General features: G+C 55.7%; 45 protein-coding genes and 1 pseudogene (2 of these 46 running past the window's edge). 37 read left to right on the top strand and 9 right to left on the bottom strand.

Annotated features, from left to right (window positions below):
• The 5 genes from purL to glnB all read left to right on the top strand — a co-directional run.
• Nucleotides 1-3,398, top strand: partial view of a phosphoribosylformylglycinamidine synthase gene (gene purL, locus C7M51_RS11895; RefSeq protein WP_160621985.1) — the 3' portion only. The gene continues 493 nt to the left of window position 1, outside the view; only the last 3,398 of its 3,891 coding nucleotides appear in the window; its start codon lies beyond the left edge, outside the window; the stop codon is at nucleotides 3,396-3,398.
• A gap of 623 nt (nucleotides 3,399-4,021) precedes the next feature.
• Entirely contained in the window at nucleotides 4,022-5,446 is a 1,425-nt protein-coding gene (locus tag C7M51_RS11890; RefSeq protein ID WP_160621984.1) for a sensor histidine kinase, read from the top strand.
• A 5-nt stretch (nucleotides 5,447-5,451) separates the two neighbouring features.
• On the top strand, nucleotides 5,452-6,162 hold the full coding sequence (qseG, locus tag C7M51_RS11885) for a two-component system QseEF-associated lipoprotein QseG (protein WP_160621983.1): 711 nt from the start codon (nucleotides 5,452-5,454) through the stop codon (nucleotides 6,160-6,162).
• Nucleotides 6,162-7,496 carry a two-component system response regulator GlrR gene (gene glrR, locus C7M51_RS11880; RefSeq protein ID WP_160621982.1) on the top strand — a complete coding sequence of 445 codons (1,335 nt, stop codon included), beginning with the start codon at nucleotides 6,162-6,164 and terminating at the stop codon, nucleotides 7,494-7,496. Before qseG ends, glrR begins: the two co-directional genes overlap by 1 nt.
• A gap of 134 nt (nucleotides 7,497-7,630) precedes the next feature.
• A complete protein-coding gene (gene glnB / locus C7M51_RS11875; protein WP_038624670.1) occupies nucleotides 7,631-7,969 on the top strand; it encodes a nitrogen regulatory protein P-II in 339 nt (112 codons plus the stop codon).
• Between the two features lie 112 nt (nucleotides 7,970-8,081).
• Here glnB and C7M51_RS11870 read toward each other — a convergent pair whose 3' ends face one another.
• Nucleotides 8,082-8,774 (bottom strand): aspartate/glutamate racemase family protein, encoded by a 693-nt coding sequence (locus C7M51_RS11870; protein ID WP_160621981.1) that lies wholly within the window; start codon nucleotides 8,772-8,774, stop codon nucleotides 8,082-8,084.
• A 36-nt stretch (nucleotides 8,775-8,810) separates the two neighbouring features.
• Nucleotides 8,811-9,995, bottom strand: coding sequence for an NO-inducible flavohemoprotein (gene hmpA / locus C7M51_RS11865; protein ID WP_244323726.1), 1,185 nt, complete (start codon nucleotides 9,993-9,995; stop codon nucleotides 8,811-8,813).
• Nucleotides 9,996-10,317: 322 nt separating this feature from the next.
• On the opposite strand from hmpA, the gene glyA reads away from it, so the two are divergent.
• Nucleotides 10,318-11,571: a serine hydroxymethyltransferase gene (gene glyA / locus C7M51_RS11860; RefSeq protein WP_160621979.1), complete on the top strand. Its 1,254-nt coding sequence runs from the start codon at nucleotides 10,318-10,320 to the stop codon at nucleotides 11,569-11,571.
• A 126-nt stretch (nucleotides 11,572-11,697) separates the two neighbouring features.
• Nucleotides 11,698-12,858 (top strand): 3-phenylpropionate MFS transporter, encoded by a 1,161-nt coding sequence (locus C7M51_RS11855; RefSeq protein WP_160621978.1) that lies wholly within the window; start codon nucleotides 11,698-11,700, stop codon nucleotides 12,856-12,858.
• Here C7M51_RS11855 and csiE read toward each other — a convergent pair.
• Complete coding sequence (gene csiE, locus C7M51_RS11850; protein ID WP_160623641.1) at nucleotides 12,841-14,109, bottom strand: stationary phase inducible protein CsiE; 1,269 nt, start codon at nucleotides 14,107-14,109, stop codon at nucleotides 12,841-12,843. The two genes, C7M51_RS11855 and csiE, sit on opposite strands and share 18 nt — an antisense overlap.
• A gap of 125 nt (nucleotides 14,110-14,234) precedes the next feature.
• On the opposite strand from csiE, the gene C7M51_RS11845 reads away from it, so the two are divergent.
• The gene (locus tag C7M51_RS11845) at nucleotides 14,235-14,894 is read left to right on the top strand and encodes a DUF1007 family protein (protein WP_160621977.1); all 660 of its coding nucleotides are present in this window, start codon (nucleotides 14,235-14,237) and stop codon (nucleotides 14,892-14,894) included.
• Nucleotides 14,885-15,883: a nickel/cobalt transporter gene (locus tag C7M51_RS11840; RefSeq protein ID WP_160621976.1), complete on the top strand. Its 999-nt coding sequence runs from the start codon at nucleotides 14,885-14,887 to the stop codon at nucleotides 15,881-15,883. The genes C7M51_RS11845 and C7M51_RS11840 overlap by 10 nt, the downstream gene beginning before the upstream one ends.
• A gap of 55 nt (nucleotides 15,884-15,938) precedes the next feature.
• On the opposite strand, the gene suhB is transcribed toward C7M51_RS11840, so the two are convergent.
• Nucleotides 15,939-16,742, bottom strand: a complete 804-nt coding sequence (gene suhB, locus C7M51_RS11835) for an inositol-1-monophosphatase (protein WP_160621975.1) — start codon at nucleotides 16,740-16,742, stop codon at nucleotides 15,939-15,941.
• Nucleotides 16,743-16,862: 120 nt separating this feature from the next.
• Between suhB and trmJ the strand changes: the two genes are divergently transcribed.
• The 11 genes from trmJ to sseB all read left to right on the top strand — a co-directional run bounded on the left by trmJ (nucleotide 16,863) and on the right by sseB (nucleotide 25,457).
• The gene (gene trmJ / locus C7M51_RS11830; protein ID WP_160621974.1) at nucleotides 16,863-17,591 is read left to right on the top strand and encodes a tRNA (cytosine(32)/uridine(32)-2'-O)-methyltransferase TrmJ; all 729 of its coding nucleotides are present in this window, start codon (nucleotides 16,863-16,865) and stop codon (nucleotides 17,589-17,591) included.
• Nucleotides 17,592-17,728: 137 nt separating this feature from the next.
• Nucleotides 17,729-18,226, top strand: coding sequence for a Fe-S cluster assembly transcriptional regulator IscR (iscR, locus tag C7M51_RS11825; RefSeq protein ID WP_160621973.1), 498 nt, complete (start codon nucleotides 17,729-17,731; stop codon nucleotides 18,224-18,226).
• A gap of 37 nt (nucleotides 18,227-18,263) precedes the next feature.
• A complete protein-coding gene (locus C7M51_RS11820) occupies nucleotides 18,264-19,478 on the top strand; it encodes an IscS subfamily cysteine desulfurase (RefSeq protein WP_160621972.1) in 1,215 nt (404 codons plus the stop codon).
• Between the two features lie 24 nt (nucleotides 19,479-19,502).
• Nucleotides 19,503-19,889, top strand: a complete 387-nt coding sequence (iscU, locus tag C7M51_RS11815) for a Fe-S cluster assembly scaffold IscU (RefSeq protein ID WP_141176040.1) — start codon at nucleotides 19,503-19,505, stop codon at nucleotides 19,887-19,889.
• Between the two features lie 10 nt (nucleotides 19,890-19,899).
• Nucleotides 19,900-20,223, top strand: coding sequence for an iron-sulfur cluster assembly protein IscA (iscA, locus tag C7M51_RS11810; RefSeq protein ID WP_141176039.1), 324 nt, complete (start codon nucleotides 19,900-19,902; stop codon nucleotides 20,221-20,223).
• Between the two features lie 81 nt (nucleotides 20,224-20,304).
• The gene (gene hscB, locus C7M51_RS11805) at nucleotides 20,305-20,823 is read left to right on the top strand and encodes a co-chaperone HscB (protein ID WP_160621971.1); all 519 of its coding nucleotides are present in this window, start codon (nucleotides 20,305-20,307) and stop codon (nucleotides 20,821-20,823) included.
• A gap of 14 nt (nucleotides 20,824-20,837) precedes the next feature.
• On the top strand, nucleotides 20,838-22,688 hold the full coding sequence (hscA, locus tag C7M51_RS11800; RefSeq protein ID WP_160621970.1) for a Fe-S protein assembly chaperone HscA: 1,851 nt from the start codon (nucleotides 20,838-20,840) through the stop codon (nucleotides 22,686-22,688).
• 3 nt (nucleotides 22,689-22,691) lie between these two features.
• Complete coding sequence (fdx, locus tag C7M51_RS11795) at nucleotides 22,692-23,027, top strand: ISC system 2Fe-2S type ferredoxin (RefSeq protein ID WP_160621969.1); 336 nt, start codon at nucleotides 22,692-22,694, stop codon at nucleotides 23,025-23,027.
• 58 nt (nucleotides 23,028-23,085) lie between these two features.
• Nucleotides 23,086-23,286: a Fe-S cluster assembly protein IscX gene (gene iscX, locus C7M51_RS11790; RefSeq protein WP_160621968.1), complete on the top strand. Its 201-nt coding sequence runs from the start codon at nucleotides 23,086-23,088 to the stop codon at nucleotides 23,284-23,286.
• Between the two features lie 46 nt (nucleotides 23,287-23,332).
• Nucleotides 23,333-24,619, top strand: a complete 1,287-nt coding sequence (gene pepB, locus C7M51_RS11785) for an aminopeptidase PepB (RefSeq protein ID WP_160621967.1) — start codon at nucleotides 23,333-23,335, stop codon at nucleotides 24,617-24,619.
• A gap of 49 nt (nucleotides 24,620-24,668) precedes the next feature.
• Nucleotides 24,669-25,457 carry an enhanced serine sensitivity protein SseB gene (gene sseB, locus C7M51_RS11780; RefSeq protein ID WP_160621966.1) on the top strand — a complete coding sequence of 263 codons (789 nt, stop codon included), beginning with the start codon at nucleotides 24,669-24,671 and terminating at the stop codon, nucleotides 25,455-25,457.
• 186 nt (nucleotides 25,458-25,643) lie between these two features.
• Here sseB and sseA read toward each other — a convergent pair whose 3' ends face one another.
• A complete protein-coding gene (gene sseA, locus C7M51_RS11775; protein WP_160621965.1) occupies nucleotides 25,644-26,492 on the bottom strand; it encodes a 3-mercaptopyruvate sulfurtransferase in 849 nt (282 codons plus the stop codon).
• Between the two features lie 316 nt (nucleotides 26,493-26,808).
• Between sseA and C7M51_RS11770 the strand changes: the two genes are divergently transcribed.
• The 13 genes and pseudogenes from C7M51_RS11770 (at nucleotide 26,809) to C7M51_RS11710 (ending at nucleotide 47,395) form a co-directional block, all read left to right on the top strand.
• Nucleotides 26,809-31,779 (top strand): alpha-2-macroglobulin family protein, encoded by a 4,971-nt coding sequence (locus C7M51_RS11770; RefSeq protein ID WP_160621964.1) that lies wholly within the window; start codon nucleotides 26,809-26,811, stop codon nucleotides 31,777-31,779.
• 33 nt (nucleotides 31,780-31,812) lie between these two features.
• Nucleotides 31,813-34,137, top strand: coding sequence for a peptidoglycan glycosyltransferase PbpC (gene pbpC, locus C7M51_RS11765; RefSeq protein WP_160621963.1), 2,325 nt, complete (start codon nucleotides 31,813-31,815; stop codon nucleotides 34,135-34,137).
• Nucleotides 34,138-34,314: 177 nt separating this feature from the next.
• A complete protein-coding gene (gene ndk, locus C7M51_RS11760; RefSeq protein ID WP_160621962.1) occupies nucleotides 34,315-34,746 on the top strand; it encodes a nucleoside-diphosphate kinase in 432 nt (143 codons plus the stop codon).
• A gap of 184 nt (nucleotides 34,747-34,930) precedes the next feature.
• Nucleotides 34,931-36,100, top strand: a complete 1,170-nt coding sequence (gene rlmN, locus C7M51_RS11755) for a dual-specificity RNA methyltransferase RlmN (protein WP_160621961.1) — start codon at nucleotides 34,931-34,933, stop codon at nucleotides 36,098-36,100.
• A gap of 94 nt (nucleotides 36,101-36,194) precedes the next feature.
• Nucleotides 36,195-36,932, top strand: coding sequence for a type IV pilus biogenesis/stability protein PilW (gene pilW, locus C7M51_RS11750; RefSeq protein ID WP_160621960.1), 738 nt, complete (start codon nucleotides 36,195-36,197; stop codon nucleotides 36,930-36,932).
• Complete coding sequence (gene rodZ / locus C7M51_RS11745) at nucleotides 36,922-37,959, top strand: cytoskeleton protein RodZ (protein ID WP_160621959.1); 1,038 nt, start codon at nucleotides 36,922-36,924, stop codon at nucleotides 37,957-37,959. The genes pilW and rodZ overlap by 11 nt, the downstream gene beginning before the upstream one ends.
• A gap of 41 nt (nucleotides 37,960-38,000) precedes the next feature.
• Nucleotides 38,001-39,122: a flavodoxin-dependent (E)-4-hydroxy-3-methylbut-2-enyl-diphosphate synthase gene (ispG, locus tag C7M51_RS11740; protein ID WP_160621958.1), complete on the top strand. Its 1,122-nt coding sequence runs from the start codon at nucleotides 38,001-38,003 to the stop codon at nucleotides 39,120-39,122.
• Nucleotides 39,123-39,263: 141 nt separating this feature from the next.
• The gene (gene hisS, locus C7M51_RS11735; protein WP_160621957.1) at nucleotides 39,264-40,538 is read left to right on the top strand and encodes a histidine--tRNA ligase; all 1,275 of its coding nucleotides are present in this window, start codon (nucleotides 39,264-39,266) and stop codon (nucleotides 40,536-40,538) included.
• Nucleotides 40,539-40,574: 36 nt separating this feature from the next.
• A complete protein-coding gene (locus C7M51_RS11730) occupies nucleotides 40,575-41,192 on the top strand; it encodes a YfgM family protein (RefSeq protein WP_160621956.1) in 618 nt (205 codons plus the stop codon).
• Between the two features lie 19 nt (nucleotides 41,193-41,211).
• Nucleotides 41,212-42,394: pseudogene (gene bamB, locus C7M51_RS11725) on the top strand (outer membrane protein assembly factor BamB).
• Nucleotides 42,395-42,563: 169 nt separating this feature from the next.
• Nucleotides 42,564-44,060 carry a ribosome biogenesis GTPase Der gene (gene der, locus C7M51_RS11720; RefSeq protein ID WP_160621955.1) on the top strand — a complete coding sequence of 499 codons (1,497 nt, stop codon included), beginning with the start codon at nucleotides 42,564-42,566 and terminating at the stop codon, nucleotides 44,058-44,060.
• 139 nt (nucleotides 44,061-44,199) lie between these two features.
• Entirely contained in the window at nucleotides 44,200-44,424 is a 225-nt protein-coding gene (locus tag C7M51_RS11715; RefSeq protein WP_160621954.1) for a zinc ribbon domain-containing protein, read from the top strand.
• Nucleotides 44,425-44,947: 523 nt separating this feature from the next.
• Nucleotides 44,948-47,395 (top strand): glucose/quinate/shikimate family membrane-bound PQQ-dependent dehydrogenase, encoded by a 2,448-nt coding sequence (locus tag C7M51_RS11710; RefSeq protein WP_160621953.1) that lies wholly within the window; start codon nucleotides 44,948-44,950, stop codon nucleotides 47,393-47,395.
• Nucleotides 47,396-47,492: 97 nt separating this feature from the next.
• Here the strand turns inward: C7M51_RS11710 and C7M51_RS11705 are convergent, their stop codons facing one another.
• The 3 genes from C7M51_RS11705 to C7M51_RS11695 all read right to left on the bottom strand — a co-directional run bounded on the left by C7M51_RS11705 (nucleotide 47,493) and on the right by C7M51_RS11695 (nucleotide 50,059).
• Nucleotides 47,493-47,825, bottom strand: a complete 333-nt coding sequence (locus C7M51_RS11705) for a protealysin inhibitor emfourin (protein WP_160621952.1) — start codon at nucleotides 47,823-47,825, stop codon at nucleotides 47,493-47,495.
• Nucleotides 47,822-48,850, bottom strand: a complete 1,029-nt coding sequence (locus C7M51_RS11700; protein WP_160621951.1) for a M4 family metallopeptidase — start codon at nucleotides 48,848-48,850, stop codon at nucleotides 47,822-47,824. Before C7M51_RS11700 ends, C7M51_RS11705 begins: the two co-directional genes overlap by 4 nt.
• A 99-nt stretch (nucleotides 48,851-48,949) precedes the next feature.
• Entirely contained in the window at nucleotides 48,950-50,059 is a 1,110-nt protein-coding gene (locus C7M51_RS11695; RefSeq protein ID WP_160621950.1) for a LacI family DNA-binding transcriptional regulator, read from the bottom strand.
• Nucleotides 50,060-50,420: 361 nt separating this feature from the next.
• Here C7M51_RS11695 and C7M51_RS11690 point away from each other — a divergent pair, with 361 nt between their 5' ends.
• Together C7M51_RS11690 and C7M51_RS11685 are read left to right on the top strand one after the other, a co-directional pair.
• Nucleotides 50,421-51,719: an MFS transporter gene (locus C7M51_RS11690; protein WP_160621949.1), complete on the top strand. Its 1,299-nt coding sequence runs from the start codon at nucleotides 50,421-50,423 to the stop codon at nucleotides 51,717-51,719.
• Between the two features lie 14 nt (nucleotides 51,720-51,733).
• Nucleotides 51,734-54,106: a glycoside hydrolase family 31 protein gene (locus tag C7M51_RS11685; protein ID WP_160621948.1), complete on the top strand. Its 2,373-nt coding sequence runs from the start codon at nucleotides 51,734-51,736 to the stop codon at nucleotides 54,104-54,106.
• Nucleotides 54,107-54,203: 97 nt separating this feature from the next.
• On the opposite strand, the gene xseA is transcribed toward C7M51_RS11685, so the two are convergent.
• A complete protein-coding gene (gene xseA, locus C7M51_RS11680) occupies nucleotides 54,204-55,574 on the bottom strand; it encodes an exodeoxyribonuclease VII large subunit (RefSeq protein WP_160621947.1) in 1,371 nt (456 codons plus the stop codon).
• 169 nt (nucleotides 55,575-55,743) lie between these two features.
• Here xseA and guaB point away from each other — a divergent pair, with 169 nt between their 5' ends.
• Both guaB and guaA read left to right on the top strand, forming a co-directional pair.
• Nucleotides 55,744-57,210 carry an IMP dehydrogenase gene (gene guaB, locus C7M51_RS11675; RefSeq protein WP_160621946.1) on the top strand — a complete coding sequence of 489 codons (1,467 nt, stop codon included), beginning with the start codon at nucleotides 55,744-55,746 and terminating at the stop codon, nucleotides 57,208-57,210.
• 72 nt (nucleotides 57,211-57,282) lie between these two features.
• A protein-coding gene (guaA, locus tag C7M51_RS11670; protein WP_160621945.1) for a glutamine-hydrolyzing GMP synthase crosses the window boundary here: on the top strand, nucleotides 57,283-57,671 show its start. The gene runs 1,192 nt beyond the window's last position; only the first 389 of its 1,581 coding nucleotides appear in the window; its start codon is at nucleotides 57,283-57,285; the stop codon falls past the right edge of the window.

The raw sequence follows: 57,671 nt of genomic DNA, 5'->3' as shown, positions 1-57,671 counted from the left end.
CGCAGGGGCGTAGCGCGCTGGAAGAGGCAAATCAGAAGCTGGGCCTGGCGCTGGCAGACGATGAGATTGATTACCTGCTGGCGGCGTTTAGCAAACTGGGGCGCAACCCGAACGATATTGAGCTTTATATGTTCGCCCAGGCGAACTCGGAGCACTGCCGTCATAAAATCTTCAACGCTGACTGGGTGATCGATGGCGTATCGCAGCCCAAATCGCTGTTTAAGATGATCAAAAATACTTTTGCACAGACGCCGGATTACGTGCTCTCCGCCTATAAAGATAACGCGGCGGTAATGGAAGGTTCTGAGGTTGGGCGCTTCTATGCGGATGCGCAGCAGGGCGTTTATGACTTCCATCAGGAACCTACCCATATTCTGATGAAGGTGGAAACCCACAATCATCCGACGGCGATCTCGCCGTGGCCGGGCGCGGCGACCGGTTCCGGTGGCGAAATCCGTGACGAAGGGGCAACCGGACGCGGTGCGAAGCCGAAAGCGGGGCTGGTAGGTTTCTCCGTTTCTAACCTGCGCATCCCCGGCTTCGAACAGCCGTGGGAAGAAGATTTTGGCAAGCCGGATCGCATCGTCAGCGCGCTGGATATCATGACCGACGGCCCGCTGGGCGGCGCGGCGTTCAACAACGAATTTGGGCGTCCGGCGCTGAACGGCTATTTCCGCACCTATGAAGAGCGCGTCAGCAGCCATAACGGCAGCGAACTGCGCGGCTATCATAAACCTATTATGCTGGCTGGCGGCATCGGCAATATCCGCGCCGATCACGTACAGAAAGGCGAAATCAGCGTCGGCGCACAGCTAATTGTACTGGGCGGCCCGGCGATGAATATCGGCCTCGGCGGTGGTGCGGCTTCCTCCATGACCTCCGGCCAATCCGATGCCGATCTCGATTTCGCCTCCGTGCAGCGTGATAACCCGGAAATGGAGCGGCGCTGTCAGGAAGTGATCGATCGCTGCTGGCAGCTGGGCGAAGATAATCCGATTCTGTTTATTCATGATGTAGGCGCAGGTGGCCTGTCGAACGCCATGCCGGAGCTGGTGAGCGATGGTGGACGCGGTGGACGCTTCAATCTGCGCGACATTCTTAGCGATGAGCCAGGTATGAGCCCGCTGGAAGTCTGGTGTAACGAATCGCAGGAACGCTATGTACTGGCTGTCGCGCCAGACAAGCTGGAATTGTTCGCCAGCCTTTGCCAGCGCGAGCGCGCACCCTATGCGGTTATTGGCGAGGCGACCGAAGAGCAGCACCTGACGCTTTCCGACAGCCACTTCGATAACCAGCCGATTGATATGCCGCTCGACGTCCTGCTGGGCAAAACGCCAAAAATGACCCGCGATGTACGTCGTCAGCAGGCGCAGGGCGAAGCGTTACAGCGTGATGAAATGACGCTGGCGGAGGCGGTGAAGCGCGTGCTGCATCTGCCAACCGTAGCGGAAAAAACCTTCCTGATCACCATTGGTGATCGCAGCGTAACCGGTATGGTGGCGCGCGATCAGATGGTAGGGCCGTGGCAGGTACCGGTCGCTAACTGCGCCGTAACTACCGCCAGCCTTGACAGCTATCACGGTGAGGCTTTCTCCATTGGCGAACGTGCGCCAGTGGCGCTGCTGGATTTCGCCGCCTCGGCGCGCCTGGCGGTGGGTGAGGCGCTGACTAACCTGGCGGCAACCGACATCGGTACGCTACAGCGCGTCAAACTTTCTGCTAACTGGATGGCCGCTGCGGGTCATCCGGGTGAAGATGCGGGCCTGTATGAAGCGGTTAAGGCGGTGGGCGAAGAGCTCTGTCCGGCGCTGGGTCTGACTATCCCGGTGGGTAAAGATTCGATGTCGATGAAAACCCGCTGGCAGCAAGGCAACGAACAGCGTGAAATCACCGCGCCGCTGTCGCTGGTGATTACCGCCTTTGCGCGCGTGGAAGATGTGCGCCGCACCGTTACTCCGCAGCTACAGGCGGATCGGGAAAATGCGCTGCTGCTAATCGATCTCGGCAAAGGACGCAACGCGCTCGGTGCTACCGCGCTGGCGCAGGTGTTCCGTCAGCTGGGCGATCAACCGGCCGATGTGCGGGACGTTCAGCAGCTGGCAGGCTTCTTTAACGCCATGCAGGCGCTGGTGAAGGCGGGCAAACTGTTGGCCTACCATGATCGCTCCGACGGCGGCCTGCTGGTGACGCTGGCAGAGATGGCATTTGCCGGTCATTGCGGTATTGATGCCGATATCGCCGCGCTGGGCGCGGATACGCTGGCGGCGCTGTTTAACGAAGAGCTGGGCGCGGTAATTCAGGTAGCGGCAGAAGATCGCGGCGCCGTAGAAGCGCTGCTTGGCGAGCATGGGCTGAGCGACTGCGTACACTATCTTGGCCAGGCGCTGCCGGGCGATCGCTTTACGCTGCGCGCAGGGGAAAAAACGGTCTACAGCGAAAGCCGCACTACGTTACGCGTCTGGTGGGCGGAAACCACTTGGCAAATGCAGCGCCTGCGTGATAACCCGGCGTGCGCCGACAGCGAACATGAAGCGAAAAAAGCGGATAACGATCCGGGACTCAATGTACACCTGACCTTTAAGCCTGAAGAGGATGTGGCTGCACCCTTTATCGCCCGTGGCGCACGTCCTAAAGTGGCGGTGCTGCGTGAGCAGGGCGTTAACTCCCACGTAGAAATGGCAGCGGCGTTCCATCGTGCCGGTTTTGATGCGGTAGACGTGCATATGAGCGATCTACTGGCCGGGCGTATCGGACTGGAGGAGATGCAGGCGCTGGTGGCCTGTGGTGGTTTCTCCTACGGTGATGTGCTGGGTGCGGGTGAAGGTTGGGCGAAATCGATCCTTTTCAACAGCCGCGTACGCGATCAGTTTGAAACCTTCTTCCATCGCCCTCAGACGCTGGCGCTGGGCGTCTGTAATGGCTGCCAGATGATGTCCAATCTGCGCGAGTTGATTCCGGGAAGTGAGCTGTGGCCGCGTTTTGTACGCAACCAGTCCGAGCGTTTTGAGGCGCGCTTCAGTCTGGTTGAGGTAGCCGCCAGCCCATCGCTGCTGCTGGAAGGCATGGTGGGATCGCGCATGCCTATTGCCGTATCGCACGGTGAAGGCTTTGTTGAAGTGCGTGACAGCGCACACCTGGCGGCGATGGAGGCGAAAGGTGTGGTGGCGCTGCGCTATGTGGATAACCACGGCAAGGTGACGGAAAGCTATCCGGCCAACCCGAACGGTTCGCCGAACGGCATTACCGCCGTTACCAGCGAAAATGGGCGGGTAACCATTATGATGCCGCATCCAGAGCGCGTATTCCGTACCGTTAGCAACTCGTGGCATCCTGCGGAGTGGGGTGAAGATGGCCCGTGGATGCGCCTGTTCCGCAACGCACGTAAGCAGCTGGGCTAACGCTGGCAACTACGCGAAGCGCGGATAAATAAGAGTATCCAAAAGCGCACCGGCCTCCGGTGCGTTTTTTGTAGTGAAATTACGACAGATGACGAACTGGACTGTCTCTAAATGGCGACACTTAATTAACTGATAATTAAGTTAAATTATTTAGACTGCTAATGGCGTTGCCGTTTGGCGACATTTTCCGGTATCCGAAGCAGATTTTTGGCCTTTATTTCTCAGTTAGCTTTAAAAAATCTTGCCAAATTAAGGGATTAATAAAATTATTTAAAGTTGGCATGGGGTTTGCTAATATATCCGCAGTGGCTCATTCATCTGTTTATGACAGCCCTGCTTATGCGGTCAAGCGCTTCATAAAATTCCCGAATGACGCACAAAACGGTGCCTGCCGTCCACGTACCGATAACAGCTCAGCGAGCTTTATCAAATACCGGGCGCAACGTTGAGTTAGGCACCACCTATTCTGGCGCGATGGATAACCGTCGCGTTTAAAACGGCAGGGCTTCGGCTCTGCCGTTTTGCTTTCTCTCCTGTTCTTTCACCGGTTCTTCTTTTATCGGACTTTCCTCCCGCCTCGTTGTTCGCTAGCATCATCCTCACTCAGGAAAAGGATAATATGCGTGAAAAACTGGCGATTTTTTCCCCGTTCCCTGCGTCAGCTGGTGCTGATGGCGTTTTTGCTGGTGCTGTTACCGCTGTTGGTGCTGGCGTGGCAGGCCTGGGAAAGCCTTTCGGCGCTGAGCCAGCAGGCGGCAGACACTAACCGCACCACGTTGACCGACGTACGCCGCAGCGAGGCGATGGCGCGTACCGCGCTGGAGCTGGAGCGTAGCTATCGTCAGTATTGCGTGCTTGGCGATCCGGTGCTGGCGCGGCTTTACCAGACGCAGCGTACACGCTATTCGCAGATGCTGGACGCGCATGCACAGGTGCTGCCCGATCTGCGCCAGTGGCAAAGCCTGCGTCAGACGCTAACCCAGCTGGAGCAGCTGCACTGCATGAACAGTAACCCTATCAGCGCGGCGGCGGCGAGTCTGGAGCAATTTTCCAGCGCCAACACCGCCATGCTACAGGCGACGCGCGAATCAGCATTTTCTCGCGGGCTGCAGCTGCAAAGAGAAATTGCTGAGCGCGGCCAGTTTTTTGGCTGGCAGGCGCTGCTGCTGTTTATGGTGACGCTGGCGCTGGTACTGCTGTTTACCCGCATGATTATCGGTCCGGTTAAAGGCGTGGAACGTATGATTAACCGTCTTGGAGAAGGGAGGCCGCTGGGGAAAATGGTAAGCTTTAAAGGGCCGCGGGAGATCCGCGCCTTAGGGCAGCGTATATTATGGCTCAGCGAACGCCTGGCGTGGCTGGAGTCGCAGCGCCATGAATTCTTGCGTCATATTTCCCACGAACTGAAGACGCCGCTGGCCAGCATGCGTGAAGGTACTGAACTGCTGGCCGATGAAGTCGTGGGGCCGCTGACTGCCGATCAGAAAGAGGTGGTTAGCATACTTGACGGTAGCAGCCGTCATCTGCAGCGCCTGATTGAACAGCTGCTGGACTACAACCGCAAGCTGGCCGACAGCCCGCAGTCGCTGGAAACGGTTAATCTGGAAACGATTATCCGCAGCGTGGTGGATGCGCATGCGCTGCCCGCCCGTGCCAAGCATATGCACACGGAGCTTGATTTACGCGTCACCCGCTGCCGTGCCGAACCGGTGCTGCTGACGCGGGTAATTGATAATCTCTATTCCAACGCTGTCTATTACGGCGGGGAATCCGGTACCATTTGGCTGCGCAGCCAGTTACATGGCGATCGGGTCTGGATTGACGTGGCGAATACCGGCCTGCCGATCCCTGAAGCGGAGCAGGCGATGATTTTTGAGCCGTTTTTCCAGGGCAGCCAGCAGCGCAAAGGCGCGGTGAAAGGCAGCGGGCTGGGACTCAGCATTGCTAAAGATTGCCTGCGACGTATGCAGGGCGATCTGCATCTTATTACAACGGAAGGAGCGGATGTCTGCTTCCGTATTGAACTTAATCTGAGCGTCGGGAAATAATCGCGATGATAATCTCTACTTTTTCTGTCGCACAACACGTTGGTCGTGGTCTGGTGCTGCTTTCCGTACTGTTGCTGGGTGCCTGCCAGTCGCCAACGCGCAGCGTTTTGCCGCGTCAGGCCGCTTCGCTCCCGGAACCTGAGATCAAGCTGGTTGACTATCTGGCCGTGGATTGCGAACGCGTCTGGCAAATTGATGACGATAAAAGTATAAAAAACCCGCTCTACTGGCTGCGTGCGATGGATTGCGCTGCGCGGCTGTCGCCGGTTACGGCCCGTGCTGAGGCGCATAACTGGCCGCCAACCCGCTGGCAGAACAGCTTTAAACAGGGCATTCTGCTGGATAACGGTAAGGTCACGCCGGTGGAGCGGCGTAAATATGTGGCTCAGCTCGACAGCTTCAGCGTCGATTTCCCTGCCTCGGTACGACCTTTACTGCAACTCTGGCGCGCTAATCAGGCGGCCCAGCTCAATTTATCGGAAACGCGCACGCGCTATCATCATCTGCAACAGACCAGCGACAGCCAGCTGGACGCGTTGCGCCAGAAGCAGGGTAGGTTAACGTATGAGCTGGCGGAGACGCGCCGCAAGCTGGCAACGTTGACCGATATCGAGCGCCAGCTCTCCTCGCGTAAATCGTCAGACGTTTCTGACGGTAGCCACGGCGATACGCTGGCACCGTCCGCTGAGAGCAATAATCAAAAAGAGGCGCAATAATGCCACGAAATTCTGCCCGTCTGCTGCTGGTTGATGACGATCCTGCGCTACTAAAGCTTTTGGGAATGCGCTTAACCAGCGAAGGGTTTCAAATTACCACCGCCGACAGCGGCCCCATGGCGCTGCGTCAGCTCAGCAAAGAAAAAGTTGACCTGGTCATTAGCGATCTGCGTATGGATGAGATGGATGGACTGACGCTGTTTAGTGAAATTCAGCGGCGGCATCCTGGCCTGCCGGTGATAATCCTGACGGCACACGGCTCTATCCCTGAAGCGGTTTCCGCGACCCGTCAGGGCGTATTCAGTTTTCTGACCAAGCCGGTGGATCGCGATGCATTGTATAAAGCGATCGACGAGGCGCTGGCGCACAGTGCACCGGCGAGCGACGATGCCTGGCGTGGGGCGATCGTTACCCGCAGTCCGGTTATGCAGCGGCTGCTGGAACAGGCGCACATGGTGGCCCAGTCAGACGTCAGCGTATTGATTAACGGACAGAGCGGTACTGGTAAAGAGGTGCTGGCAAAGGCTATCCATGCCGCCAGCCCGCGCGCCAACAAGCCCTTTATCGCCATTAACTGTGGCGCGCTGCCAGAGCAGCTATTAGAGTCAGAGCTGTTTGGACATGCCAGAGGCGCGTTTACCGGCGCGGTTAGCGCGCGTGAAGGGCTGTTTCAGGCGGCTGAAGGCGGCACGCTGTTCCTTGATGAAATTGGTGATATGCCGACCACGCTACAGGTAAAACTGCTGCGTGTGTTGCAGGAGCGTAAGGTGCGTCCGCTGGGCAGCAATCGCGATCTTGACATTAACGTGCGTATCCTTTCCGCCACCCACCGCGATCTGCCGAAGGCGATGGAAAAACAGGAGTTTCGTGAGGATCTGTTTTACCGTCTGAACGTGGTCAGCCTGAAAATACCGGCGCTGCATGAACGCGCGGAGGATATCCCGCTGCTGGCGAATCATCTGCTGCGCCAGTCGGCGGAGCGGCATAAGCCTTTTGTCCGTAGCTTCTCAACTGATGCGATGAAGCGCCTGATGGCGGCCAGCTGGCCCGGCAACGTGCGGCAGCTGGTAAACGTTATTGAGCAGTGTGTTGCGCTGACCTCAACGCCGGTTATTGGCGAAGCGCTGGTGGAACAGGCGCTGGCAGGAGAAAATACCGCACTGCCGACCTTTGTCGAAGCACGTAATCAGTTTGAGCTGAACTATCTGCGCAAACTGTTGCAAATGACCAAAGGCAACGTAACCAACGCCGCACGGCTGGCGGGGCGCAATCGCACCGAGTTTTATAAACTGCTGGCGCGTCACGAGCTGGATGCTAATGATTTTAAAGAGTAGTTTTTAGTGCCGCTTGCGCCGTCAGATATGGTAGCTTAACCAGCGAAAAGTCAGGCCATACTTCGCTGGCTGTCCATCGCACGTATACTGAGTATTACCCGTCCGGCCACGGAGGGAGAGAAAAAGGGTCCGTTATGAAAAAGATTGACGCAATTATCAAACCGTTCAAGCTCGATGATGTCCGTGAGGCGCTGGCTGAAGTCGGCATTACCGGTATGACCGTGACCGAGGTAAAAGGCTTTGGGCGCCAGAAAGGGCATACGGAACTCTACCGCGGTGCTGAATATATGGTCGATTTTTTACCGAAAGTAAAAATTGAGATCGTGGTGGCTGATGATATCGTCGATACCTGCGTTGATACCATCATGCAGACAGCCCAGACCGGTAAAATCGGTGACGGTAAGATCTTTGTCTATGATGTGGCACGCGTGGTGCGTATCCGTACCGGCGAAGAAGACGAAGAAGCGATCTGACTATCGGCGCAACGTGGGTGTCGTCGCCCTCTGGCAAAGCGGCAGGAGCAACTGTCCTGCCGTTTTGTTCCGCGCCATCCACCTAAGGTACTCTGCCTTCCGGCAGCGCGTTTCACGCCAGTGCCAGCGCAACGGCGGCTTCGGCATGTAACTGCGTGGTGTCAAACAGCGGCACCGCTGCATCTTGCCGATCAATTAGCAGCGTAATTTCAGTACAGCCCATAATAATTGCCTCAGCGCCGCTCGCAACCAGCCCGGCGATGACCGCGCGGTATTTTTCGCGCGAGGCGGGATGAATATGACCGAGGCAAAGCTCCTGATAGATGATTTGATGCACGGTGTCGCGTGCGGCTTCGTCAGGTATCAGTACCTCAATGCCATATTGCTGCTCCAGGCGCGCCCTGTAAAACGTTTGCTCCATTGTAAAACGGGTACCCAGCAGACCGACTTTGCTTATCCCCGCTGTTTTCACCGCTTCAGCCGTAGCGTCGGCTATATGCAGCAGCGGAAGCGAGGTCGCCGCGCTGAGTTCAGGAGCAACCTTATGCATGGTGTTGGTACAGAGTACGATAAAATCAGCGCCAGCGGCCTGCAATGCACGCGCCGCATCGGCAAGCAGCGCGCCTGCCTGTTGCCACTCACCAGCCGCCTGCAGGCGCTCTATTTCATAAAAATCCACGCTATACATCACCAGCCGGGCGGAATGTAAACCGCCCAACTGCGCCTGCACGCCTTCATTAATTATCTTGTAATAGAGCGCGGTTGATTCCCAGCTCATCCCGCCCAGCAGCCCGATGGTTTTCATGCTTCACCCGTACAAAAGTTGTTCAGGCCAAACAGTTTAAACCACTTTATGTGGGCCAAACACCTCATAGTGGATATGCTGATTTGGCACGCCTGCATCCAGCAGCTGACGGGCAATAAACTGCATAAAGCCTATTGGGCCGCAGAGGTAGAACTGGCGATCTTTATCGCCCAGCTCGTCGGCAAAGACTGAGATATCCATCACGCCCTCAGCGTTAAAGCGTCCGGCATCTTCCGCGCGCGGATGGCTGTACCAGACATAGCTTTTGAAATGGGGCAGCTGCGCGCCAGTTTGCGCGACCTCATCGGCAAAAGCCTGGCGTGAACCGTTATCCGCTGCGTGCAGCCAGGTAACCGGGGCCGGATGTTTCTCCGCCGCCAGCCCATGCAACATTGCCAGCATCGGCGTCAGGCCAACGCCTGCGGAGATCAGCGTAACCGGCATTTCAGGCTTAGCCTCCAGGAAGAAATCACCGGCAGGCGCAGCCAGATTGATAATATCGCCCACTTTGGCTTTTTCATGGAGCCAGCCGGAGACGGTCCCCAGCGCTTCGTGTTTGACAGCGATGCGATAATCGTGACCATTCGGCGTATGGGTTAACGAATATTGGCGAATCTCATGGTTGGCGAATTCAGGATCCTGTACGTGTACGCCCAGATATTGACCGGGACGAAAATCGGCTACCGCTTTGCCGTCAACCGGCGTCAGGGTAAAGCTTTTAATAACTTCACTTTGTGGCTCGATCGCGCTAATACGAAAAGGACGCACGCCGCGCCAGCCGCCTGGCTGTTCTTCATGTTCGTGATAAATCGCTTCTTCGCGCTGGATAAAAACGTTCGCCAGTACGCCATATGCTTTTGCCCATGCTTCCAGCACTTCATCGCCTGGATGAAGCATCTCATCAATCGTCGCCAACAAATGTTTGCCAACAATTTGATACTGCTCAGGTTTTACCGAGAAGCTGGTATGTTTCTGCGCAATACGCTCTACCGCAGGCAGCAGCGCCGCCAGGTTTTCAAGATTGGCACCATAGGCGCAGATAGCGTCAAACAGCGCCTGCCGCTGGGCTCCGTTGCGTTGGTTGCTCATATTGAACACATCTTTCATTTCCGGATTATAAGTAAACATCCGGTCATAGAATTTAGCGGTCAGGGCAGGGCCGGTTTCAGCGATGGCGGGCAGGGTAGATTTGACGATAGCGATAGTCTGGGCATCAAGCATAGTGAATCTCCGGTAATAAAAATATAACATGCATATTATTTGCATGTTAAACGTTGCATCTAACAGTTGTAAATAACCTTGTAAGAATAAAGGGTGCTCCTGTTAATAATAATGAATAAGCTGCAAGTTTGCGTTGAACAAATCTCGTGTCCGGTCAGCGAGATTTATTGCCAGCAAAGCCTTGCCAGCACTCAAGCCAAACGTTTGCGTAAAAAGCCGCTTCTGACGCTATGCTTCACCCTGCAAAAGGGTTTACACTGTGGGCCTTCGCCCGTCAGGGCAAAATAGTGCCGTTAAAAGTTAGCTGAGTCAGGAGATGCGGATGTTAAAGCGAGAGATGAACATTGCCGATTACGATGCCGAATTGTGGCAGGCGATGGAGCAAGAAAAAGTGCGTCAGGAAGAGCACATCGAGCTGATTGCTTCAGAAAACTACACCAGTCCGCGCGTCATGCAGGCGCAAGGTTCACAGCTGACCAATAAATATGCCGAAGGCTATCCGGGCAAACGCTATTACGGCGGTTGCGAATATGTGGATATCGTTGAGCAACTGGCGATCGATCGCGCGAAAGCGCTGTTCGGCGCTGATTACGCTAACGTTCAGCCGCACTCCGGCTCCCAGGCTAACTTCGCGGTCTACACTGCGCTGTTACAGCCGGGCGACACCATTCTGGGTATGAACCTCGCTCACGGCGGCCACCTGACGCACGGATCGCCGGTTAACCTCTCCGGCAAGCTTTATAACGTGGTGCCTTACGGCATCGACGAAACCGGCCAGATTAACTATGACGAACTGGCTTCGCTGGCACAGCAGCATCAGCCGAAAATGATTGTTGGTGGCTTCTCTGCCTATTCCGGCGTCTGCGACTGGGCGAAGATGCGCGAAATCGCCGACAGCGTAGGTGCTTACCTGTTTGTTGATATGGCGCATGTGGCGGGCCTGATCGCCGCTGATGTCTATCCGAACCCGGTTCCTCACGCGCACATCGTCACCACCACTACGCATAAAACTCTGGCAGGCCCGCGTGGCGGCCTGATCCTGGCGCAGGGCGGCGATGAAGAACTCTACAAAAAACTGAACTCTGCCGTTTTCCCTGGCGGTCAGGGTGGCCCGCTGATGCACGTTATCGCAGGTAAAGCGGTTGCGCTGAAAGAAGCGATGGAGCCAGCGTTCAAAGTTTATCAGCAGCAGGTAGCGAAAAACGCCAAAGCGATGGTAGAAGTCTTCCTGGAACGCGGCTACAAGGTGGTTTCCGGCGGTACTCATAACCATCTGTTCCTGCTGGATCTGGTGGATAAAAACCTGACCGGTAAAGAGGCGGATGCGGCGTTGGGCCGTGCCAACATTACCGTCAACAAAAACAGCGTGCCGAACGATCCGAAAAGTCCGTTTGTTACCTCCGGTATCCGTATCGGTACGCCTGCGGTCACCCGTCGTGGCTTTAAAGAAGCGGAAGTACGTGAACTGGCAGGCTGGATTGTTGACGTGCTCGACAATATTCATGACGAAGCCAACATTGAACGCGTGAAGCAGAAAGTGCTGGAAATTTGCGCACGCTTCCCGGTTTACGCCTGATTTATACTGTTGTTTCAAGCCCGCGCCCCGTTCACTGAACGGGGCGTTTTTTTATCTGCCCGGCGTAGAAAAATTGCTTATCTTTTACGGATTTGCTAAACCAGTCGCCTTATTGTCGGGGGAACTATGACGATCCGTTCAACTTACTGGCTGGCACTCGGCTACTTCACTTACTTTTTTTGTTATGGCATTTATTTGCCGTTCTGGGCGGTGTGGCTGAAAGACACCGGCCTGGACGCGGAAAAAATCGGCCTGCTGTTAGGGGTAGGGATGATTGCCCGCTTCGTTGGCAGCCTGCTGATCGCCTCGCGCGTGCGCGATCCTTCGCAACTGGTTATGGCGTTACGCCTGCTGGCATTGCTGACCCTACTGTGCGCTGCGGGATTCTGGCTGGGGCAGCAGTGGCTGTGGCTGCTGCTGGTGATGATCGGTTTTAACCTCTTTTTCTCGCCGTTGGTGCCACTTAGCGATGCGCTGGCCGCCACCTGGACCAGGCAAATTGCGCTGCCTTATGGCCCGGTCAGACTGTGGGGATCGCTGGCGTTTGTTATCAGTTCGGCGCTGACCGGCATGCTGGTAACCGCGTGGGATAGTCAGGCGGTACTGGCGCTGCTGAGCCTGGGTATTATGATGATGCTGGGCGGTATGCTGCTGCGTCCGGCAGTGATGCCGCTGGGTGATGCGCGTGAAATGCAGAGCGCTGGATGGGCCGAGTGGAAAGCGATGCTGCAGGAGAGCAGCGTCTGGCGCTTTTTGCTGTGCGTAACGCTCATGCAGGGGGCGCATGCTGCCTATTACGGCTTTAGCGCTATCTGGTGGCAAGACGCGGGCTACTCGGCCAGCGTAGTCGGCTATCTCTGGTCGCTGGGCGTGGTGGCAGAAATCATTATATTTGCACTCAGCAACCGGCTGTTTCGTCGCTGGAGCGCCCGCGATCTGCTGCTGCTCTCCGGGATTTGCGCGCTGGTGCGCTGGTGCATCATGGGCAGCACCACACAGCTGCCGTGGCTGATTGTCGCGCAAATCCTGCACTGCGGCAGTTTTACCGTTTGCCATCTGGCCGCAATGCGCTTTATCGCTGCCCGACAGGGCGGTGAGGTGATTCGCCTGCAGTCGGTTTACTCCGCGCTGGCGATGGGTGGTGGTATTGCGGTGATGACCATGGTATGTGGCGTGCTGTTCGTTTCGCTTCAGGGCGGTATTTTCTGGGTTATGGCGCTTCTGGTGCTGCCTGCGCTGTTTTTACGTCCGCGCGTGCAGCCCGCCTCGTCAGGATTCCAGCAGTAGCCGGATGCGTTGCTGTTGCTGCGTGCTTAACGGTGGCTCGGCGTGAATAAGCGGTGGCGAATAAAGCGGTAGCGGGGTGGCGTAGGGGGAAATGACCAGCGTTACCCCCTTCGGCGCACCGTCACGCTGAAAGTCGTCGACAGACAGATATTTAATGGTTAACGGCAGCAGCGTCAGTTCACGCAGCTGCTGCTCCAGCAGTTCCTCGCGTTCGCGATCCCCTCCGGTTAACAGCAGTACCTGCTTTTCCTGTAGGGCGCTCTCCTGCATCAGCCAGGCACCGAAAATGACCGCAATCAGCCCCATCTCTTCCGCAGAAAAACGAATTTCGTAATGATATTCAAACGGCTCGATAGCTGTCTGGGTGGTACGCAGCAGCCGTGGATAGAGACGTATCACCTCCTGCGACAAACTGTTATCAATACCAACAGCAAAGTGACAACGATCCAGCGCCTGCGCCAGATGGGTATAAAGCTGACTGCACAGGCCGCGTTCATCGCTGAAGTGCCGCCCTGACAGCGACTGAAAGCGAGCCATTAGCAGGCGGGTCTGCTGCATTAGCTGTTTCTCCCACGGCTGTTTCAGCTGCGTGGCGGCGGGAGCATGAATCATGCTGAACAGCAGCGTATAGAAATCGATCTCGCTGACGTCGGGAGCAAAGCGGCAGCGTCGCTGCCAGTGTTGGATTACCGCCTGTGCTGCCAGCCGCTCGACTTTGTTTTCCAGCCAACGCTTTTGCTGTGGCGTAAAGGCGGCAAGTTGCGTATGGCAAAGGGAATACTGCATAAAAAGCTGTAAAAACAGGCGATCGCGCGGGCTAAAACTGCGTTGCAGACGCCCGGCACAGTGCTGGATCAACGCCTGCAAATTACGCTCATCGTACAATAGCTTCTCGATCTGGCGCGTTTGCAGGTGCTGGCGCAGCGCTGGTGTAAAGGTGTTTTCGATAAAAACCGGAGAAACGCGCAGCGCGCGGCGCAGCCAGTGCAGCAGGCACAGGCGTCGGTCCAGTTCGCTGCCCTGTAGCAGCAGGCCGCCATCCTGCCGTTGATGAATGCCAAGCTGATGATAACGCTGGATTTCTTCATCAACCTCCGCTATATCTTGCCGGGCCAGAGCCGGGTCTACGCCATTGAGTTGGCACAGGCTATCCAGAGTCAGTAGGGAATTGGGCAGATAAAGCATCAGCAGGAGATGACAACGACGCTGGGAACGGGAGAAGAGTGGTGCTGTAGATGTAGCAGAACTCATCATATGTTTTCCGGTCAGTCATACCAAAAATAAGCATAGCCAACCGGGGTGATGAAAGGCGGGTGCTGGCACTTTTTTATCCAGATGTTAACCTGGCTCACAAAATAGCCGAACGGGAATCATGAATGTTAGTGAAAACGTTATTTTATAACTGCGGTAAGCGTATCGGCTGGGGCGCAGTCGCTCTGTTTCTGTCGCCTTTTGCCTGGTCTCATCCGCACAGTTTTATTAGTTTGCAAACTACGCCAGTGGTCGATCAACAGAAATTAACCGGCTTAAAAATGATCTGGACCATGGATGAGATCACCTCTGCCGATCTGCTTTATGATGCCGGTAACGCGTTACCTGATTCGCCGGTGTGGAAAAAGCTGGCGGCGGAGGTAATGGCGAATGTACTGGCACAGCACTATTTCACTGAGTTTCATCACCAGGGAAAAGCGGTAAAATTTACCAATTTGCCGCCCTCTTACCAGCTGTCGCGCAACGGCGCTAAAGCGGTGCTGACCTTTATTCTGCCGCTGGCGCAGCCGCAGCCGCTGGCAGGGCAAACTTATACCTTCAGCACGTTCGATCCTACTTATTATGTCGATATGACCTGGCAGGATGATCAGGCGCTGAGCCTGCCGGAGGCGCTGAAAGGAAGCTGTAAACTGACGCTGTATACGCCGCAGCCGGATGCCTCGCTGAAGGATTTTGCCCTGTCGCTGGATAAGGCCGATGCGCCGCCAGAAGATATGGATCTTGGCCGCCAGTTTGCCCAGACGGTGACGCTCGCATGTCAGTAAGCATATCGCAACCTGCTCGTGTCGGCTGGAAACACCTTTGGCCGCTTTGGACACTGTTGGCGCTGTTGTTAGCCGGCGCCTGCGCTGCCTGGTGGTACTGGCCGCAGCTGCTGTGGCACAGCGTTAGCTGGCAACGGAGTTTACATCGCGAGATGGTGGGTATTTTGCAGCGCGTTGCCGAACAGCCGCGCCAGGCGGGCGTGACGCTGTTTGGCTTTAGCCTGGTGTACGGCATCCTCCATGCGCTAGGACCGGGACATGGCAAAGTGGTGATCGCTACCTTTCTTGCCACGCATCCCACGCGGCTGAAAACCAGCCTGCAACTGACGCTGGCAGCGGCGGTAGTGCAGGGGATTGTTGCGGTTGCACTGGTGACGCTGATGCTGATTATTCTGCAAACCACCTCACGTCAGCTTCATCTCACCAGCTTCTGGCTGGAGAAAGGCAGCTATTTGCTGGTTATCGGGCTGGGAGGCTGGCTCTGCTGGCGGGCGCTGCGTCAGTTAATGCGGCTGCGTTCGTCTAAAGGCGGAGCGCCGCATATTCATCATCTGCGTCCGCTTGACCATCAACATCATGCCCATTGCGGCTGCGGTCATCAGCATCTGCCTGATAACGAGCAGCTGGCGCGCGTAACCGGCTGGAAAACGTCACTGCTGCTGGTGCTGTCGATGGGGCTGCGTCCCTGTTCCGGTGCGATTATGATGCTGCTGTTTTCGCGGGTGATTGGCGTGTATGGCTGGGGTGTAGTGAGCGCGCTGGCGATGGCGCTGGGCACCGCGCTGACGGTTTCGGCGATGGCGCTGCTGGTCCAAAGCTCGCGTGCGCTGGCGCTACGGCTAAACCAGCGTGCAGCTCCTGCACTCTGGCAACGTGTTGCGCTGCACAGCCTGGCGCTGGCGGGCGGTATGTTGCTGCTGGCGGGGGGCTTGATATTATGGTTCAGCGCTCAGCCAGCCGTTTCTGGCGGCCTGCGCGGGCTGGGATAGGCGCAAAAAAATGCCGCACCTGCCGATGGAAGGTGCGGCATCATCGCTACCGATCTTAGCGCTTCAGCGCGTCGCTCAGCTCATCACGCATGGCGGCCAGCAGCGCTTTAACTACGCGCGGATTGCCGGATACCAGGTTGCCGGAATGCATAAAGCCGTGACCGCCGGTAAAGTCAGTCACCAGCGCGCCGGCTTCACGGGCAATCAGTTCGCCAGCGGCAAAGTCCCATGGTTTCAGGCCAATCTCAAAATAGCCATCCACGCGACCGGCGGCAACATAGCAGAGATCGAGCGCGGCAGAGCCGGTGCGGCGGAAATCGGCACACTGGGTAAAGAGTTTGCCAACCAGCTTCATATAGGTAGCGGCGTGCTGTTTCTGCTTGAACGGGAAGCCGGTAGCCAGAATGGTGCCGTCCAGATCGCGTGCGTTGCTGCCGCGCAGACGATAGCCGTTCAGCTGCGCACCCTGACCGCGTACGGCGGTAAAGAGTTCGTTGCGCATGGGATCGTAAACCACCGCCACTTCGGTGCGGCCTTTAATACGAACGGCAATAGAAACGGCAAAGTGTGGCAGGCGTTTGATGAAGTTGGTGGTGCCATCCAGCGGATCGATAATCCATTGTACATCCTGGTCTTCTGCCGACAGTTCACCACTCTCTTCGCCGATAATGGTGTGTTGCGGATAGGACTTGCGAATCACCTCAATAATCAGGCGCTCGGCGTCGCGGTCAACATTGGTCACGAAATCGTTGCTGCCTTTCTGGCTGGCTTCAACGGCGTCTGGAGTTTCGTAATTCTTGGCAATTAAGTTGCCGGCCTTGCGCGCAGCGCGCACGGCGATGTTGAGCATCGGATGCATCAGTATCTCTCGCTGGATGTTAAAGAACGGGGAAAACGGCGCGGAGTATAGCAGGGGGATCGGAAAATGTCCTGCATTTATGTTAGCATGCACGAATTATCTCACTGACTGTCGGGTCGTATGCTGCAAAATATTCGTATTGTGCTGGTGGAAACCTCTCACACTGGCAATATGGGCTCCGTCGCCCGCGCCATGAAAACCATGGGGCTGACGAACCTTTATCTGGTGAATCCGCTGGTTAAGCCTGATTCCCAGGCGATCTCTCTGGCCGCCGGTGCCAGCGACGTGATCGGCGCAGCAAAAATTGTTGATTCGCTGGATGAAGCGATTGCTGGCTGTAGCCTGGTTGTTGGTACCAGCGCCCGTTCGCGCACGCTGCCGTGGCCGATGCTTGACGCCCGCGAATGCGGCGTGAAATGCGTGGAAGAGGGCGCACAGGCGCCGGTAGCGATTGTGTTTGGGCGCGAACGCGTTGGCCTGACCAACGACGAGCTGCAAAAATGCCATTACCACGTCGCCATTCCTGCTAATCCCGATTACAGCTCGCTTAATCTGGCGATGGCGGTGCAAATTCTGGCTTATGAAGTGCGAATGGCTTTTCTGCAAAACGATCGTACCGAGCAGCCGCAGTATGAAGAGAGCCCATATCCGCTGGTGGACGATCTGGAGCGCTTCTATCAGCACCTTGAACAGATGATGGTAAACAGCGGTTTTATCCGCCAGGCCAATCCGGGTCAGGTGATGAGCAAGCTGCGTCGCCTCTACACGCGGGCACGCCCGGAACGGGATGAACTGAATATTTTACGCGGGATGCTTTCATCTTTTGAGAAAAAGCGCGACAACGGCTAAGTCGGTAAACCATGCGTAACGATAATACTTGAGTATTTTACCTGGTTAAATAGTTGACCAAAACACTCAGGAATGTCAGACTTGCGACCAACACAAGTCAAATCCGAAAAGCGGATATACCAGAGGGTCGCCAAGCTATGAGACTGACATCAAAAGGCCGTTACGCCGTTACCGCGATGCTCGATGTTGCACTGCACTCACATGAAGGGCCGGTGCCGCTGGCTGATATTTCAGAGCGCCAGGGCATCTCCCTTTCTTACCTTGAGCAGCTTTTTTCTCGCCTGCGTAAAAATGGCCTGGTTGCCAGTGTACGTGGGCCGGGCGGTGGTTATTTGCTGGGTAAAAGTGCCGCTGAGATCGCCGTTGGCGCGGTAATTACCGCCGTTGACGAATCGGTAGATGCGACGCGTTGCCAGGGCAAAGAGGGATGTCAGGGTGGCGATCGCTGTCTGACGCACGTGCTGTGGCATGACCTGAGCGAGCGCATTAGTGATTTTCTTAACAACATTACGTTGGCCGAGCTGGTAAATAATAAAGAGATCCTGGATATCGCAGACCGTCAAAATAATGAAACACGCCGGATGGCGACGAACGGTCGCTCGCAGGACACCATCAATATTAATCTGCGGGCCTGATATTTAGATTTGAAGCGATGTACGGAGCTTAAGAGCAATGAAATTACCGATTTATCTGGATTATTCTGCTACGACGCCAGCCGATCCGCGCGTGGCGGAAAAAATGATGCAGTATCTTACCCTGGACGGGACATTCGGTAACCCGGCCTCACGTTCACACCGTTTTGGCTGGCAGTCTGAAGAGGCGGTCGATATCGCTCGTAATCAGATAGCCGAACTGGTTGGTGCCGATCCGCGTGAAATCGTCTTTACCTCTGGCGCGACAGAATCGGACAACCTGGCGATCAAAGGTGCAGCCCAGTTTTATCAGAAAAAGGGCAAGCACATTATTACCAGCAAAACCGAACATAAAGCAGTGCTGGATACCTGCCGCCAGCTGGAGCGCGAAGGGTTTGAGGTGACTTACCTTGCACCGCAGAGCAACGGCATCATCGATTTGAACGCGCTGGAAGCAGCGATGCGTGACGACACCATCCTCGTATCCATTATGCACGTGAACAACGAAATCGGCGTGGTGCAGGATATCGCGACTATCGGCGAAATGTGCCGCGCGCGCGGTATCATCTACCACGTTGACGCCACTCAGAGCGTGGGTAAGCTGCCGATCGATCTTAGCCAGCTGAAAGTGGATCTGATGTCCTTCTCCGCTCACAAAATTTATGGTCCGAAAGGGATCGGCGCGCTGTACGTACGTCGCAAGCCGCGCATTCGTCTGGAAGCGCAGATTCATGGTGGCGGTCACGAACGTGGTATGCGTTCCGGTACGCTGCCGGTGCACCAGATTGTCGGTATGGGCGAAGCTTATCGTATCGCCAAAGAAGAAATGGCAAGCGAAATGGCCCGCCTGCGCATGCTGCGCAACCGCCTGTGGGACGGTCTGAAAGATCTCGAAGAGGTTTACCTCAACGGCGATCTGGTGCAGGGCGCGCCGAACATTCTCAACGTCAGCTTTAACTATGTTGAAGGTGAGTCGCTGATTATGGCGCTGAAAGACCTGGCGGTCTCTTCGGGTTCCGCCTGTACTTCTGCCAGCCTGGAACCTTCTTACGTGCTGCGCGCGCTGGGTATGAGCGATGAGCTGGCTCACAGTTCTATCCGCTTCTCTCTTGGCCGTTTTACCACCGAAGAAGAGATTGATTACACCATCGCACTGGTGCGTAAATCTATTGGCCGACTGCGCGAACTTTCTCCTCTGTGGGAGATGTTTAAAGCGGGCGTGGATATCAACAGCATCGAATGGGCGCATCATTAATTTCAGGTTTCAGGAGAACAGATCATGGCTTACAGCGAAAAAGTAATCGATCACTACGAAAATCCACGCAATGTTGGCTCATTTGATAATAACGATGCCTCCGTGGGCAGCGGTATGGTTGGCGCACCGGCCTGTGGCGACGTGATGAAACTGCAAATCAAGGTTAGCGACAGCGGCATCATTGAAGATGCACGTTTCAAAACCTACGGCTGTGGTTCTGCCATCGCCTCCAGCTCCCTGATTACCGAATGGGTAAAAGGTAAATCGCTGGATGAAGCCGCTGCGATCAAAAATACTCAGATCGCCGAAGAGCTGGAACTGCCGCCGGTAAAAATTCACTGTTCCATCCTGGCGGAAGACGCAATCAAGGCCGCTATTGCGGATTACAAGAGCAAAAAAGACGTCCAGTAAGGGGGATATTATGTCTATTACCCTGAGTGAAAGCGCGGCAACGCGCGTCAGCAACTTTCTGCATAATCGCGGTAAAGGCTTTGGTCTGCGCCTTGGCGTTCGCACCTCCGGCTGCTCCGGCATGGCTTACGTGCTGGAATTTGTCGATGCGCCCCAGCCTGAAGACACCGTCTTCGCTGATAAAGGCGTTAACGTGGTGATTGACCCGAAAAGCCTGATTTACCTCGACGGTACCGAGCTTGATTTCGTCAAAGAAGGCCTGAATGAAGGCTTCAAGTTCAATAATCCGAACATGAAAGATGAATGCGGCTGCGGCGAAAGCTTTAACGTATAACGTGGTTGCAGCAGCAGGATAATCGCTCCGGTCACGGAGCGATTCTTTTTACGCGCTCTTCTGGGATTAACCGAGTCTGCTATGGATTACTTCACCCTCTTTGGCCTGCCACAATCCTTCGATATTGATGCAGCCCAGCTTACCGCCCGTTTTCAGGAACTGCAGCGTCAGTTCCATCCCGATCGTTTTGCTCTCCAGCCGGAACCAGAGCGCCTGCGTGCGTTACAGCAGGCTGCGACCATTAATCAGGGCTATCAGGCGCTGCGCCAGCCATTATCGCGCGCTGAATATCTGCTAACGCTGCACGGTTTCGATATCAATAACGAACAGCATACAATGCGCGATACTGCTTTTCTGATGGAACAGCTGGAGCTGCGCGAAGAGCTGGATGCGATTGAAAGCGCGCCTGATGCTGAAGCAAAGCTACAAGAATTTACCCAGCGTCTTGACGTTATGCAGCAACAGCGTAGCCAGCAAATGCAGCAGGAGCTTGCCGCTTCGCAATGGGAAGCGGCGGCGGATACGGTGCGCAAGCTGCGTTTTCTTGTTAAGTTGCGTAACCAGGCAGAAGAGCTGGAAGAGAAGCTGCTTGATTTTTAACCGGGAAAATAATTATGGCGTTACTACAAATTAGCGAGCCGGGCCTGAGCGCCGCGCCGCATCAACGTCGTCTGGCCGTTGGCATCGATCTGGGTACTACCAACTCTTTAGTCGCTACCGTGCGCAGCGGCCAGGCAGAAACCCTGCCCGATGCGCAGGGTCGTCACCTTTTACCCTCTGTCGTGCGCTATCAGGCACAGCAAAGTTTAGTCGGATGGGATGCGCGCCAGCAGGCGGCTACCGATCCGGTCAATACCATCAGCTCGGTGAAGCGCCTGATGGGGCGTTCACTTGCTGATATTCAACAGCGCTATCCGCATCTTCCCTATCAGCTACAGCCGAGCGAAAACGGCCTGCCGCTGATGCAAACTGCCGCTGGTACTGTTAACCCGGTTCGTGTCTCAAGCGATATTTTACAGGCGCTGGCGGCGCGCGCGCGCGAAAGCTTGCAGGGCGATCTGGATGGCGTGGTTATCACCGTTCCCGCCTATTTCGATGATGCCCAGCGCCAGGGAACGCGTGATGCCGCGCGTCTCGCCGGTCTGCACGTGCTGCGTCTGCTTAACGAGCCGACGGCGGCGGCTATTGCCTATGGTCTGGATTCGGGTCAGGAAGGCGTTATCGCCGTTTACGATCTGGGCGGCGGCACCTTTGATATCTCCGTATTGCGCCTGAGCCGCGGCGTTTTTGAAGTGCTGGCAACCGGCGGCGACTCGGCACTGGGCGGTGATGACTTCGATCATCTGCTGGCCGACTGGCTGCGTGAACAGGCCGGATTGCCGCAGCATGGCGATCATGGCGTGCAGCGTCAGCTGCTGGATACCGCGATTGCCGCCAAGATTGCGCTGAGCGATAGCGACAGCGTCGCGGTGACGCTGGGCGACTGGCAGGGCAGCGTAACGCGTGCTGATTTCGATCGGCTTATCGCTGGTCTGGTCAAACGCACGCTGTTGGCCTGCCGTCGCGCGCTGAAAGACGCCGGCGTAACGCCGGAAGAGGTGCTGGAAGTGGTGATGGTAGGCGGCTCTACACGCGTGCCGCTGGTGCGCGAAAAAGTCGGCGAATTTTTTGGTCGTCAGCCGTTAACTACTATCGATCCTGATAAGGTGGTGGCGATTGGCGCGGCCATTCAGGCAGATATCCTGGTGGGCAATAAGCCCGACAGCGAGATGCTGCTGCTGGACGTCATTCCGCTTTCGCTGGGGCTGGAAACCATGGGCGGACTGGTAGAGAAAGTTATTCCGCGTAACACCACTATTCCGGTAGCGCGCGCGCAGGACTTCACGACGTTTAAAGATGGCCAGACGGCGATGAGTATTCATGTGCTGCAGGGCGAGCGTGAAATGGTTGCCGATTGTCGTTCGCTGGCACGATTTACGCTGCGCGGTATTCCGGCGCTGCCTGCGGGCGGTGCGCATATTCGCGTAACTTTCCAGGTGGATGCCGATGGCCTGCTGAGTGTGACGGCGATGGAAAAATCGACCGGCGTGGAAGCCTCGATCCAGGTCAAACCCTCCTACGGACTGACGGAAAGCGAAATCGCCAGCATGATCACAGATTCGATGGACTATGCGCAGCAGGACGTGGTGGCACGTAAGCTGGCGGAGCAAAGGGTGGAAGGCCTGCGGGTGCTGGAAAGCCTTGAAGGTGCACTGGCGGAAGATGCCTCGCTACTGAGCGCGGAAGAGCTGGAAGCCATTCAACAGGCACAGCGCCAGCTGCAGGACGCTATTCGCGGCGATGAGGCTAACACCATCAGCGCGGCGGTAAAACAACTCGATAAAGTAACCCAGGATTTTGCCGCCCGTCGTATGGACAATTCAGTCCGCCGCGCGCTGGCCGGGCATTCTGTGGATGAGGTTTAATCAATGCCTAAAATTGTCTTTTTACCCCATCAGGATCTGCTGCCGGAAGGTGGCGTATTTGATGCCGAGCAGGGCGAAACCATTCTTGACGTTGCGCTACGCAACGGCATTGAGCTGGAGCACGCCTGCGAAAAATCGTGCGCCTGCACTACCTGTCACTGTATTGTGCGTGAAGGTTTTGACTCGTTGCCGGAAAGCAGCGAGGATGAAGATGATATGTTGGATAAGGCCTGGGGGCTGGAGCCGGAAAGTCGTCTTAGCTGTCAGGCGCAGGTAACGGATGAAGATCTGGTAGTGGAAATCCCCCGCTATACCATCAATCACGCTCGCGAGCATTAATCACATTGAAAGCGGGCCGGCCCTTAAAAGCCGGCCCGTTTTTATCTGAGGGAAAAAGATGGGACTGAAATGGTCTGACAGCCGTGAAATTGGCGAAGCTTTGTATGATGCTTATCCAGATACCGATCCAAAAACGGTGCGCTTTACCGATATGCACCGCTGGATCTGTGAACTTGAAGATTTTGACGATAATCCTGATGCTTCCAGCGAAAAGATCCTCGAAGCGATTTTGCTGGTATGGCTGGATGAATTTGCGTAATCCGTCAGGTTTATTTCCGTTCAGATAACGAGAAAGGATTAGGTTAATGGCAACTGAAAAAATGAATATCCTGCTGGCGAAAACAGCCGCAGATGCGCGCTGGGGCGAAAATGCCATCCTCAGCAGCAGCGAAGAAGGTATGACAATTCACCTGACCGGCAATGATGCGCTGACCACTATTCAGCGTGCGGCGCGTAAAATTGACGGGCAGGGCATACGCGATGTTGTCCTGAGCGGCGATGGCTGGGATCTGGAAAACAGCTGGGCCTTCTGGCAGGGCTATCGCGGCCCGAAGGGTACGCGCAGCGTGGAGTGGGCGCCGCTTGGCGATGACGATCGCGCCGAGCTGGAGCGACGTCTGAGCATTATTGACTGGGTACGTGATGTTATTAACCAGCCTGCTGAAGAGCTGGGCCCGGAGCAGCTGGCACGGCGTGCGGTAGATCTTATCAGCGAATATGCCGGTAATGCGGTTAGCTATCGCATCACTAAAGGTGAAGATCTGCGTGAACAGAACTATATGGGACTGCATACCGTAGGCCGCGGCTCGTCCCGTAGTCCGGTGCTGCTGGCGCTGGATTACAATCCTGGCGGCGATGAAAAGACGCCGGTTTATGCCTGTCTGGTAGGTAAAGGCATCACTTTTGATAGCGGCGGTTACAGCCTGAAGCCCAGCGGCTTTATGGATTCCATGAAGTCAGATATGGGCGGTGCCGCTACCGTCACTGGCGCGCTGGGGCTGGCAATTGCACGCGGGCTGAATAAACGCGTCAAACTTTATCTCTGCTGTGCAGATAATATGGTCAGCGGCAATGCTTTCCGCCTGGGCGATATTATTCGCTATCGTAACGGAAAAACCGTTGAGGTAATGAATACCGATGCTGAAGGGCGTCTGGTACTGGCGGATGGCCTGATTGATGCCAGCCAGCAGCAGCCGCAGCTGTTAATTGACGCCGCCACGCTGACCGGTGCTGCCAAGACCGCGCTGGGCAACGACTATCATGCGCTGTTTACCTTTGATGATGCACTGGCGCAGCAGCTGCTGAGCAGTGCCGCCAGCGAAAACGAAGCCTTCTGGCGTCTGCCGCTGGCGGAATTCCATCGTAGCCATCTTTCTTCTAATTTTGCTGACTTAAATAATATCGCCGGGGCAGCGCATACCGCAGGTGCCAGCACCGCAGCTGCATTTTTGTCGCATTTCGTCAGCGATTATCAGCATGGCTGGCTACATATCGACTGCTCTGCAACCTATCGCAAGGGAGCCGTTGAACAGTGGGCTGCGGGGGCTACCGGTCTGGGCGTGCGCACCATTGCCAACCTGCTGCTGAAATAAGCGCCTGAGGCCAGCCAGTGCTGGCCTTGTCAAACAAGGCAGAACGAGCATGAATCACGATAAATATAATCTTAATGAGCGCCTGGAAGCGGTGCTGGAGCTGGCTGCCACCGAGCCTGCCCACCGTCCGGAGTTTTTTACGCTGTTGATGGAAGCCAGCGTTTGGGTGCCCGGCACCAGCGATGGCGAGCAGCTGGACGCCAGCACGCCGGTAGAGCTACAGCACTGGGAAAAAGAAGACGGCACCAGCGTTATTCCCTTTTTTACTTCAGAGGCGGCAATGGCAGAAGCAACGCAGGGTGAACAGCCTTACGTTATGCTGCCGGTACGTACGTTGTTTGCAATGACGCTGGGTGAAACCCTGTTTTTAAATCCTAAGCTGGCTACCGGTAAAGAGTTTACCGCACGCGAAATCGCTCATCTGCTGGGCGAAGAAGGCGATGCGTTAAGCCAGCAGACGATATTAGAAGGCGGCGCGCCGCTGCTGCTTTCTGAAATTGCCGAGCCTCCTGCACAGGTAGTGGATTCTCTGACGCAGCTTTTTGGCAAACATAAGCAGGTGCGTCGGGCGTTTATCGCCCATATCAAAGAGCAGGCTGGCGATCGCCCCAATTTGCTAATCGGCATCGAGGCAGACGGTGATATCGATACCATTATTCGCGCTGCCGGTGCGGTAGCCACTGATACATTGCTGGACGATGAGCCGGTAGATATCTGTCAGGTTGTCGAAGGCGAAGAGGGTATCAGCCATTTTTTCACTGCACATATAACGCCTTTTTATGAACGCCGCTGGGGAAGTTTTCTGCGTGAATTTAAAGGCGGTCAGCGTATTATCTGAACCGTATCGCGCTAGCGTCACCGCGCTCGTATCTCTCCTGAAGGGCCAGCCAGATCGGCCCTTACTCCTGCATAAGGCTTACATCACCTTCTCTTTGTCAGCACGATATATTCGCGGGAACAGCGTTTACTCGTTTCATATGCCAGCTGGCATATTGGCTACCTGCATTATTCCGGGCGTCTGTTTTTAGTGTGACGTTGCGATTGGCAGATCGTCACGGCTACCCCATTCACTCCATGAACCGTCGTAAAGTTTTACCCCTTTAACGCCAAGCGCCGTCAGCGCCAGGATAGCTACCGCCGCCGTTACGCCGGAGCCGCAGCTGGCAACGATCGGCTGGTTTAAATCAACGCCCTGACGTTTGAAAATCTCCGCCAGCTCCGCTTCCGGTTTCAGCCTTCCTTCTGTTACCAGTTCTCCCCAGGGGACGTTCAGACTACCGGGTATATGGCCGCGATGCAGCCCTGGGCGCGGCTCATCAACTTCGCCGTTAAAACGGTTGGCCGGGCGTGCGTCAACCAGCTGCGCGCCACCTTCGTGACTGATTAGCAGCACGTCAGTGACGCTTTTAATCAGGCTCTGATCGTACTGCGTTTCAAATTCCGCTTCCGGTAACGTCACCTCTCCGGTCTGCAACATATAACCCGCCTGTTTCCAGCCTGCCAGCCCACCGGCAAGGATTGAAACCCGCTCTACGCCGAAAGCACGCAGCATCCACCAGGCGCGCGGCGCAGAAAACAGGTTGCCTTCATCGTAAACGACCAGATGCTTTCCACTATCGATACCCAACTCGCGCATCGCTACGGCAAAGGATTCCGCGCGCGGCATCATATGGGGGTAGGGGCTGTTGCGATCGGAGAGCTGCTCAATATCAAAAAAAGGCGCGTTGGGCAGATGTCCGGCTGCATATTCAGCATGCATATTACGTAAATGTTCCTGACCCGCAGGTGCCATGCGGGCATCGATAATTTGTAAATCAGCATCGTTTTGATGTTCGGCTAACCATTGTGCGGTTACAAAGAGAGCGGATGTCATAACAACCTCAATATTCACTGATGTACTGAGAGTGTCGACGATCTGGCGGTCCAGCTCAAGGCTCAATCACCAGCGCTGTGGCCCTGCTTGCAGATTCTGAAAAGCGCCCGCAGAAAGTAGAATTACGCTTCCAGCCATTACATTTATTCTGCGTGATAGCCCGCAAGAAAATATTCTGTTTGTTATTAGCGCTTGCCTGCATCCTCCAGTGGCGCGATAACTGGCACAGCGGGAAACAGATTAGGATTGTTAAATTTTTTCGCTTTCAAGTAATAATACGCCTTAATTTTACAGGCATTGTTGCCATGGAGAAACTATGTCCAGGTTAAGGAATAAAGCGGGCGTTGCCTTATTATTGTGTTTGTTGGCGCTGAGCGGATGCGATAACGCTGATAACGATACGCCGCCAGCTGCGGCAGCAAATAAAGCCGCAGCGGTAAAAAACAGCGAGCCAGCGCTGAGCGCTGAGCAGCGTGCCGCACAGCTGGCGCGGGAACAGGGTAAGCCGTTGCAGGTAATCGACATTTCTGAGGTACAGCTCGACGGTGCCAGTACCCTGGAGGTAACCTTCTCCGTCTCGCTGGATGAACAACAGGATTTTAGTCAGTATGCTCATCTGAGCGACAGCAAAAGTGGCGCGGTGGAAGGTGGCTGGGAGCTGTCAACTAATCGCAAAGCGCTGCGCTTTCGTCACCTGGAACCAGCGCGTCAGCTGAAAGTGAAGATTGATGGCGGAATCAAAGCGGCTAACGGCGCTACTCTGGAAAAAGCGGTAGAACAGACGCTGACCACGCGAGATATCCAGCCGATGGTCGGGTTTGCCAGCCGGGGTTCGCTGTTGCCAACCCGCGTCACTCAGGGGTTGCCGGTAATGGCGCTCAACGTTAGTCAGGTGGACGTTGACTTTTTCCGCATCAAAACTGCTTCCCTTCCAGCTTTTATCGCCAGTTGGCAATATGGTAATAACCTGCAAACCTGGCAGTCTGCATCATTGTTGCAAAAAGCCGATCTGGTCTACAGCGGACGTTTTGAACTTAATCCGGTACGCAATACCCGTGAACAGCGACAGCTGCCGCTTGGCGATATTAAACCGCTGGCGCAGCCGGGCGTTTATCTGGCGGTTATGAAGCAGGCAGGGACTTACCATTACAGTAATGCCGCCACCTTGTTTACGTTCAGCGATATTGGTCTCTCATTACATCGGTTTCCTTCCCAACTCGATTTTTTTAGCCAGAGGCTTGAAGATGGCGCGCCAATGGATGGCGTTACGCTCACCATGCTGGATGAAAAGGGGCAAACGTTAAATCAGGCTATTACCGATGCTCAAGGGCAGGTTACGCTGCCCTGGCACGCAAAGGCAAGGCTGATCCTGGCAACGAAAAACGATCAAACTACGCTACTCGATCTTCGTCGTCCGGCCCTGGATCTGGCGGAATTCGCCGTAGCCGGACCGCCGGGCTATGACAAGCAGCTGTTTATCTTTGGACCACGTAATCTCTATCGCCCTGGAGAAACGCTAATCGCAAACGCGCTGATGCGCGATGCGGATGGCAAACCGCTACCGTCTCAACCGCTCAGGCTGGAAGTGATAAAACCGAATGGCGATGTGGCGCATACCTTAACCTGGCGGCCGGAAAACGGCCTGTGGCAGCTGCGTTATCCGTTACCGCAGGAAGCGCCGACCGGGCGCTGGAAGCTGCAAGTGGATACGGGCGATGGGCACCAGCGTCAGTGGGCATTTAGCGTAGAAGAATTTATGCCGGAACGCATGGCGCTAAGCCTGTCGGCCAGTGAGCAGCCTGCTATGCCAGATCGGGATATTACTTTTCATGTCAACGGACGCTACCTGTACGGCGCGCCCGCAGCGGGCAACCAGCTACAGGGTCAGCTCTTTTTACGGCCCGATCGAGAAGCGTTGCCATCCCTGCCGGGCTATCAGTTTGGTGATATTACCGAACAGGAGGAGCTGAAGCGTAATCTCGATGAAGTCGAGCTGACGCTGGATAATCAGGGCGAGGGGCTTATCGCCGCAGAGTCAGAATGGCAGGCTATTCATTCTCCGGCTCGTCTGATTCTACAGGCCAGCCTGCTGGAAAGCGGCGGCCGCCCGGTAACACGACGTGTAAGCCAGTCCATCTGGCCAGCGGAGGTATTACCCGGTATTCGTCCACTTTTCGCCAGTAAAGCGGTCTATGACTATCGCAGCGACACCTCTTCCAGTCAGCCAGTTGTAGAGGAAAACAGCAGCGCGGAGTTTAGTATTGTGCTGGCGAATGCACGTGGTGAAAAGCAGGGCGGGCAGGATGTGGAGGTGCGCCTGATTCGCGAGCGACGTGACTATTACTGGAGCTTTGCTGAAGGCGAGGGCTGGCAGTCACACTATGACCAGAAAGATCTGGTTGAAGAGACACAGCAGATCACGCTCTCTGCCCAGGGGGAAGCTAAAGTTGCTTTCCCGGTGGAGTGGGGCGCGTATCGTATTGAGGTAACGCTACCAGATGAAGAAGTGCGCAGCAGCGTACGCTTCTGGGCTGGCTACAGCTGGCAGGATAACACTGACGGCACCGGCGCGGTTCGCCCCGATCGGGTAAAACTGAAGCTGGATAAAGCTAACTATCGTCCCGGTGACAGAGCGCGGGTGCATATTGAAGCGCCTGCCGCAGGTAAGGGATACCTGCTGGTGGAGTCAGGCAATGGCCCGCTCTGGTGGCAAACGGTTGATGTGCCAGATGGAGGTGTGGATGTGGAGGTGCCCGTTGATAGCGCGTGGCGTCGCCACGACCTCTATTTTAGCGCACTGGTGATCCGCCCTGGAGATAAAGCACAGGGAACCACACCGAAGCGGGCGGTAGGTATTCTGCACTTACCGATGCAGGATGAGGCGCGTCGGCTGAACCTGACGCTGTCAGCACCGGAGAAAATACGTCCTGAGCAGAACCTGACGGTGAAGGTAAAAGCTACCGTGGCCGCAGGCGAACTGCCAAAACAGGTACAGGTGCTGCTGTCAGCCGTAGATAGCGGCGTACTGAACATTACCAACTATAAAACGCCCGATCCGTACGCGGCCTTCTTTGATCGCAAACGTTATAACGCTGATCAATATGATGTTTACGATCAACTTATTGAAGGGAAGGGCCAGCTGGCTACCTTGCGCTTCGGCGGTGACGGCGACGATGAGGATCCGCTGGCGCGCGGCGGGCGGCAGCCGGTGAACCACGTTAATATTCTGGCGATGCAGCTACAGCCGGTAACGCTGGATGCCAATGGCGAAGGGGCGCTTACTCTGCCAGTTCCGGCGTTTAACGGCGAGATACGTTTGATGGCGCAGGCCTGGAGCGAAGAACATTTTGGCGAAGGAGAAAGCCGCGTCATGGTCGCCGCGCCGCTAACAACGCAGCTGGCGATGCCGCGTTTCCTTGCCGGTGGCGACAGCAGTCGCCTGGCGCTGGATATCTCCAACTTGACGGACCATGCGCAAACGCTGACGGTTAATTTAAGGGCTGGCGGCCTGTTAACGCTGCAAGGTGATGCTTCGCGGCAGGTCCAGCTACAGGCGGGCCAGCGAACTACGTTGTTCATTCCTGTTAGCGCAGTCATGGGCTATGGCGAAGGCAGCCTTGACGCCACTATCACCGGGCTGAAAATACCGGGCGAAACTTTGGCGCCGGATAAAGAGCACTGGACGATAGGCGTGCGTCCCGCCTGGCCTGCGGAAACGCGCAGCTTTAACGCTGTAATACGTCCCGATATGCCGTGGCAGCTTCCTGCGGAAGCGTTCAGGGATCTGGCACCGGGTACGATACAAACCAGGCTGGCGCTCAGCGCGCATCCGCCGTTAAATATCGCCCGCTACATTAGTGAACTCTATGCTTATCCCTATGGCTGTCTGGAACAAACTGTCAGCGGCCTGTGGCCTTCGCTTTACACTAATCATGCCGAGCTTACGGCGCTGGGCATCAAGAGCGGCAGCGATAGCGAACGTCATGCGGCGATTGATACCGGTATCGATCGCATCAGGCAGATGCAGCGCTACAGTGGTGGTTTTGGCCTGTGGAGCAAAGAGAGCGCCGAAGAGTTCTGGCTTACCGCTTACGCGATGGATTTTCTGACGCGGGCTGGCGAACAGGGCTACAGCGTTGAAAAAACGATGCTGGATAAGGGTAATGAGCGCCTGCTGCGCTATCTGCAGGATGGTAGCCAGATTGCGACCTATTACAGCAGTAACGCCGACGCCACGCGTTTTAGTGCGCAGGCCTACGCCGCGCTGGTGCTGGCGCGACAGCAAAAGGCACCGCTGGGTGCATTGCGCGCGCTCTATGAGCGACGTCAGCAGGCAAAATCGGGACTGGCGCTGGTACAGCTGGGCGTCGCGCTGAAGCTCATGGGCGATGCGCCACGCGCCAGCACGCTGCTGGCGCAGGGAGCCAGCGGTACGCGGCCGACAGGAATTTACTGGCTGGAGGATTATGGCAGCCCGCTACGCGATAGCGCGCAAGTTCTGACGCTGTTGCGTGAATATCAGCTATTGCCGGAGGCACAGGACCGATTGATCGTTAACCTGTCGCAGCAGCTAAATGCACAGCGCTGGCTATCAACGCAGGAAAATAATGCGTTATTCCTGGCCGGGCGAGCGCTGGAGAGCAATAAAGGCGTTGAATGGCAGGTCAGCCTGACCGGGCAGGCCCAGCCGCTGAGCGGTAATGCTACCCGCACTCTGTCGCTAAGTGAAGCGCAGCTGGCGCAGGATCTCACTCTGACCAGCCTGAACGCTGCGCCGGTATATGGTCGTCTGGATGTCGTGGGCTATGCGCAAACTCCGCCGTCACCTGTCAGCCAGACGCTCTCTGTGCGTCGTGAATATCTCGATCTTAACGGTAAACCTGTGGCGTTGAACAGGCTGAAAAGCGGGGAGCTGGTGCTGGTACATCTTTCAGTTTCAGCTTCGCAGCGCGTACCGGATGCGCTGGTAACCGATCTGCTGCCTGCCGGACTGGAGCTGGAGAACCAGAACCTTGCCGACAGCAGCGCCAGCCTGGGTGAGAGCGCCAGTGACGTGCAGGAGCTGATGTACGATATGCAGCAGGCCAGCATCAAGCATATCGAGTTTCGTGACGATCGTTTTGTCGCCGCTATTGATCTGGACGGTTATCGCCCTGCTGAACTGCTCTATCTGGCGCGGGCGGTAACGCCCGGCAGCTACCAGATTCCGGCACCGCAGGTAGAATCAATGTATGTACCACAATGGCGCGCAACCGGCATCACGCCGACGCGCCTGACGGTTCGCTAACCGAGCGCCCGGATAACTCCGGGCGTTATTTTTATGACGGTTGTTTTGCGTAAGATAAAAAGCCTGCTGCTGGGTTTACTGCTTCTCTCCATCCTGTTATGGCTGGCAGATCGACTCTCGCCGTTGCCGTTACGAGAGGTGGATCCCGCACGGGTTGTGGTAGCGGAAGATGATACTCCGCTATGGCGTTTTGCTGATAAAAACGGTGTCTGGCGCTATCCGGTTACGCTGGAAGAGGTTTCTCCCTGGTATCTGGAAGCACTGCTGACTTATGAAGATCGCTGGTTCTGGCATCATCCGGGTGTCAATCCGCTGGCGATTTTACGCGCCGCCTGGCAGGATCTGCGTGGTGGTGGAATCGTTTCCGGTGGCAGCACCCTTACCATGCAGGTAGCACGCCTGATCGATCCGCAGCCGCGTACCTTTGCGGGAAAACTGCATCAAACATGGCGTGCGTTACAGCTGGAATGGCATCTCTCTAAACGAGAAATATTGACCCTTTATCTGAACCGCGCGCCTTTTGGCGGAACGCTGGAAGGCATTGGTGCAGCCTGCTGGAGCTGGCTGGGGAAATCACCGGCGACGCTTACACGTGGTGAAGCTGCGCTGTTGGCAGTTCTGCCGCAGGCTCCCAGTCGCTTGCGTCCCGATCGCTGGCCAGAGCGAGCGCGGGCAGCTCGCGATAAAGTTCTGCTGCGTCTGGTAACCTACGGCGTCTGGCCGCGTAACGTCGTTGAAGAAATCATGGAGGAGCCGGTCTGGCTGGCACCGCGTCAGATGCCGCAGCTGGCACCGCTACTGGCGCGACGAACGCTCTCATTATCAAAGCAGAATAAAATCACTACCACCATCGACGCTTCACTACAGCGACAGGTTGAGGCACTGGCACAAGGCTGGAAAAGCACGTTACCACCGCGAACCTCAATGGCGGTGCTGGTGGTTGATCATACCACCATGCAGGTTCGTGCCTGGATGGGATCGGTTGATTTAAACGATGACAGTCGTTTTGGTCATGTGGATATGGTCAGCCGTGTGCGATCGCCCGGTTCGGTACTAAAGCCTTTTCTGTATGGGCTGGCGCTTGATGATGGATTGATTGCCGCTGAATCTTTGTTGCAGGATGTACCTCGCCGCTTTGGTGATTATCGGCCGGGAAACTTTGACACTGGATTTCATGGGCCGGTCAGCGCCAGTGAGGCGCTGGTGCGCTCGCTCAATCTTCCGGCGGTACAGCTGCTGGAAGCGTATGGCCCAAAACGGATGACCGCAGCCCTGCGTAATGCCGGGCTTATCCTACGTTTCCCTGCGGCGGCTGAGCCTAATTTGTCGCTTATTTTGGGGGGAGCCGGTGCAAGTATGGAGGAGATCGTGGCGGCATATGGTGCTTTTGCCCGTCACGGACGGGCGGCGCGGCTACGTCTGCTAAAGGACGATGTGCTGGTAGAACGGCCTCTGTTATCGCCTGGTGCCGCCTGGATTGTGCGGCGCATTCTTGCTGGTGAGGCGCAGCCACGGCCTGATAGCATGCTGCCTGCGGTGGTACCGCTGGCGTGGAAAACCGGCACCAGCTATGGCTACCGCGATGCCTGGGCTATCGGTATCAATGCACGTTATCTGATTGGGGTTTGGGTAGGACGTCCCGATGGCACACCCGTAGCCGGTCAATATGGCGTGGCTAGTGCCGTTCCGGTACTGAATCAGCTGCATCATCTGCTAATGGCTTCGCCACAGCTACGTGGGCGAGTTCTGCCTGTTGACCCGCGACCGACCAGCGTTAGCGCCGCTACACTCTGCTGGCCGGGTGGGCAGCCATTATCAGCAGATGACGATAATTGCCGCCAGCAACGGCAAAGTTGGATATTAAACGGTACTACGCCGCCGACGCTGCTTGCCGCAGGTCAGGAAGGTCTGTTTGGTCTGCAACAAACCGTCTGGATTAATGAATCCGGCGAACGGGTTGCTGCTGACTGTAGCGGGGCGCAGCCACGGCGCGTTGTGCTGTGGCCTATGCCGCTGGAGCCCTGGCTGCTTGCGGGTGAACAGCGATCGCAGCGCCTGCCGCCCGTTTCATCCAGCTGTCCGCCAGCGTTACAGCATAGCGCGCTGCCATTATTGATAACCGGCGTGCGTGATGGACAAGTCCTGCGCCGCTTACCAGGAAAAACGGAACTGACGCTCAGCATTACGGTGCAGGGAGGAGAAGGGCAGGAACGATGGTGGTTTCTTAATGGTGAAGTGTTGAACACAGAGAAAAAGGGGTTTACACAGCGGATGGTTTTTCAACGGGCCGGGCAGTATCAGCTCAGCGTACTGGATGATGTTGGTCAGGTTGCTACGGTATCTTTTCGCGTGGAGTGACAGGCGTCAGAGTGCATTAATAAGTCAGCTACGCGAAGCCGATCATATTTTTTCAGGAAATTGCGGAAACTCCGGTAGGCAAGCTGGCTTTACATCCCTATAATCGGCGCCGTTTTCACAGGTCGGTATCAAACTATTCACAACCGACTTAACCTGGAAGTTAAGACAGAGGTCAAAATGACAGTAGAACGTACCTTTTCCATCGTAAAACCGAACGCGGTGGCAAAAAACGTAATCGGTGCCATCTATAATCGTTTCGAAACCGCAGGTTTCAAAATTGTTGCTGCAAAGATGCTGCACCTGACCAAAGAGCAGGCAGAAGGTTTTTATGCTGAGCACAACGGCAAACCTTTCTTTGACGGTCTGGTTGAATTTATGACCTCCGGTCCGATCGTAGTTTCCGTCCTGGAAGGCGAAAATGCCGTTCAGCGTCACCGCGATCTGATGGGCGCAACTAACCCGGCTAACGCGCTGGCAGGCACGCTGCGTGCGGATTATGCTGACAGCTTCACCGAAAACGCGACTCACGGTTCAGACTCTCTGGAATCTGCGGCGCGTGAAATCGCTTTCTTCTTCGGTGAAAATGAAATTTGCCCGCGTACCCGTTAATTAACGGAACGTCTGGTTGCACAACGACAGTTACAATTTAATTGTCAGGTAATCCGGGCGCACAATAGCTTCGCGCCACAGTTATTTGTACAATTATGCGCCCTCATGAGTTTACTCAGCGAGGGCGCTTCTTTTTTATCCCTAACCAGGGCCATAACGTGTAATAACGAGGCCAGAGAAAATTATGTCCGAACATACTGTGACGCCGTCGTCTGTATCTCCTGCTGTTGTTTCCCCAAAAAATGAAAAAATTAATCTGCTCGATCTGAACCGTCAGCAGATGCGCGAATTTTTTATCTCTTTGGGTGAAAAGCCTTTCCGCGCCGATCAGGTTATGAAATGGATCTATCACTATTGCAGTGATGATTTTGATGAAATGACCGATATCAATAAGGTGCTGCGTAATAAGCTTAAGCAGTTAACCGAAATTCGCGCCCCGGAAGTGGCTGAAGAAAAACGCTCTACCGATGGCACGATTAAATGGGCCATTCGCGTCGGCGATCAGTTAGTTGAAACGGTGTATATCCCTGAAGACGACCGCGCTACGTTGTGCGTTTCCTCCCAGGTGGGCTGTGCGCTGGAGTGTAAATTCTGTTCAACTGCACAGCAGGGTTTTAACCGTAACCTGCGCGTTTCTGAAATTATTGGTCAGGTCTGGCGCGCGGCGAAAATTATCGGTGCTGCTAAAGTAACCGGCCAGCGTCCTATTACCAACGTCGTGATGATGGGTATGGGCGAACCTCTGCTCAACCTGACTAACGTCGTTCCGGCGATGGAAATTATGCTGGATGATTTCGGTTTCGGCCTTTCCAAACGTCGTGTAACCCTTTCTACCTCAGGCGTTGTACCTGCGCTGGATAAGCTGGGCGATATGATTGATGTGGCGCTGGCTATTTCTCTGCATGCGCCGAACGATACTATTCGTGATGAAATTGTGCCGATCAATAAAAAGTACAATATCGCCACTTTCCTCGAATCTGTACGTGGCTATCTGGCAAAATCGAACGCTAATCAGGGGCGCGTGACGATTGAATATGTCATGCTGGATCATATCAATGACAGCACTGATGATGCGCACCAGCTGGCTGAGCTGCTGAAAGATACGCCTTGTAAAATCAACCTGATTCCCTGGAATCCCTTCCCCGGTGCGCCTTATGGTCGCAGCTCCAACAGCCGGGTCGATCGTTTTTCCAAGGTTCTGATGAGCTATGGCTTTACCACTATTGTGCGTAAAACGCGTGGCGATGATATCGATGCGGCCTGCGGTCAGCTGGCTGGGGATGTTATCGACCGTACCAAGCGTACGCTGCGCAAAAAAATGGCTGGTGAACAAATATCTGTGAGAGCGCTCTGAAAGCGAGCAGGAAATCCTTTTTTCCGGCTTTACAGGCTGCCTGCCTTGCTGAGTTTGGCGTAACATACCAGACTTCATAGCAAACGGAGGCAGCATGCGTAAGGGATTACGGTGGCTGATGTTATTGTGCGCGCTATCGTTATCAGGTTGTAGCGTAGAGCGTCAGGCCAGTGCCAGTGGGGAAATACGCCTGCAATTAGGGCTGATTTATCTTTCTCAGGGTGACTGGCCAGCGGCAAGACGCAATTTACAGCGAGCATTGCAGGATGCGCCAAAGGATTATCGCGTTCTGCTGGCGATGGCGCGTCTTCATCAGCAACAGGGGCATATCGCCGAAGCGCAGCAGTATTATCAGGCGGCGCTGAAAAATGCACCGGAAAATGGTTATGCGCTTAACAATTACGGTGCGTTTCTTTGCGGTTTAGGGCAGTATGATGCGGCGCATCAACAATTTACTCTTGCCGCGGCACTGAATTCTTCCGTAGCAAGGGCTGACAGCCAGGAGCGCGCCGGTTATTGTTATCTGCAGCAGGGTGACTATGCAGCTGCACGACTGACGTTATTAGCGGCGTTGCAGATTGACCGGCAGAAAGCGGATGCGCTACTGGCGGAAGCTGAAAAACATCTTGAACAGCAGGAGCCGGAACCAACGCGGCTTTTGTTAGGGGTATATCATCACAGCGCACCTGCAACAGCAGAAAGCCTGTGGTTGGAGATTCGTTTCGCTGCGCTGGAACAGCGGGCCGTAGATGAAGCACGTTACGGTCAGCAACTGGCGCAAAATTTTCCACAATCGATACAGTACCAGCATTTTTTAGCTAATGAATACTGAAGCCACTCAAGATACAACAGCAGCAAATTCCACAGGTGCCCGCCTGCGTGCCGCCCGTGAGCAGATGGGTCTGACGCAGCAAAATGTTGCTGAGCGTTTGTGCCTGAAACTTTCAACCGTGCGGGACATTGAAGAGGACAAAGCGCCAGCTGATTTAGCGTCTACCTTTTTACGCGGCTATATTCGCTCCTATGCCCGTCTGGTGCATGTACCGGAAGAGGATCTGCTGCCGATGATGGCGAAGCAGGCACCGGTGCGGGCAGCAAAAGTCGAGCCGATGCAGAGCTTTTCATTGGGCAAACGTCGTAAAAAGCGCGATGGCTGGCTGATGATCTTTACCTGGCTGGTGGTCTTCGTGGTCGTTGGCCTTACCGGCGCCTGGTGGTGGCAAAACCATAAGGCAGCGCAGGCAGATCTGGTGTCATTATCCGATCAGGGCAACGTCAGCGGCGACAACAGCCAATCCATTCCTTTAACCGATACCAGCGGCGACAATAGCAGCGCTGCTCAGACATCCGTACCGGCGCAGCAGCCTGAAAGCACCAGCGTCCCGCTGAATAGCGCTGCCACCACCAATACAAACGCCAGCAATACGGCAGGCGATAGCGCTGCACCAGCGGTTACGGCTAATCCTGCCGCGCCTGCTGCCGTGGCCAACAGTAGTGACAATAATGTCGTTTCTCCCAGCCAGGCACCGGTTGATACCGCAACGGCTGCGGCTGATAATGCTGCTTCGCCTTTACCTGTCGGCAGCGCCAGCGTTAGCGAACCGGCGGCTGATGCCAATACCATCGTGTTAAATTTCAATGCGGATTGCTGGCTGGAAGTTGCCGATGCGTCCGGGAAAAAACTGTTCAGCGGGATGCAACGCAGTGGTGGTAAACTCAGCCTTTCCGGCACTGCGCCTTATCGTCTGAAAATTGGCGCACCGGCGGCTGTGCAGATTCATTACCAGGGACAGCCGGTGGATTTAAGTCGTTTTATTCGTACCAACCAGGTTGCTCGCCTGACGCTTGGGGCTCAGTAATCCCCCTTAGCGCTGCTTCGCGGCAATTATGGAGAAACAGCATGCATAACGAAGCACCCATTATCCGTCGCAAATCAACGCGTATTTACGTCGGCAAGGTGCCAGTGGGCGACGGCGCGCCTATCGCCGTCCAGTCCATGACCAATACGCGCACCACGGATGTGGAAGCGACGGTTAAACAAATTAAAGCGCTGGAGCGCGTAGGCGTAGACATCGTTCGTGTCTCGGTTCCCACTATGGACGCGGCGGAAGCCTTCAAATTTATCAAACAGCAGGTTAATGTTCCGCTGGTTGCCGATATCCACTTTGATTATCGCATCGCGTTGAAAGTGGCCGAATATGGCGTGGACTGTCTGCGCATCAACCCCGGCAACATCGGCAATAATGAGCGTATCCGCCAGGTAGTAGAATGCGCGCGTGATAAAAACATTCCTATCCGCATCGGCGTTAACGCTGGCTCGCTGGAAAAAGATTTGCAGGAAAAATATGGCGAACCGACGCCGCAGGCGCTGCTGGAATCTGCGATGCGTCATGTGGATCACCTCGATCGCCTGAATTTCGATCAGTTTAAGGTTAGCGTCAAAGCTTCTGACGTCTTTCTTGCCGTAGAATCTTACCGCCTGCTGGCAAAACAGATCGATCAGCCGCTGCATTTAGGGATCACCGAGGCGGGTGGCGCACGTGCAGGCGCGGTGAAATCTGCTATTGGCCTTGGCCTGCTGCTCTCCGAAGGTATCGGTGATACCCTGCGTATTTCGCTGGCGGCCGATCCGGTAGAAGAAGTGAAAGTTGGCTTTGATATTTTGAAGTCGCTGCGTATTCGCACCCGTGGTATTAACTTTATCGCCTGCCCAACCTGTTCACGTCAGGAATTTGACGTCATCGGCACGGTTAATGCGCTCGAGCAGCGTCTGGAAGATATCATCACGCCGATGGACGTTTCCATTATCGGCTGTGTAGTTAATGGGCCGGGCGAGGCGCTGGTTTCTACTCTGGGCGTTACCGGCAGCAATAAAAAAAGCGGCTTCTATGAGGATGGCGTGCGTCAGCGCGACCGTCTCGATAATGAGGATATGATCGACCAGCTTGAAGCACGTATTCGCGCTAAAGCGGCGATGCTTGATGAAACCCGCCGCATTGATGTGCAGCAGGTGGAAAAATAATTGTCGGCGTCATATCAATGGCGCGCTGACTGAACCTGAACGGCTTTGGCCGTGCAGGTTTTTTTCTGTTGAGATTCCGGCGCTATCGCAGGAACGACCGGAAAGTTTGTCCGGTGTAATTTGAATAAAGAGAGAAATGACGTGGCGAAGAACATCCAGGCCATCCGCGGCATGAACGACTATTTGCCAGCCGACACCGTTGTCTGGCAGCGCATCGAAGGGATTTTAAAGCAGGTATTGGCCAGTTATGGCTATAGCGAAATCCGTCTGCCCGTGGTTGAACATACGCCGCTGTTTAAGCGTGCGATCGGTGAAGTCACCGACGTGGTGGAAAAAGAGATGTATACCTTTGAAGATCGCAACGGCGAAAGTCTGACGTTGCGGCCTGAAGGCACCGCTGGCTGCGTACGTGCAGGTATTGAACATGGTCTGCTCTATAATCAGGAGCAGCGTCTGTGGTATATAGGGCCGATGTTCCGCTATGAGCGTCCGCAGAAAGGACGCTATCGTCAGTTCCATCAGATTGGTGCAGAAGTTTTCGGCCTCCAGGGGCCTGATATTGATGCCGAGCTGATTATGATGACTGCGCGCTGGTGGAAGGCGCTGGGCATCGCCGATCACGTTCGCCTGGAGCTAAACTCTATCGGCTCGCTGGAAGCGCGCGCCAGCTACCGTGAAGCGTTGGTTGCCTTCCTGGAACAACATAAAGATAAGCTGGACGAAGATTGTAAACGCCGCATGTACAGCAACCCGCTGCGCGTGCTGGACAGCAAAAACCCGGACGTACAGGTGCTGTTAAACGATGCTCCGACGCTGGGCGACTATCTGGATGAAGAGTCACGAGTTCATTTTGATGGGCTGTGCGCGCTGCTCGATAGCGTTGGTATCGCCTACACCGTCAATCAGCGTCTGGTACGCGGCCTCGACTACTATAACCGTACCGTGTTTGAATGGGTGACTAACAGCCTGGGCGCGCAGGGTACCGTTTGTGCAGGCGGGCGTTATGATGGCCTGGTTGAACAGCTGGGCGGGCGTGCGACGCCAGCCGTCGGTTTTGCGATGGGGCTGGAGCGGCTGGTGCTGCTGGTTCAGGCGGTTAATCCTGAATTTGAACCGTCCCGCATTGTTGATGTCTATGTTATCGCTTCGGGCCAGGGCGTGCAGGTTGCGGCGATGCAGCTGGCGGAGCGGGTGCGTGATACCGCCCCGACGCTGAAGCTGATGACCAACTTCGGCGGTGGTAACTTTAAGAAGCAGTTTGCCCGCGCCGATAAATGGGGTGCTCGCGTTGCGCTGGTGCTGGGTGAAGATGAAATGAACGCCGGGCAGGTGGTGGTTAAAGACCTGCGCAGCGGTGAGCAACAGACGCTGGCGCAGGACGATGTTGCCGCCACGCTGCTGACACTGCTGGCATAAAACCCTACGGCGCGAACAGTTAAGGAGAAGGATTGCGTGGAAGTTTACAGCAACGAAAACGAACAGGTGGATGCGCTCCGTCGTTTTTTCGCCAATAACGGCAAAGCATTAGCGATCGGCATCGTGCTGGGAATTGGCGTGCTGGGTGGCTGGCGTTACTGGAACACCCATCAGGATAGTTCCGCACGTGAGGTTTCGGCCAGCTATGAACAGCTCACCCGTGCGCTGGACAGCAGTAAGCCGCAAACGCTGGAAGCGGTAGCGAAATTTGTCAGTGAAAACAGCAACACCTATGGCGCGCTCGCTTCGCTCGATCTGGCGAAGCAGTATGCCGATAAGAATGAGCTGGCAAAAGCGGCCACGCAGTTGCAAAACGGAGTTAAAAATACCAAAGATGCCAATCTGCTGGCGGTAATGAATCTGCGCCTGGCGCGCATTCAGCTACAGCAGAAACAGGCTGACGACGCGCTGAAAACGCTGGATGGCGTAAAAGGCGAAGGCTGGTCTGCTATCGTTGCGGATATCCGTGGCGAAGCGCTGCTGAGCAAGGGCGATAAGCAGGGCGCCCGCGATGCCTGGAGCAAGGGGATCGCTTCCGAAGCGTCACCGGCGCTGAAAGAAATGATGCAGATGAAAATGAATAACTTAGGCTAAGCCATTCAAGAGAGAGCGCATGGAATTACGTAAATACCTGCTGCCAGGGCTGATTTCCGTCACCTTACTTAGCGGTTGCTCGCTGTTCAGCGGCGAAGAAGATGTCGTTAAAATGGCCCCGTTGCCGAAAGTGGAAAACCAGTTTGATCCGCAGGAAATATGGAGCACCTCCGTCGGTGACGGTATCGGCGACTTCCACTCAAATCTGCATCCAGCCTGGCAGGCCGATACCGTCTATGCGGCCGATCGTTTCGGTATCGTTAAGGCGCTGAACGCCATTGATGGCAAACAGAAGTGGAAGGTTAATCTTTCTACCGATAACGGTTTCTTCTCGAAAAATACGTCAGCGCTGTTGTCAGGCGGCGTCACTGCTGCCGGTGAGCATATCTATATCGGCAGTGAACGTGCGCAGGTGTATGCACTGAACAGCGAAGATGGTTCCATTGCCTGGCAAACCAACGTTGCTGGCGAAGCGCTTTCTCGTCCGGTGGTCAGCGATGGTCTGGTGCTAATCCATACCAGCAACGGTATGTTGCAGGGGGCTGGATCAGAGCAGCGGTGCGGTGAAATGGACGGTAAATCTGGACATGCCGGCACTCTCGCTGCGCGGTGAGTCAGCGCCTGCTACCGCATTTGGCGGTGCGATCGTTGGTGGTGATAACGGACGCGTCAGCGCGGTTATCCTCAACCAGGGCCAGCTTATCTGGCAGCAGCGTATTTCTCAGCCGAGCGGTGCGACAGAGATCGATCGTCTGAGCGATGTCGATACCACTCCGGTTATCGTTAACGGCGTGGTGTACGCGCTGGCCTATAACGGTAATCTGACGGCGCTGGATCTGCGTTCCGGTCAGATTTTATGGAAGCGTGAAATTGGCTCAGTGAAAGACTTTATCGTCGATGCGGGCCGTATCTACCTGGTCGATCAGGACGATCGCGTGATTGCGCTGAATGCTGACGGTGGCGTTGCCATCTGGCGTCAAAGCGATCTGCTGCATCGCAACCTGACCTCTCCGGTGCTTTATAACGGCTATATTGTGGTTGGCGACAGCGAAGGTTATCTGCACTGGCTGAATACGGATGATGGGCGCTTTGTGGCGCAGCAGAAGGTTGACAGCTCTGGCTTCCTGACGGAACCGGTAGTTGCCAGCGACAGACTGCTGATTCAGGCGAAAAACGGCGAAGTTTATTCTATCGCACGTTAATCGTCGGCATCTGCTGTACTATTGATAACGGCTCCTGGCCTACAGGGGCCGTTTCGTTTTTCTGATGGCGTGTTATCCTTAGCGCCTTCAACCTGAACCGGATAAGTTTGACTCCCTGTATTGTCCTGTTCCGGCTTCTGATTTTTAGTTTCGTAATGAGGCATTATCTATGATACCTGTGGTCGCGCTGGTTGGGCGTCCTAACGTGGGCAAATCCACCCTGTTTAACCGTTTAACGCGCACCCGCGATGCGCTGGTGGCAGATTTCCCAGGTCTGACGCGCGATCGTAAGTACGGGCGCGCCGAGGTAGAAGGACGGGAATTTATCGTCATCGACACCGGCGGTATTGACGGCACCGAAGACGGTGTGGAAACGCGTATGGCGGAACAGTCGCTGCTGGCGATTGAAGAGGCGGACGTGGTGCTGTTTATGGTTGACGCCCGTGCTGGCCTGATGCCAGCCGATCAGGCGATTGCCAAACATCTGCGTTCACGTGAAAAGGCAACGTTTCTGGTAGCGAATAAAACCGATGGCCTGGATGCCGACAGCGCGATCGTGGATTTCTACGCGCTGGGTTTGGGAGATATTCACGCTATCGCCGCATCGCACGGACGTGGCGTGACGACGCTGCTGGAAACGGCGCTGCTGCCATGGATGGATAAGGTTGTGCCAGCGGAGCCGCTGAGCGAAGAGGAAGAAAACGAGGCCTACTGGGCCGCGCTGGAAGCGAAAGAGCGTGGTGAAGATCCGGACGCCGAAGCGGAAGAAGAGGATTTTGATCCTACGGGGCTGCCGGTGAAAATCGCTATCGTAGGTCGTCCAAACGTAGGTAAGTCAACGCTTACCAACCGTATTCTGGGCGAAGACCGTGTCGTGGTTTACGATATGCCCGGCACCACGCGCGATAGTATCTATATTCCGATGGAACGTGACGAACGTGAATATATTCTGATCGATACCGCAGGGGTTCGTAAGCGCGGCAAGGTTACCGATACGGTAGAAAAGTTCTCGGTGATTAAGACCTTGCAGGCGATTGAAGATGCTAACGTGGTACTGCTGGTGATTGATGCCCGTCAGGGGATTTCCGATCAGGATCTGTCGCTGCTTGGCTTTATCCTGAATAGTGGGCGCTCACTGGTAATTGTGGTTAACAAGTGGGATGGCCTGTCGCAGGAAATTAAAGACCAGGTAAAAGAGACGCTTGATTTCCGTCTGGGCTTTATTGATTTCGCCCGTGTTCACTTTATCTCTGCGCTGCACGGTAGCGGGGTGGGTAACCTGTTTGAGTCAATCAACGAAGCCTATGACTGTTCAACGCGCCGCGTCGGTACCTCAATGCTGACACGCATTATGAATATGGCTTCTGAAGATCATCAGCCGCCGTTGGTACGTGGACGACGCGTGAAGCTGAAGTATGCACACGCGGGCGGCTATAACCCGCCAATTGTGGTGATTCACGGCAACCAGGTTAAAGACCTGCCCGATACTTACAAGCGTTACCTGATGAACTATTTCCGTCGTTCACTGAACGTAATGGGTACGCCGATTCGTATCCAGTTTAAAGAAGGGGACAACCCCTTTGCGGGTAAGCGCAATCTGCTGACACCTAACCAGCAGCGCAAGCGTAAACGCTTAATGTCACATTTGAAAAAGAATAAGCGTTAAGCTCAGGGGCCGCAGAAATGCGGCCTTTTTGTTTAGCGGAAGCGCCAGTATGATTTATCGCATGATTCTTTTTCCGGGCCGCTTTATCATTATGTGATACCACGACTTCGCTTCAGCCGTATCCAGTCAGGAGATTTGTATGCCTCAGTGCGAAAAATGTCAGCAGCCGCTGGTTTTCGACGATAGCGAGTTTTATTGCGAACAGTGCGGCACGCGCTATGAGAGACAGGCGCAATGTCCCGATTGTCATCAGCCGCTACAGGTGCTGAAAGCATGTGGCGCGACGGATTATTTTTGTCAGCACGGTCACGGCCTGATATCAAAAAAGCGCGTCGAATTTGTGGCGCAGCGCCTGCTTAAATAAAGCTTTTCGGTTAATTTATCCTGGCTGGCTGGTGGCTCTTTACGCAGCTTGGTTAACTTCTATCCTCCGATAAATGTTTTTGTTTACCTGTAACAGAAAGCTGGTTCAGGCTGCTTCTGCTTCTGCTTCTGCTTCTGCTTCTGCTTCTGCTTCTGCTTCTGCTTCTGCTTCTGCTTCTGCTTCTGCTTCTGCTTCTGCTTCTGTCTTTCTCCTTCTTTACCGATCTTATCCCCTCTCAATATTTTAATTTTTTGCAGCAAAAGTGCGGATTTTTATATTGTTGTTAATTTTTTGTTTATCTCATTACGTACCGATTGGTACAATTCGCTTCGTTGGTCTACCTTCTTTTTGAGCCGCGCAGCAGACGCTGGCGGTAAAAAGGCAGGATGCTGACGATGGGATAATTCCGTCCAAAGTTATCTGTATGTAATGGCTTGATAATAAAAGCCGCACTGGCCCGAAAAAAGGGTCAGGTGACTCCTGTTTTATTGCTAAGCCTTGGTTTCACCAGGAGAGTGTTATTATGGTTCAAACAACCACCCGGCCTGCAAAAGGTCTGGGTATATGGTGCATACTACTGGGTCTGGTGCTGCTGGCCACCGGGCTGTTCTTTGCTATCGCTGGCGGTAAGCTCGCAGCGCTTGGTGGTAGCAAGTACTTCCTGATCGCAGGTATTGTTACCATTCTGTCCGCTATTCAGTTTTTCCGGCGCAAAGCATCTGCCGTACTGCTGTTTGCGCTGGTATTCATCGGCTCGCTGATTTGGGCGCCTCTCGATGGCGGTTTTGATTTCTGGCCGCTGATATCGCGCCTGATGGTACCGACCGGCTTTATGATTCTTGCGTTGTTAACCTTGCCAGCTTTGCGTCGGCGGGCCGGTAAGGCACCTGCCGCTAAAGCCGCCTGGCTGGGCAGCGCCGTACTGGCGCTGGGCATGATCGTGGCGCTGGTGCAGATGTTTCAGCCGCATCCGACCGTCGCTTTTGATGGCGAGCCGCTGCCGCTGGTGCCGGTAGATAAAGCACACGCGCAGAAAAACTGGGAAAATTATGGCAACACCTCAGGCGGCAGCCGCTTCGTGGCGCTTGATCAGATCACGCGCGATAATGTGAAAGATCTGAAGGTCGCCTGGACATTCCATACTGGCGATATCCCGGAAAGCCCGACCGGTAACGGTGCAGAAGATCAGCAAACGCCGCTGCAAATCGGCAACCGTATCTATATGTGTACGCCGCATAACAACGTGATTGCAGTCGATGCCGACAGCGGTAAACAGATCTGGAAGCGTGAAATTAACGCGCAGTCAGAAGTCTGGAATCGCTGCCGTGGCCTGGCTTACTTTGATATCAATAAGCCGCTACCGCAGCCAACGGCACCTGATTCAACGCCGATTACGCCGGTTTCACTGCCTGCGGGTGACACATGTCAGCGTCGTATTCTGATGAATACCATCGATGCGCGTCTGGTCGCGATTAACGCGGATAACGGTGAATTCTGCCAGCAGTTTGGTCAGAACGGTATCGTCGATCTGAAAGCGGGCCTTGGTGACGCGCAGGATCCCAAATATCAGCTGACCTCCGCGCCAACCATGGCAGGTACTACCGTGGTAGTGGGCGGACGTGTTGCGGACAACGTTCAGACCGATATGCCTGGCGGCGTGCTGCGCGGCTTTGATGTAATCACTGGCCAAATGCGCTGGGCCTTCGATCCGGGCAACGCTGAACCGAACGCGCCGTTGCAGCCAGGCCAGACCTGGGCGCGCAGTACGCCGAACTCTTGGGCGCCGATGTCCTGGGATCCGGCGATGAACACTGTCTTTATTCCGATGGGCAGTTCTTCTGTCGATCTGTGGGGCGCTAACCGTACACCGCTGGATCATAAATATGGCGCTTCGATCCTCGCGCTGGACGCCACCACCGGTAAGGAGAAGTGGGTTTATCAGACCGTTCATAACGATCTGTGGGATTTCGATATCCCGATGCAGCCAAGCCTGATCGATTTCCCGCAGCAGGATGGCAGCACTAAACCCGCCGTGGTATTTGGTACTAAAGCAGGGCAGGTGTATGTGCTGGATCGTCTGACCGGTAAGCCGCTGACCGAAGTGAAAGAGCAGCCGGTTAATCCAGGTAATATCCCGAATGAGCAGTACACCAAAACGCAGCCGCGTTCGGTAGGGATGCCGCAAATCGGCGCGCAGACGCTGAAAGAGTCTGATATGTGGGGCGCGACACCGTTTGATCAGCTGGTCTGCCGTATCGCCTTTAAATCGATGCGTTATGATGGTCTGTTTACCGTACCGGGTACCGATAAATCCCTGAGCTTTCCGGGTTCACTGGGCGGCATGAACTGGGGCAGCCTTTCTACCGATCCGAATAATCATTATATTTTCGTTAATGATATGCGCCTGGGTCTGTGGGTGCAGATGATCCCGGCGAATACTGACGCGATTTCACGCGGCAGTAACGGCGGTGAATCTATCAATACCGGTATGGGCGCAGTGCCACTGAAAGGCACGCCGTATGCGGTGAATAAAAACCGCTTTATGTCGCCGCTGGGAATTCCCTGCCAGGCTCCGCCGTTCGGCACGCTAAGTGCTATCGATCTGAAAACGCGCCAGATCGTCTGGCAGGTGCCGGTAGGCACCGTGCAGGATACCGGGCCGTTTGGCGTGAAAATGCGTATGAAGATGCCGATCGGTATGCCGACGCTGGGCGGCACGCTGGCTACGCAGGGTGGGCTGGTATTTATCGCCGGTACGCAGGATTACTATCTGCGCGCCTTTGATAGCTCAACCGGTAAGGAAGTGTGGAAAGCGCGTCTGCCGGTAGGCAGTCAGGGCGGCCCAATGAGCTATGTCTCACCGACCACCGGCAAGCAATATATCCTGATTTCCGCAGGCGGCGCGCGTCAGTCGCCGGATCGCGGTGATTATGTGATTGCCTATGCGCTGGACGATAAGGCAGATAAGTAAAAGCCGCAGGGCCCCGTAAGGGGCCTTGTTTCATTCCGCGCCATGCCACCCCTTTTTAGCATCGATGTCTTGCAGGCGGCAGGGCTTTATCTCTAAGCTACTCTCCTTCTTTCCACAGCGCCTTCAGCTCCGGCGGCGCCAGGCTGTCAGGAATAACGATAACGATATCGCCGCTGTGCTGCTGCGTGCTGTAGCTGATCTGAATGCGGTAGTAGTACTGATCGCCGCGCCCTGCCTGAAGCGGCTTATCGGCGGGCTCACCCAGCGGTAGCGAATGACGCAGGATTTCACAAACCCGTTCCTTTTGTGGATCGGGCAGCTGCCCCAGCGCAATACGGCGCTGCCCGGCCAGTTTAGGTATCCAGGCAAAACCGCCTTCGCGCGCCAGATCGATCACGGCGTCGTCGGTCAGTTCCGGCAACGTTTTCATGATAAAACACCCGTTTCTTTCCATGCGTTTTCAATGGTCTGCGCCGTCGCTTTGTTAAAGCGGTTCTGGGCATGGCGCACGGTAAACTGCGCAAAGGTAGCGAAGTCCGCATCCTGTGGCAGCTCCTTATCACAGACGGTATCATACCAGGCACGCCCCGCCAGCTCCCAGGCGTAGCCGCCCAGCGCTTTCGCCGCCAGATAAAACGCCCGATTTGGAATGCCGGAGTTAAGATGGACGCCGCCATTATCTTCGCGTGTTTTAATATAGTCGCGCATATGACCGGGCTGGGGATCTTTACCCAACATCGGATCGTTATAGGCGCTGCCCGGCTCGGCCATCGAACGCAGCCCGCGTCCGTTAATGCCTTCCGCTAATAATCCTTCGCCAATAAGCCAGTCGGCCTGATCCGCCGTTTGACGACGATGAAATTGCTTGACCAGCGAACCGAAAACGTCGGAAACCGACTCATTCAGCGCACCGGCCTGTTCAAAATAGATCAGGCCCGCTTCCGTTTCCGTGACGCCGTGCGCCAGCTCATGCGCAACCACATCAATCGCGATAGTAAAGCGATTAAATATCTCGCCGTCGCCGTCGCCAAACACCATCTGCTGCCCGTTCCAGAAGGCATTCTGATATTCCTTGCCGTAATGAATGGTGCCTTTGAGCGTCAGGCCCTGATTATCCAGCGAGTTGCGCTGGTAAGCCTGCCAGAAAAAATCCCAGGTGACGCCGAGGTATTCCCAGGCTTCACTGGCCGCAACATCATTATTATCGGGTTGCCCTTCCTTACGCACCAGCGTACCGGGCAAACTTTCACTGTTTTGCGCATCGTAGATCTCACGATCGACATGGCCGCCGTTGGCGTTTTTGGGGGCCGTTGGCTTCTGCCAGCTTTGCGCCATCAGATGCTGAACGTGATTTAAAGTACGGCGCGCATAGTCCTGCTGATGTCCCGATCCATTATCGATAATTTTACGCAGGATATAGGGAGGGATAACCGAGCTGACAGGTAAACGAAGCATTAATGCTCTCCTTAGGCTGAAATAACCCTTATTGATGAAAGCTTATCCTGCTAAGTGTAGTTCAGATCTTTCCTGCGGCTGTTCGCCCGCTTCGACAGTTTATTTATCAAAAAGATTAATGATATGTGCCTCGTCGTAGAGCTGTGGATGGTGGGTGCTTAGCGCCGGTTTCATCTTATGCGCATTGAAGCTGCGCACCGATTCCCTTAGCGTCAGTTTTCCCTGTAGCAGCAGGTTGCAAGGCGGGGCGGCAGGCCGCAGCAGTCGGCGCTGTAGCAGTTGAATCGCTTCAAATCCCAGCTCATCGCGTGGCACCTGTACCGAGGTCAGGGGCACATCGTGGATCTCCGTCAGATTCCAGCCGTCGGTGCTCATTACGGAAATATCATCCGGCACCGACAGGCCCAGCTTGTGAATGGCTGCGACCGCGCCCATCGCCATAAAGTCGCTGCCGGCGAGAATCGCACTCGGCCAGCGGCTGCGATCGGGCAGGGCGCTGAGCCAGCTGGCGATCGCCAGCTCCGCCTCTTCAGCGCTGAAGCCGGTGGTGGCGATCAGATGCTGCTCCGCCTCAAAGGTCAGGTTCTGCCGCATCCACGCCTGGCGAATACCCGCAAGACGCCGCTCCATAGTGGTGCGTCGCAGGCACTGCAGATTGAGAATGTTGCGATGCCCTTGCTGAAACAGATAGCTGGCGGAAAACTCGCCGATCAGCTGATGATCGGGCGAGACGCTGTCGAGACGCATTTCACGGTCGCTACAGTTAATCAACACGCAGGGCTTATTCAGATCCGCCGCCAGCGAATGGATATGCGGATCGTCAATGCCGATAATCAGCGCCGCCTGGGTCTGCGGATGATTCATCCTTGCGACGAACAGCGCACTGTCGCTGTGCTCCTCTTCCAGCCCGCACGAACTGAGGTGAACTTCATAAGGGCTGAGCGCTTCAACGATGCTCTGAATCACCCGGTAGTAAAAAATATCGGTGCGTACTGAGAAGGCGCGTGGCGGCGCGAAAATTACCAGATTGTTCAGCATCAGTCGGCCCTGTGATAGCTGCTGCAAAATGCCGTGCTGACGCGCGCAGGCCATCACTTTCTGCCGGGCTGATTCACTGGTGTTGGCTTTGCCTGCCAGAACCCGTGAAACGGTACTAATCGATAGCCCGGTTTGATGAGCGATCAGAGTGATTTTTAACTTTCCGTTCATTTTGTGATCCCCTTCAAATCAGCGGATGAAAATTTTTTCACCAGCAGCGGTCAGCCTGCCGCTGTGGCTACAGACGATGCCGCCGTTGTCATCACGCCCGCGAATGAAAATCTTTGCAAAAAACATGGTTTCGTCCGCCAACGCCGCTGGCTAGTCTGCAACGGTGTCCCTGTTGGGCGGGCGCGGCGTTTCACTATGTGGATGGCGTGCCGGAAAAAGCAAATGATAATCATAGGGTTAAGCTGGTGACAGGACTGTTTTGTGAAAGCCGTCGCATTGCACCGCTGTTGTCGCCTTCGATACCCCACTGAAACGCCCGCTGGCGGGCGTGCCGTAACACAGACGGCGACGGAGAAGACAAATGAGTATTGAAACCGAACAGACAACCGTAGCCCGCTCCGCCCGCAAATTTAAAGCGTTGCGCTGGTGGATGCTGGCGCTCTTCCTGCTGGGCATCACTATTAACTACATCACCCGTAATTCGCTGGGGATTCTGGCGCCGGAGCTGAAAGACAGTCTGAATATGTCCACCGAGCAATATTCCTGGGTGGTGGCGGCGTTTCAGCTCGCCTATACCTTGTTTCAGCCGCTCTGCGGCTGGCTGATTGATGTGATCGGCCTGAAAACCGGCTTTCTGATCTGCGCGACCCTCTGGGCGCTGGTATGTATGCTGCACGCCGGGGCAGGAAGCTGGATGCAGCTGGCGCTGCTGCGCTTTTTTATGGGCGGTGCTGAGGCGGCCGCCACGCCCGCTAATGCCCGCGCTATTGCCGACTGGTTTCCAAAAAAAGAGCGTCCTGTTGCCGCCGGCTGGGCCGGAGTAGGCTTTTCTGTCGGCGCGATGCTGGCACCGCCGATTATCGTCGTCGCTCATCTGACGCTGGGCTGGCAGGGCGCCTTTCTCTTTTCCGGCGCGCTGGGGCTGATCTGGGTGGCACTGTGGTGGCGTTTCTATCATGCGCCGCAGCAGCACCCAAACCTCAGCCAGCAGGAACTGGAACTGATCCGCGAAGATAACGAACCGGATCTGCCGAAGCTGCCGTTTTTTACCTCGCTGGCGCGACTCTGCCGCGATAAGAAATTTTACGGCATCGCCATTCCCGCTTTTCTCGCCGAGCCGGCCTGGGCGGTCTTTAGCTTCTGGGTGCCGCTTTATCTCGCCACCGAGCGCGGGATGGATCTTAAACAGATCGCGCTGTTCGCCTGGCTTCCATTCCTTGCGGCCGATATCGGCAGCGTCGCCAGCGGCTATCTCACTAATCTGTATCGTAAATGGTTCGGCTTTCAGCGCATTAACTCAGTGATCGCCAGCTCCGTCACCGGCGCTTTTCTGATGCTGTCGCTGACGCTGGTCGCCGTAACTAAAGATCCTTTGCTGGCGATCGCCCTGATCTCTATTGGCGGCTTTGGCCACCAGGTGATCTCCTGCATGCTGAGCGCGCTGGTCGTGGAGTCGTTCGATAAAAACCAGATGGCGACGGTTAACGGCATGCGCGGCTCCTGCGCCTGGATCGCCAGCTTCCTTTTTTCCCTGCTGATCGGCGCGGTTTCCGACACGGTCGGTTTCGGCCCGTTGTTTGTGGCGATGGGCTTTTTCGACCTGATCGGCGCGCTGTTCCTGATTGCTCTGCTGGCCGAGCGCCGCGCTAAAAAACCTTAAATGCTGGAGTGGATATGAAGACGTTGAAAAACTGGACGCTGGCGGGCAAGTACGCCGACAGGATCGAATTGCGGGTTGACGGGCGGCATCTGTTTTGCCTCTACGTGCTGGAGGCGTCGCTGTTCCGCATCCTGATCAAACGCAACGGCGAGCTGGCGCTGGATCGCACCTGGAGCATCGCGCCGGAAGAGGACGTGCCCTGGGAGGGACGCGATCGTCTGAGCGTGGCGGGGTTCAGCCTGCCGGGCTATCAGCTGGAAACCTGCGATGACCGGCTGATAATCAGCAGTCAGAAGTTGCGCGTCACGATACATCAGCCGCTTTGGCTGGCATGGGAATATCTTGATGCCGATAACCAGTGGCAGCCATTGGCTGAAGATCGGCGTACCAGCGCTTATTTGCTGAATGAACATGGCGACGGCGTGGCGCACTATCAGCGCCGTTTCGTCAACGAACGCTACTATGGGCTGGGGGAGAAAGCGGGCGATCTTGAGCGCAGCGGCCGGCGTTTTGAAATGCGCAATCTTGACGCCATGGGCTATAACGCCGCCAGCACCGATCCGCTCTACAAGCATATTCCGTTCACCATTACCCGTCGCGAGCAGGTTAGCTTCGGCCTGTTTTACGATAACCTCAGCAGCTGCTGGCTCGATCTCGGCAACGAACTGGACAACTATCATCAGCCTTACCGACGCTATCAGGCGGAGGCGGGCGATCTCGACTATTACCTGATGTTAGGCCCACGCGTGCTGGACGTTACCAAAGCTTTTGTGCGGCTTACCGGTAAAACCTGTTTTGGGCCGAAGTGGAGCCTGGGCTACAGCGGCTCCACGATGCACTATACCGATGCGCCCGACGCCCAGCATCAGTTGCAGCAGTTTATCCAGCTCTGCCGCCGGCACGCCATCCCCTGCGACGCTTTTCAGCTCTCGTCCGGCTACACCTCCATCGGTAATAAGCGCTACGTATTTAACTGGAACTATGAAAAAGTGCCGCAGCCGCGCCAGCTGAGCGCCGCGTTTCATGAGGCGGGACTAAGGCTGGCAGCCAATATTAAACCCTGTCTGTTGCAGGATCATCCGCGCTATGAAGAGGCGGCGGCGCAGGGGCTGTTTGTCCGCGATTCAGAGACGGATGCGCCGGAGCGATCCTGTTTCTGGGACGATGAAGGTTCGCACCTCGATTTCACCAATCCCGATGCGATCCGCTGGTGGCAGCAGGGCGTCACCAGTCAGCTGCTGGAGATGGGGATCGATTCCACCTGGAATGATAACAACGAATATGAGATCTGGGATGGCGAGGCGCGCTGCCACGGCTTTGGACGGCCGGTAGCGATTAAGCACATTCGTCCGGTAATGCCGTTGCTGATGATGCGCGCCTCGCTGGAGGCGCAGCAGCGATTTGCGCCGCAGCGGCGCCCCTACCTGATTTCACGCTCCGGCTGCGCCGGTATGCAGCGCTACGCGCAGACCTGGAGCGGCGACAACCGCACCAGCTGGCAGACGCTGCGCTACAATATCCGCATGGGGCTGGGGATGAGTCTGTCAGGATTGTATAACGTTGGTCACGACGTCGGCGGCTTCTCCGGCGACAGGCCGGATGCGGAGCTGTTTGTGCGCTGGGTGCAGAATGGCGTCATGCATCCGCGCTTTACCATTCACTCATGGAACGATGACGGTACGGTAAACGAGCCCTGGATGTATCCCGGCGTAACGGATAGCGTGCGCGAGGCGATTCGGCTGCGTTACCGCCTGCTGCCCTATTTTTACACCCTGCTGTGGCAGGCGAGCGTCGATGATGAGCCGATGCTGCGGCCCACTTTCCTTGACCACGAGCATGATGTGCAAACCTGGCAGGAAACGGACGATTTTCTTCTCGGTCGTGACCTGCTGGTGGCGAGCGTGGTGGAGCCAGCAGAGCGCCAGCGTCGGGTGTGGCTGCCGGATAACGGTACGGGCTGGTACTGTTTCTGGAGCGACCAGTGGTACGGCGGCGGACAGTGGATTACGCTGGACGCGCCGCTGGAGAGACTGCCGCTGCTGGCGCGTGCCGGCGCGTGCCTGCCGATGTCGCAGCGCATGGCGCACGTGGACGCGGCGGCGGACGATCGGCGCGAGCTGCGACTGTTTCCCTTATCGGCAGGGCAGAGCGAAGGGCTGCTTTTTGAAGATGACGGCGAAAGCCACGGCTGGCGCGAGGGCGATGCGCTCTGGCTGCGCTGGCGAATGGATTGCAGCGCAACGCGCATTGCGCTGGAGGTATCGCAGGAAGGACGCTATCAGCCCGCGTGGCGGCAGCTGGATATTACGCTGCCGACTGGCGAACGGCGCGAGCTGTGGATCAACGGCGAGCCGGCGACCGCATATCGCCTGCGGCAGGCGGACTAAAAAGCCGGCGCTGTTTGTAACCGCTGACACCGCTGCGCATGGCGCAGCGGTAACGCTCTGGCGGGGCGATGCGCTCTTCCCACAGCGTAACGGTAATTTATGCCCGCTTTTTGCGGGTTTTCTTTAGCGGCGTGACGGCTTTGACTTCGCTTGCTACCCAGCCATCTTCCAGCCGGGTTTGCAGCGTATCGCCTGGTTTGAGCTGGGCCGTTTTCTTCAACACTTCGCCCGTCGGCGTTTGGGTAACGCTAAAACCGCGCGCCAGGGTTGCCAGCGGACTGACGCCTTCCAGGTGCGCAACCTGTACGCCGAAGCGCTGCTTATCCTGGCTCAGGCGCTGCTGCATCGCCTGCGTCAGCCGGTAGCGCCACTGCTGTAATAGCTGCTGTGCGTGATTAATGCTGTTCTGCGGCTGCTGGGCCGCCAGCCGCTGCGTTAGCCAATCCTGCTGGCGCATGGCGTGGCGCAGGTGTCCCTGCATCGCTTCATCCAGACGGCGTTGCAGGCGAAACAGCGCAGTTTGCTGCCGTGCCAGCCGTAGCTGCGGATGCTGCTGCTGTAGGCGATGCTGCAAGCGGGTAAAGGTACGCTGCTGCTGGGCCAGGTAATAATCCATCGCCATTTCCAGCCGCGTTTGCTGTGCCTGTAGCTGACGCATCAGCTCTACCTGATTGCGGCTGACAATCTCCGCCGCGGCGGAAGGAGTAGGGGCGCGTAAATCGGCGACAAAGTCGGCGATGGTGACATCGGTTTCGTGACCGACGGCGCTGACGATGGGAATGCGGCTGGCAAAAATAGCGCGCGCTACCCGCTCATCGTTAAAGCTCCAGAGGTCCTCCAGCGAACCGCCGCCGCGCCCGACGATCAATACATCGCATTCATTACGCAGGTTAGCCAGTTCAATCGCTCGTGCAATCGCCGCCGGTGCCTCGTTGCCCTGTACCGCCGTGGGATAGATGATGACCGGCAGAGAGGGATCGCGCCGGTGCAATACGCGTAGCACGTCGTGCAGCGCCGCGCCGGTAGCAGACGTAATTACGCCTACCTGACGCGCCGGTTCCGGCAACGGTTGTTTATGCTGCTGCTCAAACAAGCCTTCCGCCGCCAGCCGCTGTTTCAGCTGTTCAAACTGCTGTTGCAGCAAGCCTTCGCCAGCCGGGTGCATGCTTTCGACAATCAGCTGATAATCACCGCGCGGTTCGTAGAGCGTTACCGTAGCGCGCACCAACACCTGCTGACCATGCTGTGGGCGGAAAGTGACGCGCCGGTTGCTGTTACGGAACATGGCGCTGCGCACCTGGGCGGTATCGTCTTTGAGCGTAAAATACCAGTGACCAGAGGCGGGCTGGGTAAAATTAGAAATCTCAGCGCTGAGCCAGATCTGACCCATCTCGCCTTCCAGCAGCTGACGCACCGTGGTATTAAGGCGGCTGACGGTAAAAATATTAGCGGAAGGCGGTAGCGACATGTGATGAGGATCAAATAGTAAATCAGCAAGTTAATTAGTCGATACTACATGCCTCAGGCAGGGGATCAAGACATTTTCTGAAAAAAAGCTGGAGGCAACCGATTACGCCCTGTATAATGCCGCGGCAATATTTTATCTGTTCTCATTCACCCCAGGTTGAGATATTGCCATGCTACGAATCGCTAAAGAAGCACTCACTTTTGACGACGTTTTGCTCGTTCCTGCTCACTCCACTGTTCTGCCTAACACGGCTGACCTCAGTACCCAACTGACCAAAACCATTCGTCTGAACATTCCTATGCTCTCTGCCGCCATGGATACCGTGACCGAAGCGGGTCTGGCTATCGCGCTGGCGCAGGAAGGCGGTCTGGGCTTTATCCATAAAAATATGTCCATTGAGCGCCAGGCGGAAGAAGTGCGCAAGGTGAAGAAACATGAAAGCGGCGTTGTCACCGATCCACAGACCGTATTGCCAACCACTACGCTGCGCGAAGTAAAAGAGCTGACCGAGCGTAACGGCTTTGCCGGCTACCCGGTCGTGACGGAAGATAACCAGCTGGTCGGTATTATTACCGGGCGTGATGTGCGTTTCGTAACCGATCTCAACCTGCCGGTTACCGCTGTCATGACGCCGAAAGATCGTCTGGTTACGGTCAAAGAGGGTGAAGCGCGCGACGTAGTGCTGCAAAAAATGCACGAAAAACGCGTGGAAAAAGCGCTGGTGGTGGATGACAGCTTCCGCCTGCTGGGTATGATTACCGTTAAAGATTTCCAGAAAGCAGAGCGTAAACCGCTGGCCTGTAAGGATGAGCACGGTCGTCTGCGCGTTGGCGCAGCGGTGGGCGCAGGCGCAGGCAACGAAGAGCGTGTGGATGCGTTGGTAGCCGCAGGCGTTGACGTACTGCTGATCGACTCCTCTCACGGCCACTCTGAAGGCGTGCTGCAGCGCATTCGTGAAACGCGCGCGAAATATCCCGATCTGCAAATTATCGGCGGCAACGTCGCTACCGGCGCAGGCGCTCTGGCGCTGGCCCAGGCAGGCGTGAGCGCGGTAAAAGTTGGTATTGGCCCGGGTTCTATCTGTACTACCCGTATCGTCACCGGGGTGGGCGTACCGCAGATCACCGCAGTTTCTGACGCGGTAGAAGCGCTGGAAGGCACCGGCGTGCCGGTTATCGCTGATGGCGGTATCCGTTTCTCTGGTGATATCGCTAAAGCGATTGCCGCAGGTGCATCCTGCGTTATGGTTGGCTCTATGCTGGCTGGTACTGAAGAATCTCCGGGTGAAATCGAGCTGTATCAGGGGCGCGCCTTTAAATCTTACCGCGGTATGGGCTCGCTGGGCGCGATGTCTAAAGGTTCTTCTGACCGTTACTTCCAGAGCGATAACGCGGCAGACAAACTGGTGCCGGAAGGTATCGAAGGGCGCGTTGCCTATAAAGGCCGCCTGAAAGAGATCGTTCATCAGCAAATGGGTGGTCTGCGCTCCTGTATGGGCCTGACCGGTTGCGCCACCATTGAAGAGCTGCGCACCAAAGCGGAATTTGTGCGTATCAGCGGCGCGGGTATTTCGGAAAGCCACGTTCATGACGTGACCATCACCAAAGAGTCGCCGAACTACCGCATGGGATCGTAATCCCAGGAACTTCCTCGCCCGGTATCTGCCGGGCGCTTTTATTGATCACTCTATCGTCCTGGAATTGTCTTAATGACCACGGAAAATATTCATAAGCATCGTATTTTGATCCTCGATTTTGGTTCGCAGTACACCCAACTGGTAGCGCGTCGCGTGCGCGAACTCGGTGTCTACTGTGAACTGTGGGCGTGGGATGTGACCGAAGCGCAGATCCGCGAATTTAATCCGAGCGGTATCATCCTTTCCGGTAGCCCGGAAAGTACTACTGAACTTAACAGCCCGCGCGCGCCGGAATATGTGTTTAACGCGGGCGTGCCGGTTCTTGGCGTTTGCTATGGCATGCAGACTATGGCGCTACAGCTGGGCGGTAAGGTGGAAGGCTCTACCGAACGTGAATTTGGCTATGCGCAGGTAGAAGTTCGACTTGATAGCGAACTGGTACGCGGCATTGAAGATTCCGT

The sequence above is a fragment of the Mixta intestinalis genome (assembly GCF_009914055.1).
GTDB lineage: Bacteria > Pseudomonadota > Gammaproteobacteria > Enterobacterales > Enterobacteriaceae > Mixta > Mixta intestinalis.
This window is presented reverse-complemented; position numbering and strand designations above follow the sequence as displayed.

Bases quoted from the DNA above. Each gene is read 5' to 3' on its own strand.
- qseG (WP_160621983.1), top strand. From the start codon at position 5,452: ATGATAATCTCTACTTTTTCTGTCGCACAACACGTTGGTCGTGGTCTG.
- glrR (WP_160621982.1), top strand. From the start codon at position 6,162: ATGCCACGAAATTCTGCCCGTCTGCTGCTGGTTGATGACGATCCTGCG.
- glnB (WP_038624670.1), top strand. From the start codon at position 7,631: ATGAAAAAGATTGACGCAATTATCAAACCGTTCAAGCTCGATGATGTC.
- C7M51_RS11870 (WP_160621981.1), bottom strand. From the start codon at position 8,774: ATGAAAACCATCGGGCTGCTGGGCGGGATGAGCTGGGAATCAACCGCG.
- hmpA (WP_244323726.1), bottom strand. From the start codon at position 9,995: ATGCTTGATGCCCAGACTATCGCTATCGTCAAATCTACCCTGCCCGCC.
- glyA (WP_160621979.1), top strand. From the start codon at position 10,318: ATGTTAAAGCGAGAGATGAACATTGCCGATTACGATGCCGAATTGTGG.
- C7M51_RS11855 (WP_160621978.1), top strand. From the start codon at position 11,698: ATGACGATCCGTTCAACTTACTGGCTGGCACTCGGCTACTTCACTTAC.
- csiE (WP_160623641.1), bottom strand. From the start codon at position 14,109: ATGAGTTCTGCTACATCTACAGCACCACTCTTCTCCCGTTCCCAGCGT.
- C7M51_RS11845 (WP_160621977.1), top strand. From the start codon at position 14,235: ATGTTAGTGAAAACGTTATTTTATAACTGCGGTAAGCGTATCGGCTGG.
- C7M51_RS11840 (WP_160621976.1), top strand. From the start codon at position 14,885: ATGTCAGTAAGCATATCGCAACCTGCTCGTGTCGGCTGGAAACACCTT.
- suhB (WP_160621975.1), bottom strand. From the start codon at position 16,742: ATGCATCCGATGCTCAACATCGCCGTGCGCGCTGCGCGCAAGGCCGGC.
- trmJ (WP_160621974.1), top strand. From the start codon at position 16,863: ATGCTGCAAAATATTCGTATTGTGCTGGTGGAAACCTCTCACACTGGC.
- iscR (WP_160621973.1), top strand. From the start codon at position 17,729: ATGAGACTGACATCAAAAGGCCGTTACGCCGTTACCGCGATGCTCGAT.
- C7M51_RS11820 (WP_160621972.1), top strand. From the start codon at position 18,264: ATGAAATTACCGATTTATCTGGATTATTCTGCTACGACGCCAGCCGAT.
- iscU (WP_141176040.1), top strand. From the start codon at position 19,503: ATGGCTTACAGCGAAAAAGTAATCGATCACTACGAAAATCCACGCAAT.
- iscA (WP_141176039.1), top strand. From the start codon at position 19,900: ATGTCTATTACCCTGAGTGAAAGCGCGGCAACGCGCGTCAGCAACTTT.
- hscB (WP_160621971.1), top strand. From the start codon at position 20,305: ATGGATTACTTCACCCTCTTTGGCCTGCCACAATCCTTCGATATTGAT.
- hscA (WP_160621970.1), top strand. From the start codon at position 20,838: ATGGCGTTACTACAAATTAGCGAGCCGGGCCTGAGCGCCGCGCCGCAT.
- fdx (WP_160621969.1), top strand. From the start codon at position 22,692: ATGCCTAAAATTGTCTTTTTACCCCATCAGGATCTGCTGCCGGAAGGT.
- iscX (WP_160621968.1), top strand. From the start codon at position 23,086: ATGGGACTGAAATGGTCTGACAGCCGTGAAATTGGCGAAGCTTTGTAT.
- pepB (WP_160621967.1), top strand. From the start codon at position 23,333: ATGGCAACTGAAAAAATGAATATCCTGCTGGCGAAAACAGCCGCAGAT.
- sseB (WP_160621966.1), top strand. From the start codon at position 24,669: ATGAATCACGATAAATATAATCTTAATGAGCGCCTGGAAGCGGTGCTG.
- sseA (WP_160621965.1), bottom strand. From the start codon at position 26,492: ATGACATCCGCTCTCTTTGTAACCGCACAATGGTTAGCCGAACATCAA.
- C7M51_RS11770 (WP_160621964.1), top strand. From the start codon at position 26,809: ATGTCCAGGTTAAGGAATAAAGCGGGCGTTGCCTTATTATTGTGTTTG.
- pbpC (WP_160621963.1), top strand. From the start codon at position 31,813: ATGACGGTTGTTTTGCGTAAGATAAAAAGCCTGCTGCTGGGTTTACTG.
- ndk (WP_160621962.1), top strand. From the start codon at position 34,315: ATGACAGTAGAACGTACCTTTTCCATCGTAAAACCGAACGCGGTGGCA.
- rlmN (WP_160621961.1), top strand. From the start codon at position 34,931: ATGTCCGAACATACTGTGACGCCGTCGTCTGTATCTCCTGCTGTTGTT.
- pilW (WP_160621960.1), top strand. From the start codon at position 36,195: ATGCGTAAGGGATTACGGTGGCTGATGTTATTGTGCGCGCTATCGTTA.
- rodZ (WP_160621959.1), top strand. From the start codon at position 36,922: ATGAATACTGAAGCCACTCAAGATACAACAGCAGCAAATTCCACAGGT.
- ispG (WP_160621958.1), top strand. From the start codon at position 38,001: ATGCATAACGAAGCACCCATTATCCGTCGCAAATCAACGCGTATTTAC.
- der (WP_160621955.1), top strand. From the start codon at position 42,564: ATGATACCTGTGGTCGCGCTGGTTGGGCGTCCTAACGTGGGCAAATCC.
- C7M51_RS11715 (WP_160621954.1), top strand. From the start codon at position 44,200: ATGCCTCAGTGCGAAAAATGTCAGCAGCCGCTGGTTTTCGACGATAGC.
- C7M51_RS11710 (WP_160621953.1), top strand. From the start codon at position 44,948: ATGGTTCAAACAACCACCCGGCCTGCAAAAGGTCTGGGTATATGGTGC.
- C7M51_RS11705 (WP_160621952.1), bottom strand. From the start codon at position 47,825: ATGAAAACGTTGCCGGAACTGACCGACGACGCCGTGATCGATCTGGCG.
- C7M51_RS11700 (WP_160621951.1), bottom strand. From the start codon at position 48,850: ATGCTTCGTTTACCTGTCAGCTCGGTTATCCCTCCCTATATCCTGCGT.
- C7M51_RS11695 (WP_160621950.1), bottom strand. From the start codon at position 50,059: ATGAACGGAAAGTTAAAAATCACTCTGATCGCTCATCAAACCGGGCTA.
- C7M51_RS11690 (WP_160621949.1), top strand. From the start codon at position 50,421: ATGAGTATTGAAACCGAACAGACAACCGTAGCCCGCTCCGCCCGCAAA.
- C7M51_RS11685 (WP_160621948.1), top strand. From the start codon at position 51,734: ATGAAGACGTTGAAAAACTGGACGCTGGCGGGCAAGTACGCCGACAGG.
- xseA (WP_160621947.1), bottom strand. From the start codon at position 55,574: ATGTCGCTACCGCCTTCCGCTAATATTTTTACCGTCAGCCGCCTTAAT.
- guaB (WP_160621946.1), top strand. From the start codon at position 55,744: ATGCTACGAATCGCTAAAGAAGCACTCACTTTTGACGACGTTTTGCTC.